52 protein-coding genes and 1 riboswitch (2 of these 53 only partly in view) are annotated in these 56,505 nt (G+C 71.9%); of the genes, 31 read left to right on the top strand and 21 right to left on the bottom strand.

The features are described 5' to 3' along the window. Positions 1–367 carry the 5' portion of a hypothetical protein gene (locus tag ACFYUV_RS46380; protein WP_387681354.1) on the bottom strand. It extends 197 nt beyond the left edge of the window, so only the first 367 of its 564 coding nucleotides appear in the window; it begins with the start codon at positions 365–367; its stop codon lies off the left edge, out of view. Positions 368–496: 129 nt separating this feature from the next. Beyond that, positions 497–1,303: an S-adenosyl-l-methionine hydroxide adenosyltransferase family protein gene (locus ACFYUV_RS46375; protein ID WP_387681351.1), complete on the bottom strand. Its 807-nt coding sequence runs from the start codon at positions 1,301–1,303 to the stop codon at positions 497–499. Positions 1,304–1,423: 120 nt separating this feature from the next. Here ACFYUV_RS46375 and ACFYUV_RS46370 point away from each other — a divergent pair, with 120 nt between their 5' ends. The 3 genes from ACFYUV_RS46370 to ACFYUV_RS46360 all read left to right on the top strand — a co-directional run bounded on the left by ACFYUV_RS46370 (position 1,424) and on the right by ACFYUV_RS46360 (position 3,226). Beyond that, positions 1,424–1,723: a DUF3263 domain-containing protein gene (locus ACFYUV_RS46370; RefSeq protein WP_352320870.1), complete on the top strand. Its 300-nt coding sequence runs from the start codon at positions 1,424–1,426 to the stop codon at positions 1,721–1,723. Positions 1,724–1,762: 39 nt separating this feature from the next. Continuing rightward, positions 1,763–2,533 carry a trehalose-phosphatase gene (otsB, locus tag ACFYUV_RS46365; protein ID WP_387681348.1) on the top strand — a complete coding sequence of 257 codons (771 nt, stop codon included), beginning with the start codon at positions 1,763–1,765 and terminating at the stop codon, positions 2,531–2,533. A gap of 108 nt (positions 2,534–2,641) precedes the next feature. After that, positions 2,642–3,226, top strand: a complete 585-nt coding sequence (locus tag ACFYUV_RS46360; RefSeq protein WP_387681346.1) for a hypothetical protein — start codon at positions 2,642–2,644, stop codon at positions 3,224–3,226. Here the strand turns inward: ACFYUV_RS46360 and ACFYUV_RS46355 are convergent. Together ACFYUV_RS46355 and ACFYUV_RS46350 are read right to left on the bottom strand one after the other, a co-directional pair. Further along, the gene (locus ACFYUV_RS46355; RefSeq protein WP_387681343.1) at positions 3,204–4,388 is read right to left on the bottom strand and encodes an MFS transporter; all 1,185 of its coding nucleotides are present in this window, start codon (positions 4,386–4,388) and stop codon (positions 3,204–3,206) included. The genes ACFYUV_RS46360 and ACFYUV_RS46355 overlap by 23 nt on opposite strands. A 41-nt stretch (positions 4,389–4,429) precedes the next feature. Beyond that, positions 4,430–5,854, bottom strand: coding sequence for a trehalose-6-phosphate synthase (locus ACFYUV_RS46350; protein WP_387681340.1), 1,425 nt, complete (start codon positions 5,852–5,854; stop codon positions 4,430–4,432). 31 nt (positions 5,855–5,885) lie between these two features. Here ACFYUV_RS46350 and ACFYUV_RS46345 point away from each other — a divergent pair, with 31 nt between their 5' ends. From ACFYUV_RS46345 to ACFYUV_RS46320, 6 genes are all read left to right on the top strand, one after another. After that, positions 5,886–6,440, top strand: a complete 555-nt coding sequence (locus ACFYUV_RS46345; RefSeq protein ID WP_189654051.1) for an RNA polymerase sigma factor — start codon at positions 5,886–5,888, stop codon at positions 6,438–6,440. Positions 6,441–6,519: 79 nt separating this feature from the next. Further along, positions 6,520–6,660: riboswitch (SAM riboswitch) on the top strand. A 13-nt stretch (positions 6,661–6,673) separates the two neighbouring features. Continuing rightward, positions 6,674–7,906 (top strand): threonine synthase, encoded by a 1,233-nt coding sequence (gene thrC / locus ACFYUV_RS46340; protein WP_364339916.1) that lies wholly within the window; start codon positions 6,674–6,676, stop codon positions 7,904–7,906. Between the two features lie 25 nt (positions 7,907–7,931). Further along, positions 7,932–8,207 carry a MoaD/ThiS family protein gene (locus tag ACFYUV_RS46335; protein ID WP_352361720.1) on the top strand — a complete coding sequence of 92 codons (276 nt, stop codon included), beginning with the start codon at positions 7,932–7,934 and terminating at the stop codon, positions 8,205–8,207. 243 nt (positions 8,208–8,450) lie between these two features. Next, on the top strand, positions 8,451–8,651 hold the full coding sequence (locus ACFYUV_RS46330) for a cold-shock protein (protein WP_106250594.1): 201 nt from the start codon (positions 8,451–8,453) through the stop codon (positions 8,649–8,651). Positions 8,652–8,995: 344 nt separating this feature from the next. Beyond that, positions 8,996–10,624: a chaperonin GroEL gene (groL, locus tag ACFYUV_RS46325; RefSeq protein WP_357696638.1), complete on the top strand. Its 1,629-nt coding sequence runs from the start codon at positions 8,996–8,998 to the stop codon at positions 10,622–10,624. Between the two features lie 152 nt (positions 10,625–10,776). Then, a complete protein-coding gene (locus tag ACFYUV_RS46320; RefSeq protein WP_387681335.1) occupies positions 10,777–11,313 on the top strand; it encodes a hypothetical protein in 537 nt (178 codons plus the stop codon). Positions 11,314–11,414: 101 nt separating this feature from the next. On the opposite strand, the gene ACFYUV_RS46315 is transcribed toward ACFYUV_RS46320, so the two are convergent. Together ACFYUV_RS46315 and ACFYUV_RS46310 are read right to left on the bottom strand one after the other, a co-directional pair. Then, positions 11,415–11,945, bottom strand: a complete 531-nt coding sequence (locus tag ACFYUV_RS46315; RefSeq protein ID WP_387681332.1) for a YbhB/YbcL family Raf kinase inhibitor-like protein — start codon at positions 11,943–11,945, stop codon at positions 11,415–11,417. A 62-nt stretch (positions 11,946–12,007) separates the two neighbouring features. Continuing rightward, the gene (locus ACFYUV_RS46310; protein ID WP_387681329.1) at positions 12,008–14,008 is read right to left on the bottom strand and encodes a HelD family protein; all 2,001 of its coding nucleotides are present in this window, start codon (positions 14,006–14,008) and stop codon (positions 12,008–12,010) included. 150 nt (positions 14,009–14,158) lie between these two features. On the opposite strand from ACFYUV_RS46310, the gene ACFYUV_RS46305 reads away from it, so the two are divergent. Beyond that, entirely contained in the window at positions 14,159–14,464 is a 306-nt protein-coding gene (locus tag ACFYUV_RS46305; protein WP_387681326.1) for a hypothetical protein, read from the top strand. Positions 14,465–14,683: 219 nt separating this feature from the next. Here the strand turns inward: ACFYUV_RS46305 and ACFYUV_RS46300 are convergent, their stop codons facing one another. The 3 genes from ACFYUV_RS46300 to ACFYUV_RS46290 form a co-directional block, all read right to left on the bottom strand. After that, the gene (locus tag ACFYUV_RS46300) at positions 14,684–16,336 is read right to left on the bottom strand and encodes a DNA repair helicase XPB (protein ID WP_358298746.1); all 1,653 of its coding nucleotides are present in this window, start codon (positions 16,334–16,336) and stop codon (positions 14,684–14,686) included. A gap of 67 nt (positions 16,337–16,403) precedes the next feature. Then, positions 16,404–16,763, bottom strand: a complete 360-nt coding sequence (locus tag ACFYUV_RS46295; protein ID WP_387681322.1) for a hypothetical protein — start codon at positions 16,761–16,763, stop codon at positions 16,404–16,406. Between the two features lie 68 nt (positions 16,764–16,831). Next, a complete protein-coding gene (locus ACFYUV_RS46290) occupies positions 16,832–18,307 on the bottom strand; it encodes an AMP-binding protein (RefSeq protein ID WP_387681319.1) in 1,476 nt (491 codons plus the stop codon). A gap of 422 nt (positions 18,308–18,729) precedes the next feature. On the opposite strand from ACFYUV_RS46290, the gene ACFYUV_RS46285 reads away from it, so the two are divergent. Next, positions 18,730–20,082, top strand: coding sequence for a hypothetical protein (locus ACFYUV_RS46285; RefSeq protein WP_387681317.1), 1,353 nt, complete (start codon positions 18,730–18,732; stop codon positions 20,080–20,082). 25 nt (positions 20,083–20,107) lie between these two features. On the opposite strand, the gene ACFYUV_RS46280 is transcribed toward ACFYUV_RS46285, so the two are convergent. The 3 genes from ACFYUV_RS46280 to ACFYUV_RS46270 all read right to left on the bottom strand — a co-directional run bounded on the left by ACFYUV_RS46280 (position 20,108) and on the right by ACFYUV_RS46270 (position 23,752). Then, entirely contained in the window at positions 20,108–22,438 is a 2,331-nt protein-coding gene (locus tag ACFYUV_RS46280) for a helicase-associated domain-containing protein (protein WP_387681316.1), read from the bottom strand. A 272-nt stretch (positions 22,439–22,710) separates the two neighbouring features. Next, on the bottom strand, positions 22,711–23,328 hold the full coding sequence (locus ACFYUV_RS46275; protein ID WP_357976178.1) for a helix-turn-helix domain-containing protein: 618 nt from the start codon (positions 23,326–23,328) through the stop codon (positions 22,711–22,713). A gap of 34 nt (positions 23,329–23,362) precedes the next feature. Further along, positions 23,363–23,752 (bottom strand): hypothetical protein, encoded by a 390-nt coding sequence (locus tag ACFYUV_RS46270; RefSeq protein ID WP_387681313.1) that lies wholly within the window; start codon positions 23,750–23,752, stop codon positions 23,363–23,365. A 112-nt stretch (positions 23,753–23,864) separates the two neighbouring features. Here ACFYUV_RS46270 and ACFYUV_RS46265 point away from each other — a divergent pair, with 112 nt between their 5' ends. Both ACFYUV_RS46265 and ACFYUV_RS46260 read left to right on the top strand, forming a co-directional pair. Then, positions 23,865–24,473, top strand: coding sequence for an HAD family hydrolase (locus tag ACFYUV_RS46265; RefSeq protein ID WP_387681310.1), 609 nt, complete (start codon positions 23,865–23,867; stop codon positions 24,471–24,473). Positions 24,474–24,563: 90 nt separating this feature from the next. Next, positions 24,564–24,959 (top strand): cold-shock protein, encoded by a 396-nt coding sequence (locus ACFYUV_RS46260; RefSeq protein ID WP_352320910.1) that lies wholly within the window; start codon positions 24,564–24,566, stop codon positions 24,957–24,959. On the opposite strand, the gene ACFYUV_RS46255 is transcribed toward ACFYUV_RS46260, so the two are convergent. Then, the gene (locus ACFYUV_RS46255) at positions 24,956–26,464 is read right to left on the bottom strand and encodes an MFS transporter (RefSeq protein ID WP_387681308.1); all 1,509 of its coding nucleotides are present in this window, start codon (positions 26,462–26,464) and stop codon (positions 24,956–24,958) included. The genes ACFYUV_RS46260 and ACFYUV_RS46255 overlap by 4 nt on opposite strands. A 125-nt stretch (positions 26,465–26,589) precedes the next feature. Between ACFYUV_RS46255 and ACFYUV_RS46250 the strand changes: the two genes are divergently transcribed. Continuing rightward, positions 26,590–27,390, top strand: coding sequence for a DUF3027 domain-containing protein (locus tag ACFYUV_RS46250; RefSeq protein ID WP_387681305.1), 801 nt, complete (start codon positions 26,590–26,592; stop codon positions 27,388–27,390). Positions 27,391–27,484: 94 nt separating this feature from the next. Beyond that, the gene (locus tag ACFYUV_RS46245; protein WP_387681303.1) at positions 27,485–30,517 is read left to right on the top strand and encodes a sacsin N-terminal ATP-binding-like domain-containing protein; all 3,033 of its coding nucleotides are present in this window, start codon (positions 27,485–27,487) and stop codon (positions 30,515–30,517) included. Positions 30,518–30,559: 42 nt separating this feature from the next. Here ACFYUV_RS46245 and ACFYUV_RS46240 read toward each other — a convergent pair whose 3' ends face one another. Next, on the bottom strand, positions 30,560–32,020 hold the full coding sequence (locus ACFYUV_RS46240) for an alpha/beta hydrolase (protein ID WP_387681300.1): 1,461 nt from the start codon (positions 32,018–32,020) through the stop codon (positions 30,560–30,562). 92 nt (positions 32,021–32,112) lie between these two features. Next, complete coding sequence (locus ACFYUV_RS46235; protein WP_358298770.1) at positions 32,113–32,325, bottom strand: DUF2530 domain-containing protein; 213 nt, start codon at positions 32,323–32,325, stop codon at positions 32,113–32,115. A 154-nt stretch (positions 32,326–32,479) separates the two neighbouring features. On the opposite strand from ACFYUV_RS46235, the gene ACFYUV_RS46230 reads away from it, so the two are divergent. The 4 genes from ACFYUV_RS46230 (at position 32,480) to thpR (ending at position 36,278) form a co-directional block, all read left to right on the top strand. Continuing rightward, complete coding sequence (locus ACFYUV_RS46230; protein WP_387681297.1) at positions 32,480–33,853, top strand: NCS2 family permease; 1,374 nt, start codon at positions 32,480–32,482, stop codon at positions 33,851–33,853. 125 nt (positions 33,854–33,978) lie between these two features. Next, on the top strand, positions 33,979–34,425 hold the full coding sequence (locus ACFYUV_RS46225) for a MarR family transcriptional regulator (RefSeq protein WP_357696577.1): 447 nt from the start codon (positions 33,979–33,981) through the stop codon (positions 34,423–34,425). Positions 34,426–34,481: 56 nt separating this feature from the next. Continuing rightward, positions 34,482–35,690 (top strand): MFS transporter, encoded by a 1,209-nt coding sequence (locus tag ACFYUV_RS46220; RefSeq protein ID WP_387681294.1) that lies wholly within the window; start codon positions 34,482–34,484, stop codon positions 35,688–35,690. A 30-nt stretch (positions 35,691–35,720) separates the two neighbouring features. Further along, positions 35,721–36,278, top strand: a complete 558-nt coding sequence (gene thpR / locus ACFYUV_RS46215) for an RNA 2',3'-cyclic phosphodiesterase (protein ID WP_387681292.1) — start codon at positions 35,721–35,723, stop codon at positions 36,276–36,278. A 147-nt stretch (positions 36,279–36,425) separates the two neighbouring features. Here the strand turns inward: thpR and ACFYUV_RS46210 are convergent, their stop codons facing one another. Next, positions 36,426–37,394 carry an aldo/keto reductase gene (locus tag ACFYUV_RS46210; RefSeq protein WP_387681289.1) on the bottom strand — a complete coding sequence of 323 codons (969 nt, stop codon included), beginning with the start codon at positions 37,392–37,394 and terminating at the stop codon, positions 36,426–36,428. Positions 37,395–37,464: 70 nt separating this feature from the next. Here ACFYUV_RS46210 and ACFYUV_RS46205 point away from each other — a divergent pair, with 70 nt between their 5' ends. Beyond that, a complete protein-coding gene (locus ACFYUV_RS46205) occupies positions 37,465–38,736 on the top strand; it encodes an MATE family efflux transporter (RefSeq protein ID WP_387681286.1) in 1,272 nt (423 codons plus the stop codon). A gap of 35 nt (positions 38,737–38,771) precedes the next feature. Further along, positions 38,772–39,770, top strand: coding sequence for a hypothetical protein (locus ACFYUV_RS46200; protein WP_387681284.1), 999 nt, complete (start codon positions 38,772–38,774; stop codon positions 39,768–39,770). Between the two features lie 4 nt (positions 39,771–39,774). Here the strand turns inward: ACFYUV_RS46200 and ACFYUV_RS46195 are convergent, their stop codons facing one another. Beyond that, positions 39,775–40,146 (bottom strand): hypothetical protein, encoded by a 372-nt coding sequence (locus tag ACFYUV_RS46195; protein WP_358298784.1) that lies wholly within the window; start codon positions 40,144–40,146, stop codon positions 39,775–39,777. Between the two features lie 16 nt (positions 40,147–40,162). Between ACFYUV_RS46195 and lhgO the strand changes: the two genes are divergently transcribed. From lhgO to ACFYUV_RS46165, 6 genes are all read left to right on the top strand, one after another. Then, the gene (lhgO, locus tag ACFYUV_RS46190; protein WP_387681281.1) at positions 40,163–41,410 is read left to right on the top strand and encodes an L-2-hydroxyglutarate oxidase; all 1,248 of its coding nucleotides are present in this window, start codon (positions 40,163–40,165) and stop codon (positions 41,408–41,410) included. Between the two features lie 17 nt (positions 41,411–41,427). Continuing rightward, entirely contained in the window at positions 41,428–42,120 is a 693-nt protein-coding gene (locus tag ACFYUV_RS46185) for a response regulator transcription factor (RefSeq protein ID WP_352361663.1), read from the top strand. Beyond that, positions 42,120–43,532 (top strand): sensor histidine kinase, encoded by a 1,413-nt coding sequence (locus ACFYUV_RS46180; protein ID WP_387681278.1) that lies wholly within the window; start codon positions 42,120–42,122, stop codon positions 43,530–43,532. The genes ACFYUV_RS46185 and ACFYUV_RS46180 overlap by 1 nt, the downstream gene beginning before the upstream one ends. A gap of 83 nt (positions 43,533–43,615) precedes the next feature. Next, the gene (locus tag ACFYUV_RS46175) at positions 43,616–44,275 is read left to right on the top strand and encodes a response regulator transcription factor (protein ID WP_352361783.1); all 660 of its coding nucleotides are present in this window, start codon (positions 43,616–43,618) and stop codon (positions 44,273–44,275) included. Between the two features lie 109 nt (positions 44,276–44,384). Further along, positions 44,385–46,187 (top strand): ABC transporter, encoded by a 1,803-nt coding sequence (locus ACFYUV_RS46170; RefSeq protein ID WP_387681275.1) that lies wholly within the window; start codon positions 44,385–44,387, stop codon positions 46,185–46,187. Beyond that, complete coding sequence (locus ACFYUV_RS46165) at positions 46,184–47,791, top strand: GTPase (RefSeq protein ID WP_387681273.1); 1,608 nt, start codon at positions 46,184–46,186, stop codon at positions 47,789–47,791. Before ACFYUV_RS46170 ends, ACFYUV_RS46165 begins: the two co-directional genes overlap by 4 nt. 43 nt (positions 47,792–47,834) lie before the next feature. Here ACFYUV_RS46165 and ACFYUV_RS46160 read toward each other — a convergent pair whose 3' ends face one another. The 4 genes from ACFYUV_RS46160 to tdh form a co-directional block, all read right to left on the bottom strand. Continuing rightward, entirely contained in the window at positions 47,835–48,722 is an 888-nt protein-coding gene (locus tag ACFYUV_RS46160; protein ID WP_387681270.1) for an MFS transporter, read from the bottom strand. A gap of 69 nt (positions 48,723–48,791) precedes the next feature. After that, the gene (locus ACFYUV_RS46155; protein ID WP_387681267.1) at positions 48,792–49,694 is read right to left on the bottom strand and encodes a LysR family transcriptional regulator; all 903 of its coding nucleotides are present in this window, start codon (positions 49,692–49,694) and stop codon (positions 48,792–48,794) included. A gap of 13 nt (positions 49,695–49,707) precedes the next feature. Next, entirely contained in the window at positions 49,708–50,880 is a 1,173-nt protein-coding gene (locus tag ACFYUV_RS46150; RefSeq protein WP_387681264.1) for a glycine C-acetyltransferase, read from the bottom strand. Then, entirely contained in the window at positions 50,880–51,908 is a 1,029-nt protein-coding gene (gene tdh, locus ACFYUV_RS46145) for an L-threonine 3-dehydrogenase (protein ID WP_387681261.1), read from the bottom strand. Before tdh ends, ACFYUV_RS46150 begins: the two co-directional genes overlap by 1 nt. A 170-nt stretch (positions 51,909–52,078) precedes the next feature. Here tdh and ACFYUV_RS46140 point away from each other — a divergent pair, with 170 nt between their 5' ends. The 4 genes from ACFYUV_RS46140 to ACFYUV_RS46125 all read left to right on the top strand — a co-directional run. Further along, the gene (locus ACFYUV_RS46140; RefSeq protein ID WP_387681259.1) at positions 52,079–53,212 is read left to right on the top strand and encodes an ROK family protein; all 1,134 of its coding nucleotides are present in this window, start codon (positions 52,079–52,081) and stop codon (positions 53,210–53,212) included. Positions 53,213–53,365: 153 nt separating this feature from the next. After that, positions 53,366–54,277: an ABC transporter permease subunit gene (locus tag ACFYUV_RS46135; protein WP_357976243.1), complete on the top strand. Its 912-nt coding sequence runs from the start codon at positions 53,366–53,368 to the stop codon at positions 54,275–54,277. Positions 54,278–54,288: 11 nt separating this feature from the next. Continuing rightward, the gene (locus ACFYUV_RS46130) at positions 54,289–55,155 is read left to right on the top strand and encodes a carbohydrate ABC transporter permease (protein ID WP_352325035.1); all 867 of its coding nucleotides are present in this window, start codon (positions 54,289–54,291) and stop codon (positions 55,153–55,155) included. A 16-nt stretch (positions 55,156–55,171) separates the two neighbouring features. After that, positions 55,172–56,505 carry the 5' portion of a hypothetical protein gene (locus ACFYUV_RS46125; RefSeq protein ID WP_387681256.1) on the top strand. The gene runs 289 nt beyond the window's last position, so 1,334 of the gene's 1,623 nt are visible here — the first part of the coding sequence; its start codon is at positions 55,172–55,174; its stop codon lies beyond the right edge, outside the window.

The following is a 56,505-nucleotide window of genomic DNA, read 5'->3' as shown; positions in this document are numbered from 1 at the left end:
CGGGGAAGGCCACGGGCCGCACGGTGGCCGGGCGCGCCCCGCGGTACGTCCCGGGGCCCGGCCCGCCGAGCACGGCGATGCCGACGGTGGCCACGTACGTCTGGGTGCTGTCGGCGTACGTGGCCCGCAGGGCGGTCAGGCAGCCCGGCCGCACCGCGGCGGGCTGGAACGCCACCCGGCACGGCGCCTCGGGAGCCACGCCCGCCAGCACGTACGTCACCCTGGCCCCCGACGGGCTGAGGCCCGGCACGACCAGGGGGAAGATCCGCGTCACCGGCCAGGCGTGCCAGCGCTCCGGCACGGGCGCGTCGGCCTGCGGCCAGAACACGGACAGGATGGAGAGCAGCACGACGGACAGTTGGTACACGTCAACCTCGAACGGGAGGGGAGGGACGCCCGATCTGCCGTGCATTCTGGCACGCCGCCGATGATTCGTTCCGACGCTTCGGTAAACAGCCCGATACGCGGAGTAATTGATGTTATGCGGCCATTCGCCCTAAGGTGTCGGCGAAAGTCGGACATGCGCCCCAGGTGGGAGCCCCAGCCGCTGCGCCGCGTCGCCGTAGTTGACCGCGATGGCGATCAGCCCCGCCGAGTCCGTGAACGCCACCAGCTCGCCCGGCGGCACCGCCGCGAACGTCGCACGGAAGGGCATCGCGAGCTGCCGCCGCCCGAGCCACACCCCCAGCGTGTCGCCCACCTGGACGCCCAGCGCCTGCAGGTCGCCGGCCGCGATCGACAGCTGCGTGTTGCCGTAGCGGTCGACCGAGACGACCTCGCCCTCGACCGAGCCGTCCCGCAGCAGCGAGGTCGGCGCGGGCAGCGTGACCAGCCGCTCGACCGGCACCCGGGGGCCCAGCTCGGCCGGGTCAAGTCCGCCGGCCAGCCGCCCGGCGACCGGCGCGAAGACGTCCCGGCCGTGGAAGGTCGGCGACACCGGCCGCAGGAAGAGCTCCTCGTTGCCGAGCGCGTACGCGGCCCGCGCGCCGCCGCTGGCGTGCACCGCCCAGGACAGCAGGCCGTTGTCGGGGCCGACGAACACCCGGCCGCCCGCCTCGACCGCCACCGACCGCCGCGCGCCGCCCACGCCGGGATCGACCGCGCCGATGTGGACGCCCTCAGGCAGGTAGGGAATGGTCTGGGCGAGGATCGCCGCGCCCCGCCGTACGTCGCCGGACGGGACGAGGTGGCACACGTCGATCACGCGCGCCTCGGGCGCGATCCCGGCGATCACTCCGTGGCAGGCGGCCACATAGCCGTCTTCGAGCCCGTAGTCCGTGAGGAGCGTGATGACTGGGGTCACATTTCGTGACTGTACGTCCGGCAATCCGCCGTGAACAGCCGCAGATCGCACATTACGATTGGCCACGGGCCGCGAAGCGTGCGATGTGATCGTCGCACGCCCCTTCCCGAGGAGGACATCATGGGAGCACCGCTCAGCGGTGACAGTGCTGCCCAGGAACCGTCCCGGACATCCCTCAACGACCGCGATCTCGAACTCCTCGCCTTCGAACGCCAATGGTGGCGGCACGCGGGCGCCAAGGAGCAGGCCATCAAGGAGACCTTCGGGTTCTCGGCCACCCGCTACTACCAGTTGCTCGGCGAGTTGATCGACAGACCGGAGGCGCTGGAGCAGGACCCGATGCTGGTCAAACGGTTGCGAAGGTTGCGCTCCACCCGTCAGCGCGACCGTGCGGCGAGACGGCTCGGCATGCGTCCCTGACCGGCTGGGTACGGCAGCCGCGTGAGGAACATCCCTGGTATGGAAGCGATCCTTAAAGATCCGTCCGGCGCCGTGATCGGGCTCGACTTCGACGGAACCCTGTCGCCGATCGTGCCCGATCCCGCCTCCGCCAAGATCCACCCCGAGGCTCCCGCCGTGCTCGCCGACCTGGGCGCGCACGTCGGCGCCGTGGCCATCGTGACCGGCAGGCCGGCGGCCACCGCGCTCGAACTCGGGCCTGGCCTGGCCGACGTGCCCGGCCTCGTGGTGCTCGGCCACTACGGCTTCGAACGGTGGGAGCACGGACGCGTCTCGGCGCCGCCGCCGCCACCTGGCGTGCCGCGCGTCCGGGCCGAGCTGCCCCTGCTGCTCGACGCGCTCGGCCTGCACGGCGTGGTGATCGAGGACAAGGGCAGGGCGGTGGCCGTGCACACCAGGCGCGCCCCCGACCCCGAGGGCGCGCTCGCCGTGCTGCGCGAGCCGCTGGCCGAGCTGGCCGGGAGACACGGCCTGGTGATCGAGCCGGGACGCATGGTCCTGGAGCTGCGCCCGCCCGGCATGGACAAGGGCCACGCGCTCGGGCTGTTCCTGGCCGAGCGGGACGCCAGGTCCGTCATGTTCGTCGGCGACGACCTCGGCGACCTGGCCGCCTTCGACGCCGTACGCGCCTCGGGGCTGCCCGGCGTGACCGTGTGCAGCGGCTCGGCCGAGGTGACCGCGCTGGCCGAGCGGGCCGACATCGTGGTCGACGGGCCCGACGGCGTGGTGGCGCTGCTGCGGGAGCTGACGACGGCCTTCACCCGTCCCTAGAGCCCAGCCGTTCGTGAGCCGGCTCGCGGCCTTGCGCCGTCTGGGCCGGCTCGCGGCTTTCAGCCGTTCGTGATTGGGCTGCAAGTGGCGGGTCCTACGTTGGTGCGCATGTCACGACGATCTCTCGCCGCCGCCTCGGCCGCGGCTCTGGCCACCCTGGCTGCCGTGCTCGCCGTCCCCGGCGCCGCCTCCGCCGCCCCCGCCCAGCAGCTCAAGCTGCGCGGCGGCCTGACGCTCTACATCCCGATCGAGTGGGTGGTCCACCGCAAGGGCGGCGACGTCGTCCAGGTGGTCACCGGGCGGTGCGCCAAGCCGCAGGGCTGGGGCTCGCCCGAGTGCGACGCGTTCTACGTCCTCGGTCCCGCCGCGATCAAGCGGGGCGCCGAGGGGTTCGGGCCCTACACGGGCAAGGACCCGTACTATCCGGCCAGCGACGTGCAGCCCTGCCCGATCAACCGCAAGTGGGGCGAGGTCGTCGGCCCCAAGGTCACCAGGGGCTACCGGCAGATGGGGGCCGGGCACAAGGCCGCCTACAACGCCTGGCAGGCCACGTGCGTCAGCTATTCGGGCGGCGGCGTCAAGGCCCGCTTCACGCAGCGCGAGTGGTACCTGCCGAAGAGCCAGATCCTCGTCGTCGACCAGTGGAACACGCCCGGCCTGGCCGACACGCTCAAGTACGCCGACTGGAGATGAGCACCCCGGCGACCGCCAGGCCGATGACCACGGGCACCAGCAGGAACGCGTTCCCGGTGCCGTAGCCGTCGGCCAGCGCGCCGAGCAGCAGCGGGCCGATCGCCATGGCGGCGCCCGCCCACACGGGCGAGGCGGCCGCCGCCCGGTCCGCCCGGTCGCCGGAGGCGGCGATCAGCGTGCTCAGCGCGAGCGGGAACTGCAGCGACGCGCCCAGCCCGCTCAGCGCCAGCCCCGCGTACGACAGGATCGGCGCGGTGCTCGCCCAGAACAGCACCCAGCCGAGGGCCATCAGCCCCAGAGCGCCGGCCAGCAGCGGCGTGGCGGGCAGCCGCAGCGCGAGCTGCGCGCCCGCGAACCTGCCCGCCGCCATGCCGCAGACGAACGCCGTCAGCCCGGTCGCCGCGACGGCCGCCGGCACGCCCGTCCTGAGGGCGAACAGGTCGGCGGCCCACAGGTTGAACGTGAACTCCAGCGCCACGCAGCAGAACAGCACGCCCCCGGCCAGATGGAAGCGCCACCCGCCGCCCTCCCGCGCCGGGACGGCCTCCCCGGCGACCGCGCCGCCCCGCCCTCCGGCGACCCGCCGGGGCGCGGGCCAGGAGCGGCCCAGCGACAGCGCCAGCAGGGCGCTGACGGCCGGGGTGACCAGCAGGGCGGCCCGCCAGCCGAGCGCGCTCTGCGCCACCTGGCTGAGCACGAACGTCGCCACCATCCCCACCAGCACGCCCACGGCGTTGGCCTCGCTGAGCGCGGCCGGTCCCGCGGCCCCGTGGTGGTCGCTGAGCTCGGCCATCGCCGCGTAGAGCATGACCGAGCCGAAACCGCCGGCCACGCCGTAGCCGAGCAGCGTCAGGGGGAGCGCGGAGGCGGCCATGACCAGCAGCACGCCGGCGTTCATCCCGGCCAGGCCGAACCAGCACGTCGTGCGCCGGCCGAGCAGCCTGGTGAGCAGGGGCAGCGCGAGCCCGGCGCCGATCGTCCCGACCGCCATCGCGGTGCCGTGCAGCCCGGCGACGGTGGCCGTGGTGCGCTGGTCGGCGCGCAGGAGCGGGAGGGCGGCGCTCAGGCCGTACACGAACGTGGCGAACGTGCCGAGCAGAAAGTAGATGAGCCAGGTCGGACGGTCCCGGACGAGTCTGATGGGCACTGAGACCGTCGACACCCGGCAGCCTCCGTCATTGGCAGTGAACCCGACTTCTCATGTTAAAGCAGGGCGTCGAGTTGGGATTCCAGCCACTTGTGCGGCGGCAGCGCGGTGGCCGCCTCGTGCAGCCGGTCGCGGCGCCGCCGGCGTTCGTCCTCGGGCATCACCAGCGCCTCGTGCAGCGCGTCCGCCGTGCCGCTCACGTCGTAGGGGTTGACCACCAGCGCGTACGGGCCCAGCTCGGCGGCCGCCCCCGCCTCGCGCGAGAGCACCAGGGCGCAGCGCGGCGACAGGACCGGCCCCTCCTTGGCGACCAGGTTCATGCCGTCGCGGATGGGGTTGACCAGCAGCACGTCCGCCAGCCGGTAGGCGGCCAGCGAGCGCGGGTAGTCGTCGTTGACGTTGAGGATGACCGGGTCCCAGTCCTCGGTGGCGTACTCGTCCTCGATCTCGCGCGCGCAGCGCTGCACCGACGCGGTGTACTCGCGGTATTCGGGCAGGTCGTGCCGGCTGGGATAGGCGAAGGCCAGGTGGACCACCTTGCCGTGCCACTCCGGATGGGCGGCCAGGAACTCGCGGTAGGCCAGCAGCCCGCGCACGATGTTCTTGGACAGCTCGGTGCGGTCGATGCGGACGATCAGCCGGCGTCCGGCCACCTGCTCGGCCAGCGCGGCCATGTGCGACTCGACGTCGGGCTCGCAGGCCCGCGCCCACAGCGCCGCGCCGTCCACGCCCAGGCTGTGCACGCCGACGCGGGTCGTCCTGCCTTCGTGGGTGACCGTGCCGGCCGCGCGGTCCACCCGCGCGCCCAGCAGCGCCTCGCAGCAGTCCATGAACGCCGCCGCCCACCGGGCGGTGAGGAAGCCCGCGTGGTCGGCCCCCAGGATGCCGTCGAGCACCTCCCTGGTCACCGCGTCGGGCAGCAGGGAGAAGTACTCGGGAGGCGCCCACGGCGTGTGGCTGAAGTGGGCGATGCGCAGGTCGGGCCGCTCGGCGCGGAGCATCGCCGGGGTGAGCGTCAGGTGGTAGTCCTGGACCATCACGCGCGCGCCGTGCCCGGCCTCCTCGGCCAGCGCCAGCGCGAACGCGCCGTTGTAGTCGCGGTAGGACTCCCACTCGCGCCGGAACTTGGTGCCGAAACTGGGGGAGTTGGGGATGTCGTACAGCAGGTGGTTGACGAACCACAGGGTCGAGTTGGCCACGGCGTTGTAGGCGCGGTGGAAGGTGGCCGCGGGGATGTCGAGCATCCGCAGGGCGCCCGTGTCGTAGCCGCCGCGGTCGAGCCGGCCCCCCGGGGCCAGGCGCACGGCGCTGCGGTCGCCGTCGGACAGCGCGGCGCACACCCACAGCACGCCGTGCTCCTTGGCCACCCCCGACAGGCCCGAGACGAGGCCGCCACCACCGCGTTTCATGGTCAGCTCACCGTCGTCGTCGACGGTGAAGGAGACCGGCCCGCGGTTGGACGCCACGAGAACGCTGTTCATTTGGGCTCCCTTCGCCCATAGGATCCCAGCTATGGCGCTAGATGAGCTAACCGAGGAACTCGCCCGCTCGGCCGCGGCCGGAGACCATCGCGCGCTCGGCGAGCTCCTGGCCAGGATCGAGCCTGACGTGATGCGCCACTGCGCCCGGATCCTGCCCTATCACCAGGACGCGGAAGAAGCCTCGCAGGACACTCTGCTGGCCGTGGCGCGCAACATCGGCCGGTTCGAGGGGCGGGCCAGGTTCAGCACCTGGCTGCACATCGTGACCGCCAACTGCGCGCGCACCACGTACCGCTCGCTGAAGCGCAGGGCCGCCGAGCAGACGTCGGAGGAGCTGCCGATGCAGAAGCCGGACGCGCGGCGGGTCAGCGTGATCGCCGGCTCGCGGCTCGACCTGCTCGACGCGATGGAGGCGCTGGAGGCCGACAAGCCCGACCTGGCCCAGGCGCTGGTGCTGCGCGACATCGTCCAGCTCGACTACAACGAGGTGGCCGAGCAGCTCAACATCCCGCTCGGCACCGCCAAGTCCCGCATCCACCAGGCCCGCAAGTACGTGCAGGGAGTCCTCGGGGAGGACTATCGGTGAGACGCGTCCTCTCGCATGGTGAGACGGGTGGTCGTTTCCGCCACTTGAGAAGGTAGAGTCCTTTTCGACAACTGAATATTGCTCATCCAGAGGGGTGGAGGGACCGGCCCTGCGAAGCCCCGGCAACCCTCCCGGCTTGTGCTCGCGACCTGGCGAGGCCGACCGGGACAAGGTGCCAATTCCGGTTCGCGGTCAAGGTGGCCGCGGGCGAAGATGAGGGAAGGCCTCGCTTCATGTCGCTCGACTTTGGTCCTGCCGTCGCTCTGTCCTGCCGCGAGTGCGGCACGCGCTACCCCCTGGGTCCCAGCTTCGCCTGCCTGGAGTGTTTCGGGCCGCTCGAAGCGGCCTACTCCTTCGGCCAGGTGACCCGCGCGGACATCGAGTCCGGCCCCGCCAACATCTGGCGCTACCGCTCCCTGCTCCCGGTCCCCGCCGACGTGGCGAGCAAGCCCAACATGAACCCGGGCTGGACGAAGCTGGTCAAGGCCGGCAACCTCGGCAAGGCGCTCGGCATCCGGTCCCTGCACGTGAAGGACGACTCGGGCAACCCCACCCACTCCTTCAAGGACCGGGTGGTCGCCATCGCCGTCGAGGCGGCCAGGAACTTCGGCTTCCACACGCTCTCCTGCTCCTCCACGGGCAACCTCGCCGGCGCTGTCACCGCCGCCGCCGCGCGGGCCGGCCTCGACGCGTGCGTGTTCATCCCGGCCGACCTCGAAGCGGCCAAGATCGCCATGGCCCGGGTGTTCGGCGGCCGGCTGATCGGCATCGACGGCACGTACGACGAGGTCAACCGGTTCTGTTCGGAGCTGATCGGCGACCCGCTGGGCGAGCGGTGGGGGTTCGTCAACGTCAACCTGCGGCCCTACTACGCCGAGGGGTCCAAGACGCTCGCGTACGAGATCGCCGAGCAGCTCGGCTGGCGGCTGCCGGAGCAGATCGTCATCCCCATCGCCTCCGGCTCCCAGCTCACGAAGATCGACAAGGGGTTCAAGGAGCTGATCGCCCTCGGGCTGGTCGAGGACACCCCCTACAAGGTGTTCGGGGCCCAGGCGGCCGGGTGCTCGCCGGTCTCGACGGCGTACAAGGCGGGGCACGACGTCGTCCAGCCGGTCAAGCCGGACACGATCGCCAAGTCGCTGGCCATCGGCAACCCCGCCGACGGGCCGTACGTGCTGGACATCGCCCGGCGCACGGGCGGGGGCGTCGAGGACGTCACCGACCCCGAGATCGTCGCCGCCATCAAGCTCCTGGCCTCCACCGAGGGCATCTTCGCCGAGACCGCGGGCGGCGTCACGGTGGGCGTGCTGAAGAAGCTCGTCGAGACGGGCAGGCTCGACCCCGAGGCCGAGACGGTGGTCCTGAACACCGGCGACGGCCTGAAGACGCTCGACGCGATCAGTGACGACGCGCGGCCCACCGCCGTGATCCGGCCCTCTCTCGACGCGTTCCGCGCGACTGTCTGACAATCCAGGAAAGGCAACAAAAACCATGAGCGTTTCTGTGCGGATTCCCACCATTCTGCGCACTTACACCGGGGGTAACGCCGAAGTGAGTGGCGAAGGGGCGACTCTTCGTGACGTTCTCGCCAAGCTTGACTCCGACTACCCGGGGATCGGCGCGAGAATTCTGGATGAATCGGGCAAGATTCGTCGTTTTGTCAACGTATACGTTGGTGATGAGGATGTCCGTTTCGCCGAGGGCCTGGACACTCCCGCCCCTGAAGGCACTCAGATCTCCATCATCCCCGCCGTCGCGGGCGGCTGACCGCCGGACCACCGACTCTTGAAGGCGCCCCTTGTGGGCGCCTTCTTGTTTTAGAACCAAATTCAACCTCGAACGACTCAGCCTTCGATGAAATTAGCGTTTTGTCGGTTGACTCTGTTGCCAAACCCCGTGCCACAGGTATGGTCGAGGGCGATCGTCTGGCTGATTTTCCCAAAAGTCATGCGATTACGGGTCTCGCGAAGGAATGGGCGAGATCTGCGAGCCCAGTAAGAGGAGTCGGAAGTGGCGCAGGGCACCGTCAAGTGGTTCAACGCGGACAAGGGCTACGGCTTCATCGCGGTAGACGGTGGTAAGGATGTATTCGTCCATTACTCAGCGATCATGATGGACGGGTACCGCTCTCTCGAACAGGGACAGCGTGTCGAGTTCGAGATCACGCAGGGCCAGAAGGGGCCGCAGGCGGAGTCCGTCCGCACGGTCTGATTCACCCTCGCTGGTATGCACCAAGGCGGGACGTGCGGCAGCGCAGTCCGTACGGGCTCGCCACTGTTTCCTCCGTCGGCTTCGCACGGCGGGCCGCGCCTCAGGGGCGGCTCGCCGTGCGAACCGGCGCACCCGATGACCTGCCCGATGAGCTGGGGTGGGGTGCCCGTGGCTTGCACTCGGCAGGGTAGAGTGCTAAACAGTTCGTTGGCACTCTGTGTGGCAGAGTGCCAACAACTCGGATCGAGACGATGGGGTCTGCCGAACGGAGATGCAGGCCTATGCCGTCGCGGGCGTCGGCTCGGTCCAGGACACGCCACCCTGCATCTGGGAGGTCTAGCCTTATGGCAGCCAAGATGATCGCGTTTGACGAGGACGCCCGGCGCGGTCTCGAGCGCGGTATGAACCAGCTCGCCGACGCCGTCAAGGTGACCTTGGGCCCCAAGGGGCGCAACGTCGTGCTGGAGAAGAAGTGGGGCGCTCCCACGATCACCAACGACGGCGTCTCCATCGCCAAGGAGATCGAGCTCGAGGACCCGTGGGAGAAGATCGGCGCCGAGCTGGTCAAGGAAGTCGCCAAGAAGACTGACGACGTCGCCGGCGACGGCACCACCACGGCCACCGTGCTCGCCCAGGCTCTGGTGCGCGAAGGTCTGCGCAACGTGGCCGCCGGCGCCAACCCGATGGCCCTGAAGAAGGGCATCGAGGCCGCCGTCGAGCGGGTCAGCGAGGAGCTCTCCAAGCTGGCCAAGGACGTGGAGACCAAGGAGCAGATCGCCTCCACCGCCTCCATCTCCGCCGCCGACCCCGAGATCGGCTCGCTCATCGCCGAGGCGATGGACAAGGTCGGCAAGGAAGGCGTCATCACCGTCGAGGAGAGCAACACCTTCGGCCTGGAGCTTGAGCTCACCGAGGGCATGCGCTTCGACAAGGGCATGACGTCGATGTACTTCGTGACCGACTCCGACCGCATGGAGGCCGTTCTCGAAGACCCGTACATCCTGATCGTCAACAGCAAGGTCTCGGCCAACAAGGACCTGCTGCCGCTGCTCGACAAGGTCGTGCAGTCCGGCAAGCCGCTGCTGATCATCGCCGAGGACGTCGACGGCGAGGCCCTGGCGACCCTGGTGGTCAACAAGATCCGCGGCCTGTTCCGCTCCGTGGCCGTCAAGGCCCCGGGCTTCGGCGACCGCCGCAAGGCCATGCTGGGCGACATCGCGATCCTGACCGGCGGTCAGGTCATCGCCGAGGAGGTCGGCCTCAAGCTCGAGACCGCCACCCTCGACCTGCTCGGCCGCGCCCGCAAGGTCGTGGTGACCAAGGACGAGACCACCATCGTCGACGGCGCCGGTGACGCCGAGGCGATCTCCGGCCGGGTCAACGAGATCCGCGCCGAGATCGAGCGCACCGACTCCGACTACGACCGCGAGAAGCTGCAGGAGCGCCTGGCCAAGCTGGCCGGTGGCGTGGCGGTCATCAAGGCCGGCGCGGCGACCGAGGTCGAGCTCAAGGAGCGCAAGCACCGCATCGAGGACGCCGTGCGCAACGCCAAGGCGGCCGTCGAGGAGGGCATCGTCCCCGGCGGTGGCGTGGCGCTGCTGCAGGCCGGCGCCAAGGCGTTCGACAAGCTCGAGCTCAACGGCGACGAGGCCACCGGCGCGGCGATCGTGAAGAAGGCTCTTGAGGAGCCCCTCAAGCAGATCGCGGTCAACGCCGGTCTTGAGGGCGGCGTCGTCGTGGAGAAGGTGCGCAACCTGACCCCGGGCGAGGGCCTCAACGCCGCTTCCGGCGAGTACGTCAACATGTTCGAGTCCGGGATCATCGACCCGGCCAAGGTGACGCGCTCCGCGCTGCAGAACGCCGCCTCCATCGCGGCGCTCTTCCTCACCACCGAGGCCGTCATCGCCGAGAAGCCCGAGAAGACCCCTGCTGCTCCGGCCGGCATGCCCGGCGGCGGCGACATGGACTTCTAGGCCTCGCCTGGTCGCTGACGCATCAGAAGGCGGTTCGGATCTCCAAGGATCCGGCCGCCTTTTGTTGTGTCCGATCCTGTCACGTTTAGTAGTTATAGACTACGGACAGTAACGAAACTAAGTGACGATTCACCGCACAAAGGAGTAGTTACATGAATTCCCGCACCGCGCGCGTTCTCGGGCTCGGAGCCGTCATGCTGGCCGCCGCGGCCGCCATGACGATGCCCGCCCAGGCAGACGACCACGGTTACCTGGACGAGGCCCTGGAGTACGTCGACGTGCCCTACTGCGCGGGCTACCTGGAACTGTACGACCGCGACTACTGCGCCTCGCCGTCCAGGTGGACGTCGCAGGACGAGCGCGGGGAGATGTCGGAGGAGGGCGAGGACAGGTCGTCGGAGGAAGCCGAGGACAGGTCGTCGGACGAGGCCGACGAGCGGTCCGGCGAGCGCGGCGACGCCTCGGACGAGGGCGTGGACATGTCCGGCGAGCGCGAGGACGTCTCGGACGAGGGTCAGGACATGTCCGGCGAGCGTGAGGACGTCTCGGACGAGGGTCAGGACATGTCCGGCGAGCGTGAGGACGTCTCGGACGCCTTCGAGGGCGAGTCGGGCGGCGAGAGCGAGGACCTGTCGTCCAACGCCCCCGGGGACTTCACGTTCGCGGACGAGCTGGTGCAGGGCGACTGAACCCCGTCTGGTGGCGCCGGGCGTACGGAACCCGACGCGGCACCACGGCGAAGGCGCCCCGAACGCGAACGGGGCGCCTTCGCCGCGGTGTTGTGCCGGTCTCAGACGCCGAAGTGCGCGACGATGTGGCCGCGGGCCAGCGTGTTGGCGGTGATGTTGAAGCCGACCACAGCCGGGGTGGCGTCGCCGCCGACGCCCAGCTCGTCGACCCCGAGCGCGTGCACCGTGAAGACGTAGCGGTGAGGGGCGCCGGGCGGGGGAGCGGCGCCGCCGTAGTCTTTGGTGCCGTAGTCGTTGCGGGCGTGGACCGCGCCGGCGGGCAGGCCCTTGAAGTCGGGGCCGGTGCCCGCGCCCCTGGGCAGCTCCGTGGTGTCGCCGGGCAGGTCGAACAGCACCCAGTGCCAGAAGCCGCTGCCGGTGGGGGCGTCGGGGTCGTGGCAGGTGACGGCGTAGCCGCGGGTGCCCTCGGGCGCGCCCGACCAGCGCAGCTGGGGCGAGACGTTCCCGCCGGTCATCCCCCAGTCGTCGAAGACGTGGAGGTCGTTCAGCCGCTCGCCGTCGCGGATGTCGTCGCTCTCCACCACGAGCGCGGGGACCGGGGGCAGGTGTTCATGCGGAAGCGGTGCGGGCACGGCATCCTCCTAGGTTGACAGCTCCTTCAGGCCATCCTAGAAGCGGCCGTGCCCGCCCTCCGTCAGGTTCCGAGCTGCGCCGGGAGCGGCCTGTCGTGCAGCACCGTGAGCGAGGTGACCGCGCGGGTCAGGACCACGTAGAGGCGGGCCAGGCCGCGGGGCTCGGCCTCGACGATGTCGGCCGGCTCCACGACGATCACGTGGTCGTACTCCAGGCCCTTGGCGAGCGTGGCGGGCACGATCAGCAGGCGGTGCTCCTGCGTCGCGTCAGGGTCGAGCACCGCGTGCGGCAGGCCGGACAGCGACTCGGAGACCGCCGCCACCATCGCGTCGGGGACGATGACCCCGATCGAGCCCTCCCTGGCCAGGACCTCCCGGGCGGCCTCGGCGACCGTGCCGCCCGGCCGGACCGTGAGCGAGCCGGCGCCCGGACGCAGCGACCGCGGGGCGGCCAGCGCGGGGGCGATCGAGGGCAGCAGCCGGGCCGCGTAGTCGAGCACCTCGCGCGGCACGCGGAAGCCGAGCGTCAGCTCGGTCACCTCGCCCTCGTCCTGGCCGAGGTGCTTCAGCACGGTCTCCCACGAGGTGGTGGACCACGGCGTGGTGCCCTGGGCCAGGTCGCCGAGCACGGTGGCCGAGCCGTTGCGGCAGCGCCGGCCGAGCGCCCGCAGCTGCATCTCGGACAGGTCCTGGGCCTCGTCCACGACGAGGTGGCCGAGGGACGGGGTGCGCTCCATGAGGTCGCGCAGCTCGTCGAGGAGCGCGGCGTCGGCGGCCGACCATTTGGCGGACTTCCAGCTCCGATAAGGCTTCCGCCAAAGCAGCATTTCCTGCTCGTCAGGCGACAAATCAGTTTTGGCGGCTTTTGTGAGGAATTCTGGGTCGGACAGCAGGCGGTGCAGGACCTGTTCCGGCGTCAGTTTCGGCCACACCGCGTCGACGAGCTGCTTGACCGGCCTCGACCGGGCCACCGCGTCCTGGACCCGGTCGTCGGGCGACTCGCCACGCTGCTCCATCCGTACGAGCACCTGGTGGGCCAGGCGCTGGGCCAGCGCGGCCCGCCCCGGCGAGTAGCGGGTGGTGCCGCGCAGGGAGGCCACCATCTCGCGCACCTCGTGGTCGGCGACCCGGTAGCGGTAAGCGCCCTTCGTGAACACCAGGCCGTCCTCGGGCTTGACGATGTGCATCCACAGCGCCCGTTCGAGCACCGCGGCCATCCTGGCGTCGCCCTTGACCGCGGAGACCATCGGGTCCTCCTCGGCGGCGTGCTCGCCGAGCAGCCCGGCCACGGTGGTCTGGTCGACCTTGACCTCGCCCAGCGCGGGCAGGACGGAGGAGATGTAGGACAGGAACGCCCGGTTCGGGCCCACGATCATCACGCCCGACCTGGCCAGCCGCTCGCGGTGGGTGAACAGCAGGTACGCGGCCCGATGGAGGCCCACGGCGGTCTTCCCGGTGCCGGGGGCGCCCTGGACGCACACGGTCTGGGCCAGCGTCGCGCGGACGATCTCGTCCTGGTCGGGCTGGATGGTGGCCACGATGTCGCGCATCGGGCCGGTGCGCGGGCGTTCGATCTCCTCGGTGAGGATCTTCGAGGGGCCGACCTCGCCGCCCTCGCCGAGCGGCTCGTCCTCGAACGCGGTCAGCGCGCCGCCGTGGTAGCCGAAGCGGCGGCGTCGGACGACGCCCATCGGGTCGGCCGGGCTGGCCTGGTAGAACGCGCGGGACACCGGCGCGCGCCAGTCGATGACCAGCGGCCGGCTGGTGCCGTCGTGCACGTGGCGGCGGCCGACGTAGAGGGTGCCCGGCAGGTCGTCGCCGCCCTCGCGGTCGAGGCGGCCGAAGAACAGCGGGGTGTCCGGATGGTCGGCCAGGGCGGCCACGCGCTGGTCCAGCAGCGACTGGAGGATCTGCTGCGAGACCCAGTCGCCGGCCGTGTCGGCCGACAACGACTGGGCGTGGGCCCGCATCGCCTTGAGCGCGGCCCTGGACTCGGCTAGGTGGGCCTGCTCGGCGGCGAGCACGTCGGAGGGTATGTCGGGAGCCAGTTGGTGTGTGGGCATGCGAAAGCGCCTCCCATGCTGGAAAACGGAGGTGGTCAAGGCAGCGAATCGACTAGTTTAACGGCGGCCGTGCGGCGCCTCCAAAGCATTTACCGGCGCGCGGCGGGGTACGGAGGGAAGGTGGCGCGGCTTCGCCTGATCCTCTCGCCGATGATCCCCACGGTCGCGAGCTTCCTGCTGGCGGCGCTCTGGGGGATGTCGGTCTTCGCCGGTTGGGGGCTGGAGGCGTTCTGCGCGGGCGGCGAGTCCCCGGCGGCGTGCTCCCGGCGTCTCGGCGTGGTCTGCGCGGTGTCGGGGTTGTTCGCCGTGCCGGCCGCCTGCGCCACGCTGGCCGCCTGGCTGGTGCCGGCGTCCCGGCAGGACCCGCGCACGTTCAGCCGGCTCATGGGGACGGGGGTCGCCGCCTGGATCGTCGCCGGCGCGGTGCTGTTCCTCGGCGGCCTGCTGGCCGGCTAGCGAACCCGGCAAAGACCGTATCTCTGAGTGAACGTGGGAATACCGAAAAAGTCGGGCATTTCAGGTGCGTTTGTCGGATCATGGGGGTATGTCGCAGGCGGCGTGATAGTACGCAGGTGAGGGGGGTGGTTCGATGTCGACGACCCGCGGAGTCTCGTGGACGTGACATAAACGCCGTGCCTGGCCGCTCAGGCAACGAGCGGCCGGGCATTCAACCGGTCACACCTCGCCGTGCACGTCGTCGGCGTCGATGATCTGGTAGGCGTATCCCTGCTCGGCCAGGAATCGCTGCCGGTGGGCGGCGAACTCCTGGTCGACGGTGTCCCTGCTGACCACCGTGTAGAACCGGGCGCCACCGCCGTCGGCCTTGGGCCGCAGCACCCGCCCGAGCCGCTGGGCCTCCTCCTGCCGCGACCCGAACGTGCCCGACACCTGGATCGCGATGGCCGCCTCGGGCAGGTCGATGGAGAAGTTAGCCACCTTCGACACCACCAGGACCTGGATCTCCTTGTCGCGGAACGCCTGGTAGAGCCGCTCGCGCTCCTTGACCCTGGTCTCGCCCTTGATGACCGGCGCGTTGAGATGCTCGCCGAGCTCGTCGAGCTGGTCGATGTACTGGCCGATGACCAGCACCTGCTCGCCCAGATGCCGCCGGACCAGCGCCTCGGTCACGTACGTCTTGGACGGCGTGGTGGCGCAGTAGCGGTAACGCTCCTCGGCCTCGGCCATCGCGTACGCCAGCCGCTCCTCGTCGGTCAGCGTGACCCGCACCTCGACGCAGTCGGCCGGCGCGATCCAGCCCTGGTTCTCCATCTCCTTCCACGGCGCGTCGTAGCGCTTGGGGCCGATGAGGGAGAACACGTCGCCCTCGCGGCCGTCCTCGCGCACGAGCGTCGCGGTCAGGCCCACCCGCCGGCGGGCCTGGAGGTCGGCGGTCATCCGGAAGATGGGCGCGGGCAGCAGGTGGACCTCGTCGTAGACGATCAGGCCCCAGTCGCGCGCGTCGAACAGCTCCAGGTGGCTGTAGACGCCCTTCCGCCTGGTCGTCATCACCTGGTACGTGGCGATGGTGACCGGGCGGATCTCCTTCTTGTTGCCGGAGTACTCGCCGATCTCGTCCTCGGTCAGCGAGGTGCGCTTGAGCAGCTCGGTCTTCCACTGGTGGGCGCTGACCGTGTTGGTCACCATGATCAGCGTGGTGGCCTGGGCGTGGGCCATGGCCGCCGCGCCCACGATGGTCTTGCCCGCGCCGCAGGGCAGCACGACCACGCCGGAGCCGCCGTGCCAGAAGGCGTCGGCCGCCTCGCGCTGGTAGGGGCGCAGCTCCCAGCCGTCCTGGAGCAGCTTGATGGGGTGGGCCTCACCGTCGACGTAACCGGCCAGGTCTTCAGCGGGCCAGCCCAGCTTGAGCAGCGCCTGCTTGACGTTGCCGCGGTCGCTCGGGTGCACGATGACAGAGTCGGCGCCGAGGCGCTCGCCCAGCATCGGCTGGATCTTCTTCGAGCGCAGCACCTCTTCGAGCACCGCGCGGTCGGTCGAGGTCAGGACCAGCCCGTTGGCCGGGTCCTTCTCCAGGCGCAGGCGCCCGTAGCGGGCCATGGTCTCGGCGATGTCGACGAGCAGCGCGTGCGGCACCGGGTAGCGGCTGAAGCCGATCAGCGCGTCGACGACCTGCTCGGCGTCGTGGCCGGCGGCACGCGCGTTCCACAGGGCGAGCGGCGTGACGCGGTAGGTGTGGACGTGTTCAGGCGCTCGTTCGAGCTCGGCGAACGGCGCGATCGCCTTGCGGCACGCGTCGGCCTTCTCGTGGTCGACCTCGAGCAGCAGCGTTTTGTCCGACTGGACGATGAGCGGGCCGTCGTTCACGGACATCCCTTCCTACGGTTGACCCTTATCCAACACACACGACGGCAGGAACAGTCCCGGAACGGGTAATCGATCAGTCGTCCAGGCGGCCGGTGAGGCCCAGGAAGAGGAAGAGCCCGACGTTCAGCACGAAACCGGCGCCGAACAGCACCCAGCTCCAGACCAGCAGCGAACGGGCGCTCCTCGGCTGCTCGCGGACCCGCGTCAGCGCCACGGCGGCCAGGATGCCGCCGGGCAGCCCGAGCACGTTGAGGCAGGAGGCGAGGGACAGGAAGTTGAGCACGACGGCGACGATCGCGGCGGCCTGCGGGCCCTCGTCGCGCCGCGGCGGCACGCCGTAGCCGTAGCCGTAGCCGTACTGCGGAGGCGGCTGCTCGCCGTAGGGCGCCCCGTAAGGCAGGTGCGGGTAGCCGGACGGATCTTCTTGACTCACGTTCACCTCCAGACAGGTCAACGTTTATCACGGAATACGGGCGCGCCCGACCCGGTGTGCGCGGACGGTCACAACCGCCCGCGCAGGGCCTTCCTGTCGAGCTTGAGCACGCTGGTGACCGGGATCGACTCCACGAAACGCACCTCGCGCGGGTACTTCACCCGTCCGACCCGGTCGCGCGCCCACTCGATGAGCTCCTCGGCGTTCTCCTCGGCCCCCGGTCTGAGCTGCACGAACGCCACGACCTCCTCGCCCAGCCGCGGGTCGGGACGGCCGACGACGCCCGACATGACCACGTCGGGGTGCTGGTTGAGCGCGTCCTCGACGTCGCGCGGGAAGACGTTGAAGCCGCCGCGGATGATCAGGTCCTTCTTGCGGTCGACGATGTAGAGGTAGCCGTCGTCGTCCACGCAGCCGATGTCGCCGGTGCGCAGCTCGTCGCCGACCAGCGCGGTGCCCTCGGGGTCGGGTTCGTGCTCGCCCCAGTAGCCGAGCATCAGGGAGTCGCCGCTGACGCAGATCTCGCCGACGTCGCCGCACTCCACCGCCTCGCCCGCGGCGTCGCGGATGGTGATCGTGTAGCCGGCCAGCGGCAGGCCGACGCTGCCCGGCCGGCGCCTGCCCGGCGGGTTGAAGGTGGTGACGGCGCTGGTCTCGGTCAGGCCGTAGCCCTCCAGGATCTGCGTGCCCGGCATCCGGCGTTCGAACTCCTGCAGCGCCTCCCGGCCCAGCGGCGCCGCGCCGCAGGTGAGGTAGGCCAGGTCGGGGAGCGGGTGCGACTCCAGCGGCTGCGCCAGGAGCATGTGGATCATGGCGGGCACCACGGTGCCGTACTGGACGTGCTGCTCGGCGGCCAGTCGCAGGAACGCCTCCGGCTCGAACCAGCGCATGAGCACGGCCTGCTGGGGCTCGGTGGCGTGCAGGCCGGCCACGGTGATGATCAACCCGTACGCGTGCGAGAGCGGCACAGGCACGATCGCACGATTTTTCCCCTCTTGATGGGATATTTCGTATGCGTCCTTCGCCACCTGCCAGAGGCCGCGATGGCTCAGCATGACCCCCTTCGCGACGCCCGTGGTGCCGCCGGTGTACATGAGCGCGGCCAGGTCGCCGGGGCCCCTGCGCACCCGTCCGTGCTCGGTGGCGCTCTCCAGCTCGGCCGTGTCCACATGTATCGGGACGTCCACCGCGGCGGCCCGTACGGTCTCCACCAGCTCGGGCGAGGTGACGACGGCGGCCGCGCCGCTGTCGAGCAGGATGTGCCGCAGCTCCTCGGCCCCCACCAGGAAGACCACGGGCGTGACCACCGCGCCCGCCGCCCACAACGCCTGGTAGACGATCGGGACCTCGGGGGAGGTCGCCATCATCACGACCACCCGGTCGCCCGGCCGGACCCCGGCCTCGACGAACCCGCCGCACATCCGGCGCGCGCGTCCGGCCAGCGCGTGGCTGCGGTGCCAGACCCCTTCGTAGAACACCGAGTCGTGGTCGTCGAAGCGGTTCCATGACTCCTCGGCCAGCTGGCCCAGCGTTTGCTCGGTCACATGCACAACCTGATCGGAGGCGCCGCGCGCAGTCAACCCTGAACGTTCACACGTCCCCCCTTGACTGACGATTGTGGACGATGCTCTCATGCCGAGTAAATGTCCAATATCGGCCTAGAAGGTCATTCGAGTTTTCGGGTGGCGCTAGATCGTGTATTGGTGGGATAACTAGGGTTCCGTGCTACCAGATGGCCTGTCGCGGTTCTTGTCACCGGCCCGTCGCCCAGAGCAATGGAGGACATGATCGACATGCGCGCGCCGGCGGCCGTGGCCGCGAGCTTCGCAAGGAATGCCTGGTCAGAGCGGTGGCTGCCGGGCGGCGCACGGTCAATCCATAAGCCGGGGAAACAAGTCGCCGGACAAAAAAGTTCGCGAAAGACATTTTCCACAGTCAACGTCCCAGTCAGGCCCGAGGTGACTTCGTGATCGACACGCCTGAAGCAGGCGAGAGCGACCTCGACGACAAAACGCTCACCGAGCTTGTCATCGCCATCAACGAGCAGCTCCGGCCTCTGGTCGTCCCGGTGGCCCGCGACCTCGACCGGCGCGCGGCCGACACCCTGCTGCGCTCCTACCTGGAGCCCGCCGGCTTCGCCGACGCGGTGCGCCGGCTGTCCATGCGGCATCTGCTCGTCCTGGTGGGGGAGGCGGACCTGGGCAAGCGGCTCGGCGCCATCGCTCTGCTGTCGCGCATGTCGCTGGCCGAGGGCAGGATCACCGTGCTCTCGCCGACCGGCAGCGCCGCCGACCTGCTCGTCAGGACCGAGTACGGGCCGGGGCGGGCGTACCTGCTGCACGACTGGATCGCCGGCAGCACCGACCCCAGCGAGCTGCTCGACCTGGCCCGCAAGCTCGCCGAGCTGGGGTCGTACCTGGTGATCACCCGGAACGGCGTCCCGTCGCGGGCGGTCGAGGTGGAGCAGCCGTGGTGCGCGCCCGACCCCGGCGAGCTGTTCGACCTGTACCTGAGCGCGTTCGGCGGCCGGAGCGCCCCGGCCGGGGCCGCCACCGCCCGGGTCCGCGCGCTGGCGCTGCGCACGCCTGCCGAGGTCGTCCGCCTGGCCACGCGCCTGGTGCGGGACGACGAGCCCGCGGGCGAGGAGGTGGCCGCCTGGTTCGACACCAAGCCGCCGATGCACGAGGTGCGGGCGGTGGCGGCGCTCGCGTTCGCGCACGGGCTGCCCGAGCCGGAGTTCGCCCGCCGGCTGGCCGCGTTCGAGCGGAGCCGGGAGACCCACGAGCCGGGGCCGGGGCCGACCGGCGCGCCGCACCCGCTGATCGCCGTGCGGGACGGTCTGGTCGTCTTCCGCGTCCCGGACCACCGCGCCCAGGTGCTCGGCGAGCTGGTCGCCCGGTACGGCTACTGGCTGTGGCAGCCGCTGCGCGAGTGGGTGCGCTCGCTGGCCCTCCAGGGGGACGACGTGCGCGCGCGGGCGGCCGAGGGCGTGGCGTTGCTGGCCGCCTGGTCGTTCAGGGAGGCGCGGCAGGAGTTCCTGGAGGTGTGGGCCCGGGGGCGGGCGGGCGAACGGCTGGCGGCGGGCAGTGCGCTGTCGTACATGTGCGCCGACGACGCCCTCGCCCCCGAGGCCCTGCGCCTGGCGCTCACCTGGGCCCGCGACCCGGCCGACCCGCGGGCGGCCGCGGCGGTCGCCGGGCTGTGCGGCGGGCTGTCCCTGCGCTACCCGGCCGACGCGGCGGCCCACCTGCGCCGCCTGGCCGCCGGGGACGGCCCCGCGGCCCGGCTCGCGGCCCACGCGCTCACCCGCCACCCCTGACCCGGACGCGGGCCGGGAAGCCAGGTCAGAGGCCGGCGACGCCGGTGATGCGGTGGAGGGCGAAGCGGTGGACGGCCGCCCTGGTCTCGTCGTACGCGGTCAGGTAGCCGCCCTCCATCCGGGCCGGCTCCAGGATGCGCGAGGTGGCGTTGCCCTGCGAGTCGAGGTAACCGATCCACACCCGTACGCCCTGCTTGATGGCGTCCTGGAGGGCCGAGATCGTGGCGGTGGCGGGGCCTCGGGGCACCGCGCCGCCCGGGGCGTCGACCGGCTCGCGCCGCGCCAGGTGAGCCGCGTCGCCCGCGCGCAGCGCGCGGACGGCCGCCGAGGCCACCTCGGGATCGAGCCCGCTGACCGACGCCACGGCGCGTACGGGCGCCACCCCCTCGGTGCGCCTGCTGTCGAGCTGGGAGATGATCACGTCGCCGTCGAGCGACTCGGCGACCGGCGCGTACCCCATGGCCCGCAGCGAGTCCACCAGCGCCGCCCTGGACGAGCGCGAGGCGATCACCGTGGGGGCCAGCCGGCGCAGGCGCAGCGCGGCGGCGCGGCGGTCGGCGGTGATCTGGTCGAGCAGCGCCGGATCGTCGCACCGGACGTAGGCGCTGGCCGTGCCCACCCGGATCCGCCCGTGCCGCCGCGCCACGTCCGTCACCAGGTACGACAGGGCCTGCGGCACCGGCGTGGCCGAATGGCGGGCCAGCATCGCCAGCAGCTCCTCGCCGCCGTGCCCGGCGTCGAGCGCCCGCCGGATCGAGCCCTCGCCGAACCGGTAGACGGTCGCGCCGCCCTTGGACTCGACGTCGGCGGTGAGCGTCATCCAGCGGTTGAGCTCGCTGGTCAGCGGCCCGGGGGCGACGGCGGTGAGGTCGGCCTGCAGCAGCACGTGGTCGACCGGCTCGGGCAGCAGCGGCGCGAGCAGGCCGGCCGCGTCGCCGCCGTCGAGCAGCGCCCGTCCGTGGCCGGACAGCGTGCCGAGCCCGGTCACGCCGATCTGCTCGGCCTCGCGCAGCGCGAACTCGGTGAGCTGCTCGCGCAGCGGCCCGCGCCGGCGCGGCTGCTCCCAGGCCAGGCGTTCGAGCACCGAGTCGCGGTCGGGCGCGAGGCCCGGCGCGGCGGCCAGCACGCCGAGGGCCGCCGTGCGCACCCCCGGCGCGGAGGCCCGGCGCAGGTCGGTGTGCAGGGCGTTGAGCGGCCGGTCGCGGTCGTCGCGCTCGCCGACCAGGCCGGGCACGCGGTCCATGTGCAGCCAGGTCGCGGCGAGCGTCACCCAGCGGTCGGCGGTGGCCCTGACCCGCCACAGGTCGTAGCCGGAGGTCGGCAGCCACTCGCCGTCGACGCCGCCGCCCGCGGCGACCAGCCCCGCCGCGTGCGCCACCTCGACGACCAGCGCCGCCGCCCATTCGGGCAGGTCGAGGTCGGTCGCGGTGCGCTTCATGTCGCGTACGCCGAGCCCGCCGGTGCGCAGCACCCCCGGCGGATCGATGCTCCACCGCTCGCACAGCTCCTCCACGGACCTGACGAACGAGAACGCCTGGCCCGCCGCCGTACGGTCGGCCAGCTCGCGGTCGCGCGCGGCCCCGCCCAACGCGGGCGGCACGGCGAGCAGGTCGCGGTGGACGCGCCCGCCGCGCAGGTGCAGGCCCACCTCGCGGGGCAGCGTCACGCTCTCCTCGCCGGTGGCCGCGAGCAGCCCGCGCGCCAGCAGCTCCTCGATGGGCGAACGGGCCGAGGCCACGCGCACCTCGCGCCTGGCGTTGGGCACCCGTCCGGTCGGCGGCCCCCACACGAGCTGGTCGAGCGCGCCCCTGGCCTCGGGCGAGACCGCCGCCACCAGGGCCTCGGGCGCGGACAGCGCGGCGGCCAGCCGCTCCTTGCCGGGCCCGTCGGTGCCGGGGGCGACGTCGTCGGCCATCTCGTCGAGCTGCTCGGGCGGGTGGTGCCGGAACACGTCGACGACCCTGGGGCCGAGCCCGGCGGGCTCCTCCAGGACCTTGCGCACGCCCGGCCCGAGGTCGAGCGCGTTGTCGGGGCCGAAGACCAGCGCCAGGTCACGCAGCCGGTCGAGGGCCGCGGTCAGCGCGGGCTCGGGCCTGCCCGCCGCCAGCGCCCGCCCGATCAGGCCGCGCAGCGCCGCCTTCGTCACCGGCCCGTCCTGTACGGCCAGCGTCTCGACGACGGCCAGCGTGAACCGGTCGAGCCGGTCGAGCACCCTGCCGATCGCCGAAGGGCTGGCGGCCCGCGCGGCCAGCCCTTCCAGATGCGCGGGCACCGGAGTGATCAACTCAGGCCGCGCGGAGACGAGCGCCCGAAGCTGTTCGTCGGTGCGCCCCCTGATCCACTCCGTGAACTCCATCGTTGCCATGGTATGTCCCGCCTGATCGGGGCAGCATTGCCAGACGTGATGGAGCGCGCGGACCAAATGGTGCTGAACTACGTCAGCAGGGCGGCCGACGCGGCGCACGGCGTGCTCAGGCCCGACCAGCGGCTCGACTTCGCCCGGCGGCTGCGGGCCACCCTGCGCCTCCCGGCCGTCCGACCCAGGACCGGCCGCGCCGCGACCGGTCCGGCGGGCGACAAGCTGGCCGGGCCGGGGCGTCGCCTGGCTGGCCTACCGGCTGCTCGACGTCAGCTGACCGGCGCGGGGCTGGGGAGCAGTCCGACGGCCAGACGTACCCACGCGGCGACGAACTGGTCCTTCTCCGCGTGGCCCGGCATCTCGCCCACGGTCTCCTGGAACAGCCGGTAGTGGACCACCGAGCCGCCGAGCACCGCGGCGATGCCCGTCCAGTCGACCTTGGCGTCGGCGTACTCGGGCTGGGCGCGGAACCAGGTGGTGATCGCGTCGAACATGGGCTGCAGCAGCCCCTCGCGGACCACCGCGACCAGCTCGGGGAACTGGCTCAGGTCCCGGAAGAACACCCGGGTGAGCTCCGACTCCTCCCGCACCTTGGCCAGGCCCGCCCGGCACAGCAGCGACAGGCGGTCCTCCAGGCCGGCGGCGGCTTCCATGGTGCTCAGCTCGGCCAGGCTCTCGGCGACCTGGCTCCTGGTGCGGGCGGCATGCTCGTTGATCGCGGCCGCGAGCACCTCGTACTTGGACTTGAAGTGCCTGTAGAGCCCGCCCGCGCCCGGGGAGAGCCCTGAGGCGGCCTCGATCTCGGCCACGGAGGTGGCGGCGTAGCCACGCTCGGCGAACAGCCGCAGGGCCTCGTCGATGATCCGCTCACGGGTCGATCTGGTCATGTCTGTGCAGATACCTCCGCAACGAGAGTAGTCGTCAGGGCGCGGTGCGCCTGACCAGGCCAGCCAGCGCCGAACCGGCCACGAGCCACACCAGCGCGGCCAGCCCGTCGTTGACGAGCGTGGTCCAGCGCGGGTCGGCGAGCTGGAACAGGCCGGCCAGGCCCAGCGAGAGCCCCGAGGCCAGCGACTCGACGAGCTGGTACCAGCCGTTGGCCGGATTGGCCCGGAACACCGTGAAGACGCCGTGCAGCGCCAAGGAGAGCGCCGCCAGCCTGGACGCGAGCCGCACCGCGTACGCCACGAGCGACACGACCCGCCGCCAGGCCGTCACCGGCGTGCCGCGCGGCCGGGCGGGCCGATGGGGACGGGGAGCGGCGGCGACCAGCCGGTCTTCCGTGCCGGGCGTGCGGGGGGTCTCTGACACGGTCACTCCTCTCCGATAAGTAATTCCTTTCTGCCCATTCCCAGAGTCCCACAACAAGGGTCGTTACCGACGTGGATGCGGCGTTTGGCATCCTGCACGGGTGACTACCTCAGTGGGTTTCGACCTGGACATGACATTGGCCGACACGCGATCAGGCATCGCGGCCGTTTACGACGAGCTGTCAAGCCGTTTGGGCGTGCACATCGACAGCGGTGAGATCGTCACCCGGCTGGGGCCGCCGCTGGAGTACGAGCTGGCCAACTGGATGCCGGCGGAGGCCATTCCCACGGCCGCCGAGCTGTTCCGGGAGATCTATCCCGCGGTGGGCGTTCCGGTGCACACCGCGATGGCGGGCGCGTACGAGGCCATCGCCGCCGTACGGGCCCGCGGCGGCCGGGTGATCGTGGTGACGGGCAAGAACCCGCGCGACGCCGCCGGCACCGTCGAACTGCTCGGGCTGGCCGTGGACGAAGTGGTCGGATCGGTGTTCGGCGCCGCCAAGGGAACGGCACTCGCGCGCTTCGGCGCGGCGGCTTATGTTGGTGACCATGTCGCCGACATCGAGGCGGCACGCGCGGGCGGCGCCACGAGCGTGACCGTCGCGACGGGCCCTTACACGGTGGGAGAGCTGCGTGAGCACGGAGCCGATGTGGCGCTCGCCGACCTGACCGAATTCGCCGACTGGTTCGCCGGATGGCGTGCGCGCGACGAACTACGGTAATTGCCGGGCATTTTCCCGGTCGCCTCCGCGCGCTTCGGGGCATAACCTACATCCATTCATCCTTTTCGACTGTTTGAACGAGGTCCTCCTGTGCCGAGTGGCAAGGTCAAGTGGTACGACGCCGACAAGGGTTTCGGCTTCCTCACCCGTGACGACGGCGGTGAGGTCTTCGTGCATTCCTCCGCGCTTCCCACAAACGCCGGCCCGCTCAAACCAGGCCAGAAGGTGGAGTTCGGCGTGGCCGAGGGCCGCCGGGGCCAGCAGGCGCTGTCGGTCCGGATCCTGGACCAGCCGCCGACCCTGGCCAAGACGAAGCCCAAGGGCAAGCGGAAGACGCCCGACGAGATGGTCGTCATCGTCGAAGACCTGATCAAGCTGCTCGACGGCGTCTCCACCTCCTACCAGCGGGGCAAGCACCCCGAGGCGGCGCACGCCAAGAAGATCGCCCAGGTGCTCAGGGCCGTCGCGGACGACCTCGACGCCTAACCGCCCGGGTTCGTCAGGGGTTTGGTGCGGTCGAGGGTCTCGGTCCGTTGCTGATCGGGGTCCTCGGCCCGCTGCCCGGACAGCTTGGCCTCGGCCGCCCGCACCCGTCCCCGCCGGGTGACCAGCAGCCAGCCGAGCGCGCCGGTCAGCGCGACCGCCGGCGCGACGAAGCCGGCCAGGGAGCTGCGGGTCAGCGACAACACCAGCCCGAGCAGGCCGCCGAACACCCAGGCGAACTGCAGCACCGCCTCCACCACCCCGAACGTGGACGAGCGCACCTCCTCGCCGATCTCCCGCTGCACGATCGCGTCGAGCGCGAGCTTGCCCAGCTCCTGGGCGAACGCGGTGACCAGCGAGACCGCCAGCGCGGTCCACAGGCCGAACAGGACGGCCGTGGCGATCGTGGTCGCGGCCGTCACCGCCAGCGTGACCAGCACGATCACCTGGGGGGAGTGGTTGCGCGTCCAGTTGGCGACCGCGGCCCCGGCCAGGCCGCCCAGCCCGGCGGCCAGGGCGAGCAGCGCGATCGTCCTCGGCACGTCGAAGAACGAGGCGGCCGCCGCCGGCGCGGCCAGCCACGGCACCGCTTTGTCCTGGACCAGGAAGAGCAGGAAGAACACCAGGAAACCGGAGAAGATCCGGAGCGCCACGTTCGCCCAGACCGCCTCGGCCACGGCCGGGCCCACCTTGAGCAGGGTGCGCCAGCGCGGCGCCACGCCCTCCTCCTCCTGGTCGGGCGAGTCGACGTGCCGCGGCAGGCGTACGGCGGCGACGCCGAGCAGCAGGAAGGCCGGCATGGCCACGCGCAGCACCACGGCGCTGCCCAGCCACGCGGTCAGGCCCGCCCCGACCGGCACCGCCACCCCGGCCGCCACCAGCGTGAACAGCGCCACCCGCGCGTTGGCCGAGACCAGGGTGATGTCGGCGGGCAGCACGCTCGGCATGATCGCCGCCCTGGACACGTTGTACGCCTTCGACAACACCAGCACGCCCAGCGCGCCGATGAACAGCGTCGGCAGGTCGCCCGCCCCCACGGCGGCGGCCATGGCGAAGCAGAGCAGCCCCCGGCCGAACAGCGTGCCGGCCATCACGTAGCGGCGCCCCGACCTGAACCGGTCGAGGATCGGCCCCACGAACGGCGCGAGCAGCCCGAACGGCAGCATCGTGATGACCAGGTAGAGCGCGACCGACCCGCGCGCCTCGCCGACCGGCACGCCGAAGAACACCGTGCTGGCCAGGGCCACCGTGACCAGCGCGTCGGCGGCGCTGTTGCCGGCCGACAGCTCGATCAGCCGGCCGAGCCCGGTACGGCCCGCGCCGCCCGCGTACGTCAGCTTCCTGGTCGCCCTGCCCGCCTTGCGCGCCCCCCTGGCCGTGGCGCGGCCGGCCCGGACGGCGCCGCTCGCGGTGGCCCGGCCCGCGCGCACGCCGGCGCGCCCCGCGCCGCCGATGGCCTGGCCCATCCGCCGCGAGATGTCCCGAGCCTGCTCCCAGCCACCCCCCACGCCTACCAGTCTTACCCGATTCACCCCTCTTCTCAGCTTCGGATCGGCGGTTGTGGGTCTGCCAGGTCCGCCTATGGGTGAGAATGAAGTGTGAGCGAACAGCACCTTCAGGCGGAGGCGGCCCGATGAGCCGCACCCGGGCCCGCGTCCCCGCTCCCGACCAGGCCTGCGTCGCCGCAGTCGATCTGGCGCGCGCCGCGGCGCAGGAGCTGGCGCACCCGGGCGAGGCCGGCGAGCACCTCGGCTTCGAGAGCGAGGGCGACCGGATCGTCACCCACTACTTCGCCTGCCTCGACCGGGCCTATCGCGGCTGGCGGTGGGCCGTCACGGTCACCCGCGCCTCGCGCGCGAAGAAGGTCACGGTCAGCGAGGCCGTGCTGCTGCCCGGCTCGGGGGCGCTGCTCGCCCCCGAGTGGCTGCCGTGGAGCGAGCGGCTGCGGCCGGGCGACCTGGGCGTCGGCGACCTGTTGCCGACCCCCGACGACGACGACAGGCTGGCGCCCGGTTTCACCGAGCTCGACGAAGATGCCGACCGTCAGATGGTTTTCGAGTACGGCCTGGGCCGAGCCCGTGTGCTCTCGGCCATCGGCAGAGACCGGGCTGCCAGACGCTGGCACGCGGGCGAGCACGGGCCGCACACTCCGATCGCACACGCCGCGCCCGCGCAGTGTTCCACCTGCGGGTTCTACTGGCTGCTCTCCGGTGAGCTGCGGCTGTCGTTCGGCGTCTGCGCCAACGAGTACGCCCCCGACGACGGCAAGGTCGTCGCCGCCGACCACGGCTGCGGCGCCCACTCGGAGGCGGCCGTGCTGCCCCCGCCGGTCGAGCAGGCCATCCCGATCCTCGACGACCTGGGTTACGACCTGATCGAGGAGGAAGAGGGCTCGGTGGACGGATCCGCCACCGAGGAGCTCGGCCACTCCTGACCGGAGCACGGGCGCGAGCGCGGGCACGGCGGTTTCGTCGGTCAGGGGGGCTAACCTACCCTGGCCCCTCTTCACTCGACCAGGATCGTGATCGATGACCGACACCTTTGGCACTGACCGGATGCGAGCCGCCGTCCTCTCCGCCTGGACGGCCTCGCCCGCCCGCTTCCGCGAGGACGCCAACGCCGAGGAGGACTTCGCGCTCGGCGGCTACCGCGACCGGCTGATCGTCGAGCTCGCCCAGAACGCCGCCGACGCGGCGCTGCGCGCGGGGGTGCCAGGGGTGTTGCGGCTGACGTTGCGCGGCGACGTGCTGACGGCCGCCAACACCGGCGCCCCGCTCGACGCGACCGGCGTGGAGGGCCTGTCCACGTTGCGCGTGTCGGGCAAGCGCGACGAGATCGGCGCGGCCGGCCGGTTCGGCGTGGGCTTCGCGGCCGTCGTCTCCGTCTGCGACGAGCCGGCCATCGGCTCGCGCGGCGGCGGCTCGGTGCGCTGGTCGCGGGCCGGCACGTCCGAGCTGGTCGCGGGCATCCCCGTGCTGGCTGGCGAGCTGGCCGACCGGGCGGGCCACGTGCCGCTGCTCAGGCTGCCGTTCGACGCGCCGCCGCTGGAGGTGCCGGGCGGGTTCGACACGCTCGTCCGGCTGCCGCTGCGCGACGCCGCGGCGGTCGACGCCGTCCGCGCCATGCTGGCCGAGACCAGCCCGGCGCTGCTGCTCGGCCTGCCCGCGCTGGAGGCCATCGAGATCGACCTCGACGGCGCCACCCGCACGGTCGTGGCCGACGGCTGGCACGTCGTGTCGGACTCCGGCGAGTTCACCCCCGACGAGGTCGCCAGGCTGTTCGCCGACCGGCCCACCGAGGAGCGGGCGCGGCCCTTCTGGTCGCTGCGCTGGGCGGTGCCCGTCACCGGCACCGGCGAGCCCGGCCCGCTGCCCGCCGCCGTGCCGCCCGTCGTGCACGCCCCGACGCCGAGCGACGAGCCCATCGACCTGCCCGCACTGCTGATCGCGTCCTTCCCGATGGCCACCGACCGGCGGCACGTCGCCAAGGGGTCGCTCACCGACTTCCTGGTCGAGCGGGCAGCCGACGCCTACGTCCGGCTGCTGGGCGAGCTGCCTCGCACGTCCAGGCTGCTCGACCTGGTGCCGTCGCTCATGGGCAAGGGCGAGCTCGACGCGCGCGTCCGGCGGGCCGTGCTCGAACGCCTGCCGTCCGCGCCGCTGCTGCCCGCGTTGTCGGCGCCCGCGCCCGCGGTCCAGACTCCCTCCTTCGCCGAGGCCGAGGTCTACGAGCCCGACGCCGAGTGGCGGGTCGAGCATCCGGCGCGCGAGCCCGAGGGCGACGGCTGGGTGGTCGCGGGCCGGGAGGCGGCCGTCGTGGCCGGGGCCACCGCCGAGCTGCTCGACACCGTGGCCGACTTCGTGCCGGGGCTGCTGCCCGCCGGATGGCCGGCCAGGCATCCGGCCATGGTCGCCCTGGGCGTGCGCCGGGTGGAGCTGGCCGACGTGGTCGACCTGCTGTCCGGGGAGGCCGTGGAGGCGCGTGAGCCGTCCTGGTGGCGCTCCCTGTACGCGGTGCTGCCCGCCGACGACCCCGAGTCGCTGGGCGCGCTGCCGGTGCCGCTGACCGACGGCCGCGTGGTGCGCGGCCCGCGCGGCACGCTGATCCTCACCGACGGCGGCGCCGACCTCGACCTCACCCCGCTCGGGCTGCGCATCGTGCATCCGGAGGCGGCCCATCCGGCGCTGCTGCGGCTGGGCGCCGCCGAGGCCACCCCGCGCACGGTGCTCGAAGACCCGCTGACCAAGGCGGCCGTCGCGCAGTCGCTCGACAGCGCCGACCCCGAGCCGGTCGCGCGGGCGGTGTTGTCGCTGGTGGCGGCGTCCGGGCTGGTTCCCGGCGAGGCGCCGTGGCTGGCCGAGCTGGCGCTGCGCGGCGCCGACGGCGAGCTCTACGCGGCCGGTGAGCTGATGCTCGCCGACGGCGCCCTGGCCGGGCTGCTGGCCCCCGACACCCACCTCGGCGTGGCCGCGCCCGAGCTGGAGGAGACCTACGGGGCGCGGGTGCTGGCGGCGGCGGGCGTGCTCGACGGGTTCGCCGTCGCCCACGACTCCGACGTGCTGCTCGACCCCGACGACTGCGACCACGACCTCGACGGCGAGACCGACTGGCTCGACCACGTGCTCGACCTGCTGCCCGACCTCGCGGTGCCGCCGGTGGTGGCCGAGTTCGCGGCGGTGCGCGACCTTGAGCTGGTGGCCGACTGGGAAGCCGCGCTGCCGCTGCTGACCCGGCCGCCGCTGCGGGCCGCGCTGCACCCGCTGCGCGTCGAGGGCGTGGAGGTGCCCTCCTACACCGCGTGGTGGCTGGCCAACCATCCGGTGCTCGGCGGCCGCAAGCCGCTTGAGCTGCGGCTGCCCGGCGCCGACCCGCTGCTGCAGGGCCTCTACGCCGACGCGCCGGCCGGGCTCGACGAGGCGGCGCTGTCGATGCTCGGCGTGCGCACCACGCTCGCCGAGCTGCTGGCCGCCCACGGCGGCCCGGAGGAGCTGCTGGAGCTGATGGCCGACCCGGCGATCGAGGTCGACCGGGCGCAGCTGCGGGCGTTGTGGATCGCGCTGGCCGCCGTCGATCCGGCCCGGGTCGAGCCGCCCTCACGGGTGCGCGCGGTGCTCGGCGGCGACATCGTGGTGGCCGCCGCCGAGGACGCCGTGGTGGTCGAGGCCCCCGACCTGCTGCAGCTCGTCACCGACCGGCCGCTGGTGCTGGCCTCCTACGACCTGGCCGAGGCGCTGTCGGAGCTGCTCGACCTGCCGCTGGCCGGTGAGCTGGCCAGCGGTGAGGTGACCTCGCAGGGCGAGGTGCGCGCGGTGCCGCCGCAGGTGCGCTCGCTGCTGCCCACTGCGCCCGAGACGTACGTCGAGCACGAGAAGCTGCTGGTCGACGGCGTCGCCTGCACGTGGCGGTTCTTCGAGGGCGCGGTCCACTGCACCGGCGTCGACGGGCTGGCCCGCGGGCTGGCCTGGGCCACGGGCCAATGGAACGACCGGCTGGCCGTGGCCGCGCTGCTGCGCGACCCGGAGGCGGTGCCGTTGCTGCTGGCCGAGGCCGACCTGTCCTGAGACCGGCGGGCCGCCTCCCGTCGCGGGGGCGGCCCGCCGCGGTCAGGCCGCGCAGGTGGTGCCGGGCGCCGGCACCTTTCCGTTCAGCAGGTACGCGTCCACCGTGCGCGTCACGCACCCGTCGCCGCTCAGGTAGGCGCCGTGGCCCTCGCCCTCGTACGTCATGAGCACGCCGGTCTTGAGCTTGGCGTTGAGCGCGGTGGCCCACTCGTACGGCGTGGCCGGGTCGCCCTTGCCGCCGATGACCACGATGGGCGCCGAGCCGGTGGCGTCGATGCGCTTGGCCGCGTCGTCGCCGGGGGTGGGCCAGTGGCCGCAGGCGGTGGCGGTGCCGTCCGCCGACAGGATGGGGAAGATCTTCTTGATCTTGTCGTCCACCCGGGCCATGTCGGCGGCGGTCGGGCGTTCGGTGGTGTCGGCGCAGGTGATGGCCTGCAGGCTGGTCATCATGGTGGAGTAGGTGCCGTCGGGCCGCCGTCCGGTGTAGGCGTCGGCCAGGGCGAGCAGGGTGGCGCCGTCGCCCTTGATCCCGGCCGCGGCGGCCTGCTCCAGCACCGGCCAGGCGGACTTGGCGTACAGCGGGGTGATGACGGCGAGCTGGGCCAGGCCGTAGGTGAGCTGCCGGTCGCCGACCTTGAGCGGCTTGCTCCTGAGCCCGTCGAGCAGCTTCTCGACGGCGTTCTTCACGGCGGCCGGGTCCTGGCCGAGGTCGCAGGTCTGGGCCACGCAGTCCTTGGCGAACGCCTCGAAGGCGTGGGCGAAGCCGGTGGCCTGGGTGACGGCGCGCTGCTCGAAGGTGACCGTGGGGTCGAAGGCGCCGTCGAGGACGAAACGGCCGACGTTGGCGGGGAAACGGGTGGCGTAGACGGCGCCGAGGTGGGTGCCGTAGGAGAAGCCGAAGTAGTTGAGCCGCCGGTCGCCGAGCGCGGCCCTGATGCGGTCGAGGTCCTGGGCGGCGTTCACGGTGCCCACGTGGGGCAGGATCTTGCCCGAGTCCTTCTCGCAGGCGGCGGCGAACTTCTTCGACATGGCCTCGCCGTCGGCCCCCGCGGGCGCGGCGAGGAGGGCGTCGAGCTCGCCGCCGCACCTGACGCCCGCGCTGCGGTCGACGCCGCGGGGGTCGAAGCTGACGAGGTCGTAGCGGGTGCCCAGGCTGCCGAACGCCTTCGCGGCCTGGGCCAGCGTGTCGACGCCCGACCCGCCGGGCCCGCCGAAGTTGAAGACCAGCGAGCCGAGCGGGTCGCCGTCGGCCCTGATCCGGATCAGCGCCAGGTCGATCTTCTGGCCGCCGGGGTCGCCGTAGTCGAGCGGCACCGGTACGGCCCCGCACTGGACGGCCTCGTCCTTCGGCAGCGGCTTGCCGTCGGGCCCGGTCAGCCCGGTGCACGGGCTCCAGGCGACGGTGCCCTTGCCGGGCCCGGCCTGCTTCGCGGGCTCACCTGTGGTGCCGCAACCGGCGAGGACGGCGGCGCCCAGCAGGATCGTCAACATCGCCTTCTTCATGCTGACCAGCCTGCCGGGACGGTGTCCGCCCAGGTAGTGGAGGGAGACATGGGTTCCTGATGACTTCGGAGATGTCCGGAAGATGATGAATGTCAACCCCGGCGCGGGCGGCTGACGAACCACATGCCGAAGAGGCCGAAGCCGACCCCGGTGGCGCACGTCCAGATCCACCACGTGTTCTCGGGGGCCGGGCGGAAGATCAGCAGGACGATCAGGGCGACGGCCCACAGGGCGGTGCCGGCCCCGACGGCGGCCGTGTCGTTGGTCTTGATCGGCTCGGGATCGGGGCGCCACTGCTGCTTCACGTGTCCAGCCTAGCTTCCAATCGGGTCTCGATCCGATTGCGGACACTTTTCCCAGCTCACCACTACTGTCACTCTTCGGCGCGTGAGTGACATACGTAATGCAATAGACCGTTTCTTCGCAATCTCTGAACGAGGCTCCACGGTCTCCCGTGAGGTGCGCGGCGGCCTGGCCACGTTCTTCACGATGGCCTACATCGTGGTGCTGAACCCGATCATCCTCGCCTACGGCAAGGACATCGAGGGCCAGGTCATCGGTGACGGCACGACCCCGCAGGTGCCGCTGGTCGCCGCAGGCACGGCGTTCGTGGCCGGCGTCCTGACGATCATCATGGGCCTGGTCGGCCGGGTGCCGTTCGCGATGGCCGCCGGGCTCGGGCTGAACGCCTTCGTGACCTTCAACATCGCCACGATGATGACCTGGGAGGAGGCCATGGGCCTGGTCTTCCTCGAAGGCGTCATCATCGCGATCCTGGTGCTGACCGGCCTGCGGACGGCGGTGTTCCGCGCCATCCCGGCCCAGCTCAAGACCGCCATCAGCGTCGGCATCGGCCTGTTCATCGCGCTGATCGGCTTCGTGGACGCCGGTTTCGTGCGCAAGGCCGCGGGCACGCCGCTGGAGCTGGGCATCGGCGGCCAGCTCACCTCCTGGCCGGTGCTCGTGTTCATCGTGGGCCTGCTGGCCACGGCCGCCATGGTGGCGCGGAAGGTCAAGGGCGCGATCCTGATCGGCATCGTCGGCTCGACCGTGCTGGCGATCGTCGTCCAGACGCTGACCAAGCTGGACCGGGCCACGCCGGAGGCCCCCGGCGGCTGGCAGCTCAACGTCCCCGCCCTGCCCTCGGCCGACAAGATCTTCGGTTTCCACAACCCGCTGACGCTGTTCACGGAGTTCGACCCGATCGGCGCCTTCAGCCGGATCTCCGTGCTGCTGGCCGTGCTGTTCGTGTTCACCCTGCTCATCACCGACTTCTTCGACACGATGGGCACGATCGTCGGTGTGGGCCGCCAGGCGGGCCTGGTGCAGGCCGACGGCACGCTGCCGCGGACCAAGGAGATCCTGCTCGTCGACTCGATCGCCGCGGCGGCGGGCGGCGCCGGCTCGGTCTCGTCGAACACCACCTACATCGAGTCGGCCGCCGGCGTCGGGGAGGGCGCGCGGACCGGTCTGGCCAGCGTGGTCACCGGTGCGCTGTTCCTGATCGCCATCTTCTTCGCGCCGCTGGTCGCCGTCGTGCCCTACGAGGCCGCCACGCCCGCGCTGGTCGTCGTCGGCTTCCTCATGATGACCGCCATCCGCGACATCGACTGGGACGACTACGAGATCGCCATCCCGGCCTTCCTCACCATCGTCGTCATGCCGTTCACCTACTCCATCTCGAACGGCATCGGCGCCGGCTTCATCAGCTACGTGCTGGTCAAGGTCGTGCGGGGCAAGGCGCGCGAGGTCCACCCGCTCATGTGGGGCGTCACCGCGCTGTTCGTCCTGTACTTTGCGATCGGCCCGATCCGGGCCGCGATCGGTCTCTGACCTCGACGTCCAGGAGCCGCCCCGCGCATGTGGGGCGGCTTCGGGGTATCAAGGAGTGAGACGAACCTGACCTAGGGAAATATCTTGCCTTCGCATATAGTTAGCAAAGGTAATGAGACGTGCTAATGAACAACCAGCCCAAGATGGACCTGCGCAGCGACGCGGGCCTGGCCTCAGCCCTGCGCGTGTCGATGGCAAGGCTGACCAGGCGACTCCGGCGTCAGGCGGCGGCGCACTCGCTGACGCCCACCCAGTTCGCGACGCTCGCCGCCGTGGAACGGCATTCCGGGATAACCCCCGGCGAATTGGCCGAGCTAGAGAAGGTGCAACCGCCCTCGATGACGCGCGTGATCGCCGCGCTAGAGGAACGCGGCCTGGTCGCACGCACCCCGCACCCGACCGACCGGCGTCAGGTGACCGTGACCGTGACCGAGGCCGCCCAGACGTTGCTGAAGGAGGAACGCCGCCGCAAGGAGGCGTGGCTGACACAGCGGCTGAAGGAGCTCTCGCCGGAGGAGCGGTCGATCCTGCGGCAGGCGGCGCCGATCCTGGAGAAGCTCAGCAAGATATAGAGCCTGAGCAACCCAAGACCGGGATGTTCCGGTCGCTCAAGGTTCGCAACTATCGCATGTTCGCGGCAGGTGGCGCCGTCTCCAACGTCGGCACCTGGCTGCAGCGCACCGCCCAGGACTGGCTGGTGCTCGACCTGACCAAGGGCCCGCACGGCGCGGGCGGCAGCGCGGCGGCCCTCGGCCTGGCGACCGCCCTGCAGTTCCTGCCGATGTTGTTGTTCGGGCTCTTCGGCGGCGTGCTCGCCGACCGGTACCCCAAGCGGCCCATCCTCATCGCCGCCCAGTCGATGATGGCGGGGCTCGCGCTCACCATCGGCGTGCTGACCATGACCGGCGCCGCGCAGGTGTGGCACGTGTTCGTGATGGCGTTCCTGCTCGGCCTGATCTCCTGCGTCGAGGTGCCGACCAGGCAGGCGTTCGTGGTCGAGATGGTCGGACGGCAGGACCTGCCCAACGCCATCGCCCTGAACAGCTCCATCTTCAACCTCGCCCGCGTGGTGGGCCCCGCGCTGGCCGGCATCCTGATCTCCGTGCTGGGCGGCACCGGACCGATCTTCCTGATCAACGCGCTCACCTTCGGCGCGGTGATCTCCAGCCTGGTCTTCATGCGGAAGTCCGAGCTCAACCTGTCCGAGCCGGTGCCCAGGGCCAAGGGCCAGCTCAGGGAGGGCCTGCGGTACGTGCTGCGGCGCGAGGAACTTCTCATGCCGATACTGCTGATCGCCTTCGTGTCGATGTTCTCGCAGTCGTTCTCGATGTCGATCGCGCTGATGGCCCGCGAGGTGTTCGGCGCCGGGGCGTCGTCGTTCGGGCTGGCCTCCAGCATGTTCGCGGTGGGCGCGCTGGGCGGCGCGCTGCTGGCGGCGCGGCGGGCCAGACTCTCGCGCAAGGTGCTCTTCTCCGGGGCGATCGGGTTCGGGCTGTTCCAGGTGCTGACCGGGCTGGCCCCCTTCTACCCGGTCTATCTGCTGCTACTCGTCCCGACCGGCATCGCGTTGATCACCATCAACACGGCCGCGAACGCCAGCGTGCAGATCGCCACGTCCCCCGAGATGCGGGGCCGGGTCATGGGCATCTACATGCTGGTCTTCACCGGGGGAGCGCCCATCGGGGCGCCGCTGATCGGGTGGCTGTCGGAAGTGGGCGGGCCGCGTACGGGCGTGCTGCTGTCGGGCGTGCTCGTCCTGGTGGGCACCGGGCTCGCGGTGATGGTGACCAAGCTGATCGGCAACCGGATGGCCAGGCCGGCGCTGGCGATGGCGTGATCCGTCCCCGTCCGGGGACAATCGCATGACATGAGGCTCTTCGCGGCCGTGGTCCCGCCTGAGGAGGCGCTCGACGAGGTCGAGCGGGCCGTGGCGCCGTACGTCGGGCAGGTGCCGGGGCTGCGCTGGGCCGGCCGCCCCACCTGGCACGTCACGCTGGCCTTCTACGGCGAGGTGCCCGAACGGGCGCTGCCCGACCTCCAGGTGCGCCTGGAGCGGGCCGCCCACCGGCACACGGTGCTCGACGTGGCCCTCGCCGGGGCCGGTGCGTTCTCCTCGGCGCGGCGGGCCCGGGTGCTCTGGGCCGGGGTCGCGGGCGACCCCATGACCCGGCTGGCCGACTCGGCCCGCGCGGCCGGCCGCCGCGCGGGGGCCGTGCAGACCGACGAGAAACGGTTCCACGCCCATCTCACCCTGGCCAGGGCCCGGACGGACCTCGACCTCAGAGAGCTGGTGGAGTCGCTGGCCGGGTTCGCCGGGTCGCCGTGGCGGGCCGAGCGGCTGCACCTGTTCCGCAGCCACACCGGGCCTGCGGTGAGGTACGAGTCACTCGGCGATTGGGCGCTCGCACCGGTGAAGCAGGGCTAGGCTCCAGGGCGTGGACCGTCCTCGCCCCTGGCTGCTGCCCCTCGTGCTCGGCCTGCTGTTCCTGATCGTCCTTCTCGGCGCCCTGCTGACCTGAGCCGCCCCGAGCGGCCGGGCCCGTGGTCGTGCCGGGCCCGGCCGGTCACGCCGTCACCAGGCGTAGTCCTCCGGGGCGGTGCGGTGGCCGGGGAAGATCTCGTCGAGGCGGGCCAGGGTGGCCTCGTCCAGCTCGATCTCCAGCGTGCGCATGCTGCCTTCGAGCTGCTCCTGCGTGCGCGGGCCGATGATCGGGGCGGTCACCGCGCGCTGCCGCAGCAGCCAGGCCAGCGCCACGTACGCCGGGTCCTCGCCCAGCTCGTCGCAGAGCTTCTCGTACGCCTCGATCTTGTCCCGGTGCTTGTCCAGCTCCCGCACCATGGTGTCGGAGGCGGACCGGCCCTTGTCGATCTTGCGCAGGACGCCGCCGAGCAGGCCGCCGGCCAGCGGGCTCCACGGGATCACGCCGATGCCGTAGTCCTCGCAGGCGGGCAGCACCTCCAGCTCCACCGCCCGGGTGAGCAGGTTGTAGTGGCTCTGCTCGCTGGTCAGCCCGAACGTGCCGCGCCGCGCCGCCGTCTCCTGGGCCTTGGCGATGTGCCAGCCCGCGAAGTTGGACGAGCCCACGTAGATGACCTTGCCCTGCTGCCGCAGGACCTCCATGGCCTCCCAGAACTCCTCGAACGGCGTGTTCCGGTCGACGTGGTGGGCCTGGTAGATGTCGATGTAGTCGGTCTGCATGCGCTTCAGCGAGGCGTCGCAGGCCCGGCGGATGTTCAGCGCCGACAGGCGGCGCTCGTTGGGCCAGTCGCCCATGTCGCCGTAGAGCTTGGTCGCGATGACCGTGCGCTCGCGCCGGCCGCCGCCCTGCGCGAACCAGCGGCCCAGGATGTTCTCCGTGATGCCCTCGCCCTTCTTCCAGCCGTAGACGTTCGCGGTGTCGAAGAAGTTGATGCCCAGGTCGTGGGCCTTGTCCATGATCGCGAAGGAGTCTTCCTCCGAGGTCAGCGGGCCGAAGTTCATCGTGCCGAGGCAGAGCGGGCTCACCTGGAGGCCGCTGCGTCCGAGGTTGACATAGTCCATGGGGTCCACACTAAATACCTGGAGTGCGCTCCAGGCCATAGGGTGAGTTCATGATCTGCGCGGGGTCGTCGTGATCGTCCTGCTCCGCGCCGCGCTGCCGGTCTTCCTGGCGATGGTCACCGGCATGGCGGGCACGCTGGTGGTCACGTCCGTGCTCGGCAACCACGAGACGGTCGCGCTGGCCGCCTTCGCGGTGATGACCGCGGTGCTCAACCCGGCCACCGCCGCCGTGCAGGGCGCGCTGCGGGGGCTCGGGCCGTTCGTGGCGCCGTACCGGGACGATCCGGGCGCGGCGGTCCCTGTTGTACGGGACGCGCGCTGGCTGAGCCTGGTCATGGGCACGCTGGGGGCGCTCGCCGTGATCTGCGTGCCCGCGCTCGCGCGGATGAGCGGGGTGCCCGGCGAGGTGGTCGGCGAGCTGGGCCTGCTGCCCTGGTTCCTGGCCGCCTACCTGCTGGTCTTCGCCACGACCGGCGGCGCGAGCACGATCCTGGTGGCCCTCGGGCGCAGCCGTGACGTGTTGTGGCCCAGCCTCACCTTCGGCCTGCTGCTGAGCGTGCTGACCGCGGTGCTGGCGCCGCGGCTCGGCCTCGACGGCGTGGGCGTGGCCTGGGTGGTCGCCGGCGTGGTGGCCGCGGTCGTGGCGAGCCGCCTGCTGCGCAGGGCGCTCGGGCGGCCGATCGGTCAGGGGCGGCCCAGGGTGGCCGAGATCGTCCGGCTGGCCAGGGTCAGCGTGCCGCTGGCGGCGACCGTGCTGATCAAGTTCGGGGTGCTCGGCGTGGTCACGTTCGCCGCGGGCGCGACCGGCGCCCGCGACACCGCGGCGCACGCGGTGCTGACCACGCTCACCGGCCTCATCATGCTGGTCTCGCTGTCCGTCGCGCAGGCGTCGGTGCCCGAGGTGGCCCGCGCCGGCGACCCGGCCGGGGCGCGGCGGGCCAACCGCGCCGCCGCCCTGCTCGCCGTCGCCGGGACGCTGGCCGCGGCCCTGGTGCTGCTGCTGCTCGGCGAGCGGGTGCTCGGGCTGTTCACCGGCGACGCCGCCGTACGCGAGCGGGCCCTCGCGCTGCTGCCGCTGATGCTGGCGTCGTCGCTGGCCGACGCCGCGCAGGCGGTGCAGGGCATGGGGCTGACCGCGCTCAAGAGGTCCGGCGCGAGCCTGGCCTACTTCGTCCTCGGCTACGGCGCGCTCCTGGCGGCCGCCGTGCCGGTGGCACGGACGTGGGGCATCACCGGGCTCTGGGTGGCCATGGCGGCGGCCAACGGCCTGCTCCTGGTGCTCCAGGGAGCCGGGTTCCGCCGTCACAGCGCCCGCGTGGGCACGGCCGAGGCGGTGGCCTGAGCGTCCCGGGCGCAGCCGTGGGGCATGATGGCGAGGTGGGGGATGTCGTGTTCCGGGTCCTGGCCGCCGTGGCGGCGACGTTCGCGCTGTCGGCGGCTCCGGCGTGGGCCGACGACGACGGGCCGGAGAAGCTGTTCACGTTCAAGGATCGGAACATCACCGAGTCGAGCGGCCTGGCCGTGTCGCCCACGCACGAGAACGTCTTCTACACCCACAACGACAGCTCCGCCGCCCCCGTGTTCTACGCGGTCGGCGCCGACGGGCGGACGAAGGCCACCTTCCACCTGCGCGGCGCCGAGGCCAGGGACTGGGAGGCCATGGCCGCGACCAGGGACCCGGACACCGGGCAGGGCACGCTCTGGTTCGCCGACATCGGCGACAACCTCGACGGCGCCTGGCCCGACGTGTCGGTCTACAAGGTCGCCGAGCCGCGCACGCTCCGGGACGCCACGCTGCCGGCCACCCGCTACCGCTTCCGCTACGCCGGCGGCGGCCGCAACGCCGAGGGCATCATGATCAACCCGCGCACCGGCCGCCTGTACGTCGTGTCCAAGGAGTTCTCCGGGTCCGTCTACGCCGCGCCGAAGAAGCTCCGCACCGACAAGGTCAACATCCTGCGCCGGGTCGCCGCGGCCCCGATCATGGCCACGGACGCCGCCTACGCCCCCGACGGCTCCTCCTATGTCGTCCGCACGTACTTCTCGGCCACCCTCTACCGCCCGTCGGGGGAGACCCTGGCCAGGGTGCCCATGCCGGAGCTGCGGCAGGCCGAGTCGATCGCCTACACCGCCGACGGCAAGGCCCTGCTGGTCGGCTCGGAGGGCCCGGACAGCCCGGTCTACCGGGTGCCGCTGCCCGAGCGCGCCCAGGCCACGCGCACCCCCACGCCGAAGCCCGTCGCCGCCCAGGAGAGCGCGCGGCCGTCCGACACCGGCGAGCCGAGCGGCCTGACCGCCAAGGACGTGCTGATCTGGCTGGCCGCGGCCGCGGGCGCGACCGGGGTGATCACCTTCATCGCGCGCCGCACCCGGTGAGCCGTCAGGGGTGGCGCATGGTCGCGGTGAACATGTCGCCGCGCAGCGCGCGCTCGACCACCTCGATCGAGCGTGACAGGCGCACCAGCCGCGGCCCCTCCTCGCGGTAGGTGTCGAGCACGGCCTCGATGGCGTGCGGCGGCAGGTGGCCCTTGAGATCGACGGCCGCGCCGCGATAGCCCGCGCGGGCGGCCTCGACCGCCGACCGCACGTGATGCCTGGCCATGCTGGCCAGGGCCACCGGGTGCCGCCTCAGCACTTCGTAGGCCCGGTAGTCGGGCGGCACCGCGTCGAGCAGCCAGGCCACCGCCGAGGTCTCCCAGTCGGGGACGCTGGGCGGGCGGACCTCGGCGGGCCACTCTGGCGGGACGTACATGAAGGCCATCGTACTCATGTTCGATTCGCCCAGGTATGGCGGCAGGGTGGCCTTTACCAGGAAAATCAGGTGTGTGACGGAAAAGATCGGTGTCGTCGGCGCCGGGATCGTCGGACTGGCCGTGGCGCGCGAGCTGGCCGCCGCCCGTGGCGCCGAGGTGACCGTGCTGGACAAGGAGCCGCGCGTCGGCGCCCATCAGACCGGGCACAACAGCGGCGTCGTGCACGCCGGGATCTACTACCCGCCGGGGTCGCTCAAGGCCAGGCTGTGCCGGGAGGGCGTGGCGCTGCTCAAGGCGTACTGCGCCGAGCACGAGCTGCCCTACCGGGAGGTCGGCAAGCTGGTCGTGGCGAGCACGCGGGCCGAGCGCGCGCCGCTGCGCGCGCTGGCCGAGCGGGCGCGGGCCAACGGCGTGCCGGGCGTCGCCGAGCTGGACGGCCTCGGGCTGCGCGAGATCGAGCCGCACGCGGTCGGCGTCGCCGCGATCCACTCGCCGCACACGGCCATCGCCGACTTCCCCGCCGTCGCCCGCGCGCTCGCCCTCGACGTCGCCAGGACGGGCGGCTCGGTCCGCCTGTCGCACCCCGTACGGGCGATCCGCGAGACGTCGAGGGGCGTCGAGGTGCTGGCCGGGGGGCGGCGGTTCACCTTCGACCGGCTGGTGGTCTGCGGCGGCCTCGGCACGGACGCGGTCGCCAGGATGGCCGGGGCGGCGGGGGACGTGCGGATCGTGCCGTTCCGCGGCGAGTACTACGCGCTGGCCGGGGCGGCCAGGGAGCTGGTGCGCGGGCTGATCTACCCGGTGCCCGACCCGCGGTACCCGTTCCTGGGCGTGCATCTGACCAGGCACATCGACGACGAGGTCCTGGTGGGGCCGAACGCGGTGCTGGCCCTGGCTTACGAAGGCTACCGATGGCGAGATGTACGAAATTTCGGTCAAATTATGCGTTGGCCGGGGACACTTCGCATGGCTCGCACCCACTGGCGTACCGGGATCAAGGAGGTCTACGGCTCACTCGTCAAGAGCGCGTTCGTCCGGGCCGCCCGGCGGTACGTGCCCGAGCTCACCGCCGCCGACCTCGTCAGGACCGGCGGCGGCGTACGCGCCCAGGCCGTCGCCAGGGACGGCCGGCTGGTGGACGACTTCGTGGTCGACGTCCACGGGAGCGTGGTGCTGGTCCGCAACGCGCCCTCGCCCGCGGCGACGTCAAGTCTGGCAATTGCCCGGCATATTGCCGGAATTGTTCCAGCACTCTCCCGATGAGGGCATCCTTGGAGGTGATGGAATCACGCCTGCTGATCGTCGAGGACGACCCCAACATCCTCGAACTCCTCGCCGCGAGCCTGAGGTTCGCGGGCTTCGACGTGACCACGGCCAAGAGCGGCCTCGACGCCGTCAACGCCGTGCAACGGCACCGGCCCGACCTCGTCGTGCTCGACGTCATGCTGCCCGACCTGGACGGGTTCGAGATCGTCCGCCGGATGCGGAGCGGCGGGCTGCACACGCCCGTGGTGTTCCTGACCGCCCGCGACGAGACCGAGGACAAGATCCGCGGGCTCACGATCGGCGGCGACGACTACGTCACCAAGCCGTTCAGCCTGGAGGAGGTCGTGGCCAGGATCCACGCGGTGCTCCGGCGCACGAGCGGGGACGCGCAGGCCGCGCCGCCCAGGCTGACCTTCGCCGACATCGAGCTGGACGAGGAGAGCCACGAGGTCTGGCGCGGCGGCAACGCCGTCTCGCTCTCGCCGACCGAGTTCAAGCTGCTGCGCTACTTCATGACCAACGCCGGTCGCGTGCTGTCCAAGCCGCAGATCCTCGACCACGTCTGGGACTACGACTTCAGGGGCGAGGTGGGCATCGTGGAGTCGTACGTGTCCGTCCTGCGCCGGAAGATCGACAACCGTAGTCCCCGGCTCATCCACACCCTGCGGGGCGTCGGATACGTGCTGCGCCTGCCGCCGAGCCCCTGATGAGAGCCCTGCCGCTGAGGGTCAAGCTGATCGCGGCGATGCTGGCCCTGCTGGGCTGCGGCATGACCTTCGTCGGCCTGGTCAGCGTCTCGGTCCTGCACGGTTACCTCATGGACCGGGTGGACAGTCAGCTCAACCTGCTCAGCGTGCGCATGCACAAGAAGGTCGTCAGCGACTGGCGGCGGGACAGGGAGACCCCCGACCGCCCGATCCTCATCGAGTCCGACGCGATCGCGCTGGTCAAGGAGCCGGGTGAGGCGTTCGTCCCGATGCTGCGCGACCGCGACGTGGACGCCAAGCCCAAGCCCGTGCTGCGCGAGTCGCCCGGCGAGGACGCCTACACCGCGCCCGCCGCCGGCGGCGACGGCGAGTGGCGGGTGCTGCAGAGCGAGATCCAGCGGCGCACGCTGGTCGTCGCGGTGGACCTGGAGGAGGTGGACGCCATCACCCGGCGGCTCGTGCTGATCGAGCTGCTCGGCGGCGGCGGCATCCTGCTCATCCTGGCGGTCGCGGGCGTCACGATCGTGCGCCGCAGCATGCGGCCGCTCGGCCAGATCGAGCGCACGGCCGAGGCCATCGCGGGCGGTGAGCTCGGCCGCCGGGTGCCGGACGCCGACCCCCGCACCGAGGTGGGCCGCCTGGCCAGGTCGCTCAACGGCATGCTCGCGCAGATCGAGACCGCCTTCGCCGCGCGCTCGGCGTCGGAGGCGGCGGCCCGCCGCTCCGAGGACCGCATGCGCCAGTTCGTCGGCGACGCCTCCCACGAGCTGCGCACCCCGCTCACCTCCATCCGCGGCTTCGCCGAGTACGCCCGCCAGAACCCCGGCGCCGACCCCGCCGAGCTGATGCAGCGCGTGGAGAAGGCCGCCGGGCGCATGAGCCTGCTGGTGGACGACCTGCTGCTGCTGGCCAGGGTGGACCAGCAGCGCCCGCTCCAGATGCGCCCGGTGGACATGCTGGCCCTGGTCGCCGACGCCGTGCACGACGCCAGGATCCTCGCCCCCGACCGGACGGTGAAGCTGGACGTGGTCGGCGGCGCGGCGCTCATCGTCTCCGGCGACGAGGTGCGCCTGCGGCAGGTCATCAGCAACCTCATGACCAACGCCATCGTGCACACCGAGCCCGGCACGCCCATCGTCGTCCGGGCCGGGGCGACCGACGACACCGTCTTCACCGAGGTCGCCGACAGCGGCCCCGGCCTGCCGCCCGAGCAGGTCGAGCGGGTCTTCGAACGCTTCTACCGCGCCGACTCCGCGCGCAGCCGCCGTCGCTCCTCCGAGGACCGCGGCAGCGGGCTCGGCCTGGCCATCGTGCAGGCGCTCGTCCAGGCCCACGGCGGGACCGTGACGCTGACCAGCTCGCCCGAGGAGGGCTCCACCTTCCGGGTCGAACTCCCACTCGCCTTGGAGTGAGCCTTCAGCTAACCCTCAGGTGGCTGGGTCACCCTGGAATCGTGACAAAACCCGAGCTCCGCGAGGTCCGCGAGGCGCTGATCATGGTGGTGGACGACGAGCCCAGCATCAGGGACCTGCTCTCCGCCAGCCTGCGCTTCTCCGGATTCGAGGTGCTGACCGCCGCCGACGGGCAGGAGGCCGTCGAGGTCGCCGAACGCGCCGCGCCCGACCTGGTGGTGCTCGACGTCATGCTGCCCGACCTGGACGGGTTCGAGGTGGCCAGGCGGATCGACGCGCCCGTGCTGTTCCTCACCGCCCGGGACGCCACCGAGGACAAGATCGCCGGTCTCCGGGTGGGCGACGACTACGTCACCAAGCCGTTCAGCCTGGAGGAGGTGCAGGCCAGGATCCGGGCGGTGCTGCGCCGTACCAGGACGGAGGGGGCGCCGGCCAGCCGGCTGAAGGTGGCCGACCTGGAGCTGGACGAGGACGCCCGCGAGGTCTGGCGGGCCGGCCGCCAGGTGCGGCTGTCCCCGACGGAGTTCAAGCTGCTGCACTACTTCATGGTCAACGCCGGCCGCGTGTTGTCGAAGGCGCAGATCCTCGACCACGTGTGGAACTACGACTTCGGCGGCGACGCCGGCGTCGTCGAGTCGTACGTCTCCTACCTGCGGCGCAAGGTGGACGACGTCGAGCCCCGCCTGATCCACACGCTGCGCAGCGTCGGGTACGTGCTCAGGGAGCCGCCGCCCGCCGGTTGATCCCCGCCGCGCGGCCCCGGCCGGTGGACCGTCCCGGGCGCTCACCGTAGCGTGGACCTGCGGGCGCGAGGTGTCGAGCGGCGTACCGCGGGAAGCGGGGTTGGCACCTATGGATCTGCTGGGGGCGTTGGAGTCGTTGCGCCGCCCGCTCGACCGCGAGCTGTTCCCGCTGGCGATCGGCGAGGCCGCGGTGGACCGGCGTGCCCTGCGCGAGCTGGCCGGGCAGCTCGACGACTACCTGCTGCCGCGGCTGCGGGCGATCGACGCGCCGCTGCTCGCCGTCGTCGGCGGGTCCACCGGGGCGGGCAAGTCCACGCTGGTCAACTCGCTGGTGGGGGCCGACGTGGCCGAGCCCGGCGTGCTGCGGCCCACCACGCTGGTGCCCACGCTCGTCGTCAACCCGGCCGACCGCGACTGGTTCACGGGCCAGAATGTGCTGCCCGGCCTGTCCCGCGCCACCGGCGACTCCGGTGGCGGCGGCGCGGGCGCGTTGCGCGTGGTCGCCTCCGACGCGCTGGGCGCCGGGCTGGCGCTGCTCGACGCCCCCGACATCGACTCCGTGGTCACCTCCAACCGGGAGCTGGCCGCGCAGCTCCTCGCCGCCGCCGATCTGTGGCTGTTCGTCACCACCGCCGCCCGGTACGCCGACGAGGTGCCCTGGAGCTTCCTGCGCTCGGCCCGCGAACGCAGCACGGCCCTGGCCGTCGTCCTCGACCGGATCGCGCCCGAGGCCGTCGAGCCCGTCTCGCGCGACCTCGACCGGCTCCTGGTGGAGAACGGCCTGCCGGGCACCCGGCTGTTCACCGTGCCCGAGGCCGCGCTGCCCGACGAGAAGGCGCGGCTGCCGGAGGAGTCGGTGCGGCCCATCGTCTCCTGGCTCACGGGGCTGGCCGCCGACGCCGCCGAGCGGTCCCGGGTCGTCCGCCAGACGTTGTCGGGCGCCCTGGACAGCCTGGACACCCGCGTCCCCGCGCTGGCCACGGCCGTCGAACGCCAGCAGGCCGGCTTCGACGGGCTGCGGACGATCGTGACCGGCGCGTACGCGGGCGGCATGGCCGACTTCGACGAGGGCATGCGCGACGGCTCCCTGCTGCGCGGCGAGGTGCTGGCCCGCTGGCAGGACTTCATCGGCACCGGCGACCTCATGCGTTCCCTGGAGAGCCGGGTGGGGTGGCTGCGTGACCGGATCGTCGGCTTCTTCACCGGCCGCGCCCCCGCCGTCGAGCTCAAGGACGCCCTGGAGAGCGGCGTCGAGTCGCTGATCAGGGGCGCGGCCGACGGCGCCGCCGAACGCGCGCTCGAGGGGTGGTCGGCCGCGCCGGGCGGTGGCGGGCTGCTCGACCGGCTCGGCGCCATGGAGGCCGCGCGGCTCGGCCGGGCCTCTCCCGACCTGGCCGGACGGGCCGAGGCGGCGGTGCGCGGCTGGCAGGAGTTCGTCCTCGACCTCGTCCGCGAGGAGGGGGCGGAGAAACGCACCACCGCCCGGCTGGCCTCGTTCGGCGTCAACGGGGCGGGGCTGCTGCTCATGCTGGCCGTGTTCGCCTCGACCGGCGGGCTCACCGGGATCGAGGTCGGCATCGCGGGCGGCACGAGCGTGTTGTCGCAGAAGCTGCTGGAGGCGGTCTTCGGCGACCAGGCCGTGCGCTCGCTGACCACGCGGGCCCGCGAGGACCTGCGCGAACGGGTGCGGGTGCTGCTGGCGGAGGAGGCCGCCCGCTTCACCGACCGGCTGGAGACCGTCGAACCGCCCAGGGGCACGGCCGACGCCCTGCGCGCGGCGGCCCGCGCCGTCCACGACCACCGCGCCGAACTCCCCGCCGCCTCCGCCCCGACGGCGGAACTCCCTGTTCCCCCGGCTCCCCCCGCTCCCACGGCCGAGTCGCCCGCTCGCGACCGCTCGGAGGGGCCGTGAAGCTGCTGCGCCGCAAGGAGGGGCCCTCGCTCGACTCCCGGCTGGCCGCCCTGCTGGAGGCCGCCGAGCTGGCCGAAGGACGCCTCCCCGAGCAGGACGTGTCCGCCGCGCGTTCCGTCGCCGAACGGGCCGGCGCCCGCCGCAGCCTCTCCGTCGACCACACCGTGGCCGCGCTCGCCGGCGCGACCGGCAGCGGCAAGTCCTCGCTCTACAACGCCCTGGCCGGCGAGGATCTGGCCGCCGTGGGCGTCACCAGGCCGACGACGTCCACCGCCCAGGCCGCCCTGTGGGACGGCCACGGAGCCGGCCCGCTGCTGGACTGGCTGGACGTCCCGCGCCGCCACTCCGCCGCCGAGGCGCCCGGGATGTCGGGTCTCGTCCTCCTCGACCTTCCCGACCACGACTCCATCCGGCTCTCCCACCGCCTTGAGGTGGACCGCCTGGTGGCGCTGGTGGACCTGCTCGTCTGGGTCGTGGACCCGCAGAAGTACGCCGACGCCGCGCTGCACGAACGCTACCTGCGCCCGCTGGCCGGGCACCGCGACGTGATGCTGGTGGTGCTCAACCAGGTGGACCGCCTGCCTGCACAGGCTGTGGACCGCTGCGTGGCCGACCTGCGCCGCCTCCTGGAGGAGGACGGGCTGGCGGGCGTGCCGGTGCTGCCGGTGTCCGCCAGGACCGGGGCGGGCCTGCCGGAGCTGCGCGCGGTGCTCGCCGACCGGGTCGCCGAGCGCGAGTCGTGGGCCGCCCGCCTGGCCGCCGACGTCACGGCCGCCGCCGGTCACCTGGCCGCGGACGGCGCGCGGCCGGACCCCGGCGACCGGCGGGCGGCCGGGCTGGACCGGCGGCTCACGGGCGCGCTCTCCCAGGCCGCCGGGGTGCCGCTGGTCCTGGAGGCCGTGGCCAAGGGGCACCGGCACCGCGCCGTGGTCGCCACCGGCTGGCCGGTCACCCGCTGGTTGCGCAGGTTCCGTCCCGACCCGTTGCGCAGGCTCAGGATCGGGGTGGGCAAGCCGGGCAAGGAGATCGTGGGGCGTACGTCGGTGCCGGCGGCGTCGGCCGTACAGCGGGCGCAGGTCGAGACGGCGATCAGGGACGTCGGCGAGGCGGCCGCCGCGGACCTGCCCGGCCCGTGGGCGGCGGCGGTGCGGCAGGCCGCGCGCTCGCGCTCCCCGGAGCTGGCCGACGCGGTGGACCGGGCCGTGGGCCGCACCACCGCCGGTACGACCCGCAGGCCGCGGTGGTGGCGGATGGTGAACGTGCTGCAGTGGCTGGTCTTCGCCGTCATGGTGGCGGGCGCGTTGTGGCTGGGCGTGCTGTTCGGGATGGACTACCTGCGCCTGCCGCAGCCGCCGCTCCCGACCGTGGGCGCGGTGCCGTGGCCGACCGTGCTGCTGGCGGGCGGCGCGCTGGCGGGGGTGGTGATCGCCTTGTTGTCCAGGCTGGCCGCGTGGGCGGGCGGGCGGCGCCGGGCCAGACGTACGGCCCGCGCCCTGCGCGCCGCCATCGGCGAGGTCGCCGGGAACTACGTGCTGGACCCCGTGACGGCCGAGCTCGACCGCTACGCCCGCTTCACCGAGGCCGTCACCACAGCCCGCTCCTGACCGCCGTAACGCCCGCTCCACCGAGGCCCGCTCCTGACCGCCGTCACGCCCTCCTCCGGCCGAGCAGGGGGACCGCGAGCAGTGCGCCCAGCAGGGCGGCCGCCCCCACCAGCCGCGCCGCCGGCGAGGACGCCCACGTACGGGCCCCGTACCCGGCCGCCCCCGCGATGCCGCCCAGCGAGAGCGCCGCCACCAGCACTCCGGTGGCGGCGGGCACGCCACGGGCGGCCGACAGCGCGGGCACCCCCACCTGCAACGCCCCGATGGTCCCGCCGAGCAGCAGCACCACGGCCAGCAGCACCGGCATCCGGCGGTCCGCGAAGACCCGCCCGCCCTCCCGCACGGACGCCGCCCCGCCCGCCCGCAACGCCCGCGAGAACGCCAGCGTGCCCGCCCCCGCCGCCACCGCCACCGCCCCCAGCGCCAGCGAGGCCGAGGCCACCGCGATCACCAGCCCGAACAGCAGCGGCCCCACTAGCATGGCCAGCTCCTGCACCAGGTAGACCAGGCTGTAGACCGCCGTGCGGGCGCCGTCGGAAACCCGCCGCCCCCACTCGACGCGCATGCTCACCGAGATCGGCGGCAGCCCGGCCCCGGCGACCCAGGCCAGCACCACGGACGTCCACACCGGCCACCCGGCCGCCGCCGCCGCGACGAGCGCGATCAACGCGACGACGTGCAGGAACGCCGTCGCCGCGAGCACCGGCCGCGGCCCGCGCCGGTCCATGAGCCGCCCCTGGACGGGCCTGCCCATGCCCGCGCCCACCGAGAACGCCGCCGCGCACGTGCCCGCCAGCGCCAGCGACCCGGTCGCGTCCTGCACGACCAGCACCATCCCCACGGGCGCGACCTGCTGGGTGAGCTGGGACAGGAAGCCGGACACGGACTGCGCCCCGACCCCGGGCAGCCGGAACAGGTCCCGATACGGCATGTCCCTCCCCATACGCCCACGCCAACCCGCAAGATCGCCCTCCAGCGGCGCCCGGGATCGGCGGGGCGGTCAGTCGGAGGTGAGGGAGGCGGCGACCGTGCGCAACGTCGACAACAGCGGCCGGAGCAGGGGGTGGGCGTCGGCCCCGCGGCGGATCGCGGCGAAGACGCGGCGGTCGGGCCCCGGCGTCTGGCGCACCACCACCCCGGACAGCGCCATGTCCCGCAACGCGAGCCGCGGCACGAGCGCCACCCCCGCGCCCGCCCCCACCAGCGCCACCACGGCCCGGAAGTCGTCGGAGCAGTGGACGACGTTGGGCGTGAACCCCACCTGCTGGCACGCGAACGTGATGACGTCGTGCACGGGATTGCCCGGATAGGGACCGATCCAGGTGTCGGCGGCGAGCGACACCAGCGTGGCCGACCCCGCCTCCGGATGCCCCTCGGGCAGGACCAGGTCGAACGGCTCGGCGTACAGCGGGATGCGCGACAGCCGGCGGTCGGCGGCGTCGGGGCCGCCCCGGTACTCGACCGTCACCGCCAGGTCGGCCCCGCCGTCGAGCAGCATGGCCAGGCTGTGGTCGCCCTCGGCGTCGAGCACCCGGACCTGCAGGCGGGGCGCGGTGGCGCGCAGGGCGGCGATGGCGGGGGAGAGCACGGCGCTGATGGCGGTGGCGAAGCAGGCCACGGCCACCTCGCCGGCCTCGCCGGTGGCGTACGCGGCCACCTCGGCCTCGGCGCGTTCGAGCTGGGCCAGGACCTCGTTGGCGTGCCCCACCATGATCTTGCCCACGGCGGTGAGGTGCACGCCCCGGCCGTCACGCGTGAACAGCCGGTGGCCCACCTCGTGCTCCAGCGCCACGAGCTGCTGGGAGACCGCCGACGGGGTCAGGTGGAGCGCCGCCGCGGCGGCGGTGACCGTGCCGTGGTCGGCCACCGCCCGCAGTGTGCGCAGCCGCCGCGTGTCAATCACGCAGCGAGGATACTCAACCCTGGCGTGCTTGGACGAAAGCCGCCACGGCCCGGTCGACGTCCTCGGTGGAGTGGGCGGCCGAGAGCTGCACCCGGATCCTGGCCTGGCCGTGCGGCACCACCGGGTAGGAGAAGCCGATCACGTAGACGCCCAGGTCGAGGAGGCGTTCGGCCATGGCCCCCGCCTCGGCGGCGTCGCCGATCATCACGGGCACGATCGGGTGCTCGCCGGGCAGGATGTCGAACCCGGCCTTGGTCATCTCGCTGCGGAAGCGCGCGGTGTTCGAGCGCAGCCGCTCGCGGGCCTCGCCGGAGGTCTCCAGCAGGTCGAGGATGCGCAGCGAGGCCGAGGCGATGACCGGGGCGAGGGAGTTGGAGAACAGGTACGGCCGCGACCGCTGGCGCAGCAGCTCGCAGACCTCCTTGCGGGCCGAGACGTAGCCGCCGCTGGCCCCGCCGAGCGCCTTGCCCAGGGTGCCGGTGATGATGTCGACCCGGTCGGTGACGCCGTGCAGCTCGGGCGTGCCGCGGCCGGTGGGGCCGACGAAGCCGACGGCGTGGGAGTCGTCCACCATGACCATGGCGTCGTAGCGGTCGGCCAGGTCGCAGATCTCGCGCAGCGGGGCGAGGTAGCCGTCCATGGAGAAGACGCCGTCGGTGACGATCAGACGCCGCCGGGCGTCGGACGCCTCCTTGAGCCTGGCCTCCAGCTCGGCCATGTCGCGGTTGGCGTAGCGGAAGCGCTGGGCCTTGGACAGGCGGATGCCGTCGATGATGCTCGCGTGGTTGAGGGCGTCGGAGATGACCGCGTCCTGGGCGTCGAGCAGGGTCTCGAACACGCCGCCGTTGGCGTCGAAGCACGAGCTGTAGAGGACGGTGTCCTCCATGCCCAGGAAGTCCGACAGGCGGGATTCGAGCTCCTTGTGCACCTCCTGGGTGCCGCAGATGAACCGTACGGAGGCCATGCCGAAGCCCCAGCGGTCGAGCGCCTGCTTGGCCGCCTCGACCACCTCGGGGTGGTCGGCCAGGCCCAGGTAGTTGTTGGCGCAGAAGTTCAGCACCTCGCGCCCGGCCACGCCGACCTGGGAGCTCTGCGGGGTGGTGATCACCCGCTCGGGCTTCAGCAGCCCGGCCTCGGTGATCTCGTCGAGCGTCGCACGCAGCTGCTCGCGCACGTTCGTGAACATCAAGCGCTCCAATCGAGGATGACCTTGCCCGTACGGCCGCTCGCGGCCGTGTCGAAGGCGGCGTCGAAGTCGTGGTACGGGAACCGATCGGTGATCACGGGGGAGAGGTCGAGACCCTTTTCCAGCAGGACTGACATGTTGTACCAGGTCTCGTACATCTCCCGGCCGTAAATGCCCTTGATGGTGAGCATCGAGGTCACCACGGTGGCCCAGTCGACGGCGAACTCCTCGGCGGGAAGACCGAGCATCGCGATCTTCCCTCCGTGCGTCATGTTCGCGATCATGTCACGCATGGCCCCAGGGTTACCGGACATCTCAAGCCCGACGTCGAAGCCCTCCCGCAGGTGGAGCTGGCGCATGCCTTCGTCGATCGTCGCCCTGGAGACGTTGAGCGCGAGCGTGACGCCGAGCTTGCCGGCCAGGTCGAGGCGCTCGTCGCTGACGTCGGTGATCATCACGTTGCGCGCGCCGACGTGCGTGGCGACGGCCGCCGCCATCAGCCCGATCGGGCCTGCGCCGGTGATCAGCACGTCCTCACCGACCAGGGGGAAGGACAGCGCGGTGTGCACGGCGTTGCCGAACGGGTCGAAGATGGCCGCCACGTCGGGATGAACGGGAACCCGGTGCACCCACACGTTCGAGGCGGGCAGCGTGACGAACTCGGCGAACGCGCCGTCCCTGTTGACGCCGAGGCCGACCGTGTTGCGGCACAGGTGACGGCGTCCGGCCATGCAGTTGCGGCACTTGCCGCAGACGATGTGGCCCTCGCCGCTCACCAGGTCGCCGACGGCGATGTCCTCCACGCCGGGCGCGACCTCGACCACGTGGCCGGAGAACTCGTGCCCGACGACGAGCGGGAGCTTCAGCGTGTGCCGCGCCCAGTCGTCATATTTGCGGATGTGCAGGTCGGTGCCACAGATGCCGGTACGCAGCACCCGGATCTTCACCTCGCCTGGCCCGACCTCGGGCTCCGGCACGTCCACCAGCCAAAGGCCGGGCTCGGCCTTCTGCTTGACCAGCGCTTTCATCGCTTCACTTCCCCCTGTTCCGAACCTAACGCACTGTGCCCGCTCCCCTCGGAACATGTCCATCGAGGGATTCTTAAGTGCCCCCACAGCTCAGCTTCACGCGGCAGCGGGACCAGGCACAATTACGAAATAAGCTTGAAGATGACCTGCCCGGCGACTCGGAGGTATCGGTGCGACAGCAGAGCGGCGACGCCTCGCTTCTGCGCAAGCTCAACTCGGCGGCCATCCTGCGCGTGCTGCGCGAGGCCGACGTGGCCACGCTGTCGGAGCTGGCCAGGTCCGCCCGGGTGTCCAGGCCGACGGCCGAGGTCATCGTCGACGACCTGGTCACCGAGGGCTGGGCGGAGGAGTGCGAGGAGGAGGCCGGCGACCGCCAGCGAGGACGCCCGGCCAAACGCTTCCGGTTCCGCGCCTCCGCGGGGCACGTGCTGGGCGTCGGCATCGGCGGTTCCAGCCTGCGCGCCATGCTGGCCGACCTGAACGGCACGATCGCCGTCACCCGCCGCGCGCCCAACCACCGCGACATGCCCGCCGCCGAGCGGCTCGACCAGATCGTCGGACTCGCCACGGAGACCGCCGCCCAGGCCGGGCTGGCGCTGGCGGACGTCACCGTCGTCGGCGTGGGCACCACCGGCACGGTCGACGGCTCCGGGCGCGTCGTCAAGAGCATCGCCCTGTCCGACTGGACCGGCCTCGACCTGCAGGGCGAGCTGTCGGCCCGGATCCCCGCGCCGGTGCTGGTCGAGAACGACATGCGCCTGGCCGTCCTGGCCGAGCACTGGCGGGGCGCCGCGCAGGGCCGCGACGACGTCGTCTACCTGTTCACCGGCGACCGCATCGGCATGGGCCTGCTCATCGGCGGCCGGCCGTACCGGGGGGCGCACGCGGCGGGCGGGGAGATCGGGGCCCAGCCGAACAACAACTGGACCGCCTTCCGGTACGTCCTGGACTACGCGATGGCCGTCGAGCCGGGCGAGCTGCGCTCCAGCCGGCAGTGCGCCGAGTTCGCCATCGCCCGGGCCCGCGCCGGCGACGAGCGGGCGGGCCAGGCGGTCAGGGAGTTCGCGCGCGGCCTGGCCGCCGGGCTCGTCACGGTGGTCAACCCGCTCGACCCGGACATGGTGGTCATCGGCGGCAGCCTGTCCTCGGCCGGAGACCTGCTGGTCGAGCCGGTACGCGAGCTGTTCGAGGAGTACTGCCTCTACCCGCCGGAGGTGGTGGCGTCGGGGCTGGGCAGCGAGTGCATCACGCTGGGCGCCGTCCGGTTTGCCCTCGATCAGGCAGATCGTCTGCTCTTTACGTAGCCAACTTGGCTAATTAGATAACCGTTCTGTCACAGACATGTCGCTGTGCGACATCGATCCAGCAAGCATGCTCAGATCTGATCGCTTTAACCTAGTTATTTGCATAAATCGGTACTAGCCTCCAGCCATCCCGACCCGACTGGAGGTGAGCGTGTGGCCGCTGTCACCCTGCTTGAGCGGCTGAAGCGCGACTGGACGCTGCTGGCCCTGTGCCTGCCCGGCGTCCTGTACTTCGTGGCCTTCTTCTACGTGCCGCTGCTCGGCAACGTCATCGCCTTCAAGGACTACGCGCCGTTCCTCGGCATCGCGGGCAGCCCCTGGGTGGGCCTGGACAACTTCGTGATGCTGCTGGAGGAGCCGGAGTTCTGGAGCGCGGTCGGCAACACCCTGCAGATCACGGCGCTCCAGCTCGTCCTGTACTTCCCGGCCCCGATCGCGCTCGCGCTCCTGCTGAACTCCCTGATCGGCCACCGCGTCAAGCGGTTCATCCAGACCGTCGTCTACCTGCCGCACTTCCTGTCGTGGGTGGTCGTGGTGGCGATGTTCCAGCAGGTCATCGGCGGCGCCGGCACGGTCAGCTCGTTCCTGAACTCGCACGGCATCACCATCGGCAACCTGATGTCGAACGCGGACACGTTCAAGCTGCTCGTGACGGCCCAGGTCATCTGGAAGGACTGCGGCTGGGGCACGATCATCTTCCTGGCCGCGATCACCGCGATCGACATGAGCCAGTACGAGGCCGCTGCCATCGACGGCGCCGACTGGAAGCGCCGCCTGTGGCACGTCACGCTGCCCGGCATCCGCTCGGTCATCCTCATGATGCTCATCCTGCGCCTGGGCGACATCCTGTCCGTCGGCTTCGAGCAGATGGTCCTGCAACGGGAGGCCGTGGGCGCCGGAGCGGCCGAGGTCATCGACACCTACGTCTACTACCACGGCATCCGTGACGGCGACTGGGGCATGAGCACCGCCGCCGGCCTCATGAAGGGCCTCATCGGCGCGGCGCTCATCTACGCGGCCAACAAGCTCGCGCACCGCTTCGGAGAGCAGGGGATCTATCGATGAGGCCGCCGTGGATGGAACGCCCGACCATCGCCGGGCGCACGCTCAAGTTCGTCGTGCTGACCGCGATCACCGTGGCCGTGCTGTACCCGTTCGGGCTGGCCGTCGGCACCAGCCTGATGGGCCGCGCCGAGAGCATCGCCAACGGCGGCAGCTACGTGCTCTGGCCCTCGCACCCGACCTTCGAGGCGTACTCGCTGATCCTGTCCGGCGGCGCGGTCACCCGGTCGGTGCTGATCAGCATCGGCATCACGCTCACCGGCACCGCGCTCAGCCTGATCTGCACGGTCTTCCTCGGCTACGCGCTGTCGCGGCGCGGCATGCTCGGCGGCAAGCCGATCCTGCTCATGGTGCTGGCCACGTTCCTGTTCACGCCGGGCATGATCCCGAGCTACCTCATGGTCAAGGAACTCGGCATGATCGACACCTACCAGTCGCTCATCGTGCCGGTGCTGGTCAACGCGTTCAACGTGGTCGTGGTCAGGTCGTTCTTCCAGAACCTGCCCGAGGAGCTGTTCGAGGCGGCCCGCATGGACGGGTGCGGCGAGTTCCGGATGATGTGGCGGATCGCGATCCCGCTGTCCAAGGCGGTGATCGCCGTCGTCGGCCTGTTCTACGCGGTCTCGTACTGGAACACGTTCTTCACCGCGATCCTCTACATCAACGACCAGACCAAGCACCCCATCCAGGTCGTGCTGCGGCAGTTCATCTTCCGCGGCACCTCGGCCACGGGCTCAGACGTCGCGATCGTGCGTGACCTGCCCGCCTCGTCGGTGCAGATGGCGGTGCTCATCATCGCGCTCGTGCCGATCCTGCTCGCCTACCCCTTCCTCCAGAAGTACTTCACCAAGGGCGTCCTCACCGGCGCCATCAAGGGCTGAGAACCCGGGAGCAACCATGTCATCCATCATGTCCCGTCGTGGATTCCTCGGACTCGCGCTCGCCGGCGCCACGGTCGCCGGGCTCGCGGCCTGCGGCGGCGAGAGCGGCCCCGCAGGCGTGAAGAAGGGCGGCGCGGATCTGTCGAAGAAGCTGACGCTGCCGACGTACACCGCCGCCAAGATCCCCACACCCGACCTGCCGATCGACGCCGGCCAGGACCCCGCGTACCTGAAGTACCCGAGCGAGCTGGTCAAGTCGGTCGCCACCGCCCCGGGCGACGGCCAGAAGATCACCTCGCTCACCCAGACGTGGGACGTCGCGCCGCCCGCCCCCGGTCAGAACACCTACCTGCAGGAGCTGAGCAAGGCCCTGGGCTCCGAGTGGAGCATGAACATCGTCGTGGGCGACGGCTACCCCGACAAGTTCAACGCCATCATCGCCAGCGACGACCTGCCCGACCTGGTCTGGTTCCCGCCGAACCAGGGCCTGCAGCGGGTGCCCGAGCTGCTGGCGGCCAAGTTCCACGACCTGACGTCGTACCTGAGCGGCGACGCGATCAAGAAGTACCCGAACCTGGCCAACCTGGGCGACGTGACCTGGAAGTCCGCGGTCACCGACGGGAAGCTGTACGGCGTGGCGGTCGCCTACAGCCGCTTCGGCCAGGTGTTCCTGGTCAACCAGGACTACTGGCAGCCGGTCGGCGGCACCGAGTTCACCGGCGCCGACGACTTCCTGGCCAAGGCCAAGCAGCTGCTCGACGTGAAGAAGAACAAGTACCCGCTCGAACCGAGCTACTACAACCACGTGCACATGTTCAGCCACTGGTACGGCGCCCCCAACACCTGGAAGCTGACCGGCGGCAAGCTGATCCACCAGTTCGAGACGCCCGAGTACCAGGCGGCGCTGGAGCTGGCGGTCAAGTGCTTCAAGGCCAACCTGTTCTGGCCCGACCCCGCCCTGCCCACCATCAAGGACAAGGTCGCCAACGGCCAGATCGGCGCGTACGTCGAGTCGTTCCCCGGCTTCCTCAACGACGCCAAGACCCAGAAGTACAACCTGGGCGCGATCGTGCCGTTCGCGGCGACGCCGTCGTCCAAGCCGGTCTACAACGCCGGGCTCGGCTCGGTGGGCTTCACCTCGATCAGCAAGAAGGTGGCCGCCAAGCGCATCGAGACCCTGCTCGGCGTGCTCAACTACCTGGCCGCCCCGTTCGGCACGGAGGAGTACGAGCGCGTCAACTTCGGCGTCGAGGGCACCCACTTCACCAAGAAGGACGGCGACCTCGCCTTCACCGACAAGGGCAAGGCCGAGGTGCCCACCACGCAGCAGCCGCTCTCGTTCGTGATCGG

This window comes from Nonomuraea sp. NPDC003560 (genome assembly GCF_042878785.1).
In the GTDB taxonomy this organism is placed as follows: Bacteria; Actinomycetota; Actinomycetes; order Streptosporangiales; family Streptosporangiaceae; genus Nonomuraea.
Note: the sequence above shows the minus strand (reverse complement) of the source record. Positions and strands in the feature narration are given on the sequence as shown.

Bases quoted from the DNA above. Each gene is read 5' to 3' on its own strand.
- ACFYUV_RS46310 (WP_387681329.1), bottom strand. From the start codon at position 14,008: ATGCCCACACACCAACTGGCTCCCGACATACCCTCCGACGTGCTCGCC.
- ACFYUV_RS46345 (WP_189654051.1), top strand. From the start codon at position 5,886: ATGGCGCTAGATGAGCTAACCGAGGAACTCGCCCGCTCGGCCGCGGCC.
- thrC (WP_364339916.1), top strand. From the start codon at position 6,674: ATGTCGCTCGACTTTGGTCCTGCCGTCGCTCTGTCCTGCCGCGAGTGC.
- ACFYUV_RS46320 (WP_387681335.1), top strand. From the start codon at position 10,777: ATGAATTCCCGCACCGCGCGCGTTCTCGGGCTCGGAGCCGTCATGCTG.
- ACFYUV_RS46180 (WP_387681278.1), top strand. From the start codon at position 42,120: ATGAGAGCCCTGCCGCTGAGGGTCAAGCTGATCGCGGCGATGCTGGCC.
- lhgO (WP_387681281.1), top strand. From the start codon at position 40,163: ATGTTCGATTCGCCCAGGTATGGCGGCAGGGTGGCCTTTACCAGGAAA.
- ACFYUV_RS46225 (WP_357696577.1), top strand. From the start codon at position 33,979: ATGAACAACCAGCCCAAGATGGACCTGCGCAGCGACGCGGGCCTGGCC.
- otsB (WP_387681348.1), top strand. From the start codon at position 1,763: ATGGAAGCGATCCTTAAAGATCCGTCCGGCGCCGTGATCGGGCTCGAC.
- ACFYUV_RS46210 (WP_387681289.1), bottom strand. From the start codon at position 37,394: ATGGACTATGTCAACCTCGGACGCAGCGGCCTCCAGGTGAGCCCGCTC.
- ACFYUV_RS46305 (WP_387681326.1), top strand. From the start codon at position 14,159: ATGATCCCCACGGTCGCGAGCTTCCTGCTGGCGGCGCTCTGGGGGATG.
- ACFYUV_RS46150 (WP_387681264.1), bottom strand. From the start codon at position 50,880: ATGTTCACGAACGTGCGCGAGCAGCTGCGTGCGACGCTCGACGAGATC.
- ACFYUV_RS46240 (WP_387681300.1), bottom strand. From the start codon at position 32,020: ATGAAGAAGGCGATGTTGACGATCCTGCTGGGCGCCGCCGTCCTCGCC.
- ACFYUV_RS46185 (WP_352361663.1), top strand. From the start codon at position 41,428: ATGGAATCACGCCTGCTGATCGTCGAGGACGACCCCAACATCCTCGAA.
- ACFYUV_RS46175 (WP_352361783.1), top strand. From the start codon at position 43,616: ATGGTGGTGGACGACGAGCCCAGCATCAGGGACCTGCTCTCCGCCAGC.
- tdh (WP_387681261.1), bottom strand. From the start codon at position 51,908: ATGAAAGCGCTGGTCAAGCAGAAGGCCGAGCCCGGCCTTTGGCTGGTG.
- ACFYUV_RS46130 (WP_352325035.1), top strand. From the start codon at position 54,289: ATGGAACGCCCGACCATCGCCGGGCGCACGCTCAAGTTCGTCGTGCTG.
- ACFYUV_RS46350 (WP_387681340.1), bottom strand. From the start codon at position 5,854: ATGAACAGCGTTCTCGTGGCGTCCAACCGCGGGCCGGTCTCCTTCACC.
- ACFYUV_RS46250 (WP_387681305.1), top strand. From the start codon at position 26,590: ATGAGCCGCACCCGGGCCCGCGTCCCCGCTCCCGACCAGGCCTGCGTC.
- ACFYUV_RS46275 (WP_357976178.1), bottom strand. From the start codon at position 23,328: ATGACCAGATCGACCCGTGAGCGGATCATCGACGAGGCCCTGCGGCTG.
- ACFYUV_RS46335 (WP_352361720.1), top strand. From the start codon at position 7,932: ATGAGCGTTTCTGTGCGGATTCCCACCATTCTGCGCACTTACACCGGG.
- ACFYUV_RS46195 (WP_358298784.1), bottom strand. From the start codon at position 40,146: ATGTACGTCCCGCCAGAGTGGCCCGCCGAGGTCCGCCCGCCCAGCGTC.
- ACFYUV_RS46300 (WP_358298746.1), bottom strand. From the start codon at position 16,336: ATGTCCGTGAACGACGGCCCGCTCATCGTCCAGTCGGACAAAACGCTG.
- ACFYUV_RS46160 (WP_387681270.1), bottom strand. From the start codon at position 48,722: ATGCCGTATCGGGACCTGTTCCGGCTGCCCGGGGTCGGGGCGCAGTCC.
- thpR (WP_387681292.1), top strand. From the start codon at position 35,721: ATGAGGCTCTTCGCGGCCGTGGTCCCGCCTGAGGAGGCGCTCGACGAG.
- ACFYUV_RS46170 (WP_387681275.1), top strand. From the start codon at position 44,385: ATGGATCTGCTGGGGGCGTTGGAGTCGTTGCGCCGCCCGCTCGACCGC.
- groL (WP_357696638.1), top strand. From the start codon at position 8,996: ATGGCAGCCAAGATGATCGCGTTTGACGAGGACGCCCGGCGCGGTCTC.
- ACFYUV_RS46280 (WP_387681316.1), bottom strand. From the start codon at position 22,438: ATGGAGTTCACGGAGTGGATCAGGGGGCGCACCGACGAACAGCTTCGG.
- ACFYUV_RS46360 (WP_387681346.1), top strand. From the start codon at position 2,642: ATGTCACGACGATCTCTCGCCGCCGCCTCGGCCGCGGCTCTGGCCACC.
- ACFYUV_RS46220 (WP_387681294.1), top strand. From the start codon at position 34,482: ATGTTCGCGGCAGGTGGCGCCGTCTCCAACGTCGGCACCTGGCTGCAG.
- ACFYUV_RS46370 (WP_352320870.1), top strand. From the start codon at position 1,424: ATGGGAGCACCGCTCAGCGGTGACAGTGCTGCCCAGGAACCGTCCCGG.
- ACFYUV_RS46245 (WP_387681303.1), top strand. From the start codon at position 27,485: ATGACCGACACCTTTGGCACTGACCGGATGCGAGCCGCCGTCCTCTCC.